At 69.9% G+C, this 56,589-nt stretch carries 51 protein-coding genes and 1 pseudogene (1 of these 52 only partly in view); 24 read left to right on the top strand and 28 right to left on the bottom strand.

The genetic code is table 11. From position 1 onward, the window contains the following. Positions 1-118: 118 nt before the first annotated feature. On the top strand, positions 119-922 hold the full coding sequence (gene map / locus ACFW0G_RS36855) for a type I methionyl aminopeptidase (RefSeq protein ID WP_378330128.1): 804 nt from the start codon (positions 119-121) through the stop codon (positions 920-922). Between the two features lie 9 nt (positions 923-931). Here map and ACFW0G_RS36860 read toward each other — a convergent pair whose 3' ends face one another. Beyond that, positions 932-2,065 carry an FAD-dependent oxidoreductase gene (locus ACFW0G_RS36860; protein ID WP_378330129.1) on the bottom strand — a complete coding sequence of 378 codons (1,134 nt, stop codon included), beginning with the start codon at positions 2,063-2,065 and terminating at the stop codon, positions 932-934. 96 nt (positions 2,066-2,161) lie between these two features. Then, complete coding sequence (locus ACFW0G_RS36865) at positions 2,162-2,629, bottom strand: Lrp/AsnC family transcriptional regulator (protein WP_378330178.1); 468 nt, start codon at positions 2,627-2,629, stop codon at positions 2,162-2,164. A gap of 111 nt (positions 2,630-2,740) precedes the next feature. Between ACFW0G_RS36865 and ACFW0G_RS36870 the strand changes: the two genes are divergently transcribed. From ACFW0G_RS36870 to ACFW0G_RS36880, 3 genes are all read left to right on the top strand, one after another. Next, the gene (locus ACFW0G_RS36870; protein ID WP_378330130.1) at positions 2,741-3,766 is read left to right on the top strand and encodes a Glu/Leu/Phe/Val dehydrogenase dimerization domain-containing protein; all 1,026 of its coding nucleotides are present in this window, start codon (positions 2,741-2,743) and stop codon (positions 3,764-3,766) included. 37 nt (positions 3,767-3,803) lie between these two features. After that, positions 3,804-6,596 (top strand): FAD-binding and (Fe-S)-binding domain-containing protein, encoded by a 2,793-nt coding sequence (locus ACFW0G_RS36875; RefSeq protein WP_378330179.1) that lies wholly within the window; start codon positions 3,804-3,806, stop codon positions 6,594-6,596. A gap of 158 nt (positions 6,597-6,754) precedes the next feature. After that, positions 6,755-7,753, top strand: coding sequence for a DUF3800 domain-containing protein (locus tag ACFW0G_RS36880; protein WP_378330131.1), 999 nt, complete (start codon positions 6,755-6,757; stop codon positions 7,751-7,753). A 4-nt stretch (positions 7,754-7,757) separates the two neighbouring features. Here the strand turns inward: ACFW0G_RS36880 and ACFW0G_RS36885 are convergent, their stop codons facing one another. Continuing rightward, positions 7,758-8,339, bottom strand: coding sequence for a TetR/AcrR family transcriptional regulator (locus ACFW0G_RS36885; RefSeq protein ID WP_378330132.1), 582 nt, complete (start codon positions 8,337-8,339; stop codon positions 7,758-7,760). 87 nt (positions 8,340-8,426) lie between these two features. On the opposite strand from ACFW0G_RS36885, the gene ACFW0G_RS36890 reads away from it, so the two are divergent. Further along, positions 8,427-9,590, top strand: coding sequence for a serine hydrolase domain-containing protein (locus ACFW0G_RS36890; RefSeq protein ID WP_378330133.1), 1,164 nt, complete (start codon positions 8,427-8,429; stop codon positions 9,588-9,590). Here the strand turns inward: ACFW0G_RS36890 and ACFW0G_RS36895 are convergent. The 3 genes from ACFW0G_RS36895 to ACFW0G_RS36905 form a co-directional block, all read right to left on the bottom strand. Then, on the bottom strand, positions 9,587-10,006 hold the full coding sequence (locus ACFW0G_RS36895) for a DUF3761 domain-containing protein (protein WP_378330134.1): 420 nt from the start codon (positions 10,004-10,006) through the stop codon (positions 9,587-9,589). The two genes, ACFW0G_RS36890 and ACFW0G_RS36895, sit on opposite strands and share 4 nt — an antisense overlap. Positions 10,007-10,130: 124 nt before the next feature. Continuing rightward, positions 10,131-11,069: a phosphotransferase family protein gene (locus tag ACFW0G_RS36900; protein ID WP_378330135.1), complete on the bottom strand. Its 939-nt coding sequence runs from the start codon at positions 11,067-11,069 to the stop codon at positions 10,131-10,133. Positions 11,070-11,109: 40 nt separating this feature from the next. After that, the gene (locus ACFW0G_RS36905) at positions 11,110-11,676 is read right to left on the bottom strand and encodes a TetR family transcriptional regulator (protein WP_378330136.1); all 567 of its coding nucleotides are present in this window, start codon (positions 11,674-11,676) and stop codon (positions 11,110-11,112) included. Positions 11,677-11,825: 149 nt separating this feature from the next. Between ACFW0G_RS36905 and ACFW0G_RS36910 the strand changes: the two genes are divergently transcribed. The 4 genes from ACFW0G_RS36910 (at position 11,826) to ACFW0G_RS36925 (ending at position 18,058) form a co-directional block, all read left to right on the top strand. After that, on the top strand, positions 11,826-14,966 hold the full coding sequence (locus ACFW0G_RS36910; RefSeq protein ID WP_378330137.1) for a BTAD domain-containing putative transcriptional regulator: 3,141 nt from the start codon (positions 11,826-11,828) through the stop codon (positions 14,964-14,966). A 103-nt stretch (positions 14,967-15,069) separates the two neighbouring features. Further along, on the top strand, positions 15,070-16,074 hold the full coding sequence (locus ACFW0G_RS36915) for an alpha/beta fold hydrolase (RefSeq protein WP_378330138.1): 1,005 nt from the start codon (positions 15,070-15,072) through the stop codon (positions 16,072-16,074). Further along, positions 16,071-17,318 carry a cytochrome P450 gene (locus ACFW0G_RS36920; RefSeq protein ID WP_378330139.1) on the top strand — a complete coding sequence of 416 codons (1,248 nt, stop codon included), beginning with the start codon at positions 16,071-16,073 and terminating at the stop codon, positions 17,316-17,318. Before ACFW0G_RS36915 ends, ACFW0G_RS36920 begins: the two co-directional genes overlap by 4 nt. Continuing rightward, positions 17,315-18,058 carry a thioesterase II family protein gene (locus ACFW0G_RS36925; protein WP_378330140.1) on the top strand — a complete coding sequence of 248 codons (744 nt, stop codon included), beginning with the start codon at positions 17,315-17,317 and terminating at the stop codon, positions 18,056-18,058. Before ACFW0G_RS36920 ends, ACFW0G_RS36925 begins: the two co-directional genes overlap by 4 nt. A gap of 3 nt (positions 18,059-18,061) precedes the next feature. On the opposite strand, the gene ACFW0G_RS36930 is transcribed toward ACFW0G_RS36925, so the two are convergent. The 4 genes and pseudogenes from ACFW0G_RS36930 to ACFW0G_RS36945 all read right to left on the bottom strand — a co-directional run bounded on the left by ACFW0G_RS36930 (position 18,062) and on the right by ACFW0G_RS36945 (position 23,591). Further along, positions 18,062-19,009, bottom strand: coding sequence for an NB-ARC domain-containing protein (locus ACFW0G_RS36930; RefSeq protein WP_378330141.1), 948 nt, complete (start codon positions 19,007-19,009; stop codon positions 18,062-18,064). A 1,600-nt stretch (positions 19,010-20,609) separates the two neighbouring features. Next, positions 20,610-21,794 (bottom strand): annotated as a pseudogene (locus ACFW0G_RS36935) (BTAD domain-containing putative transcriptional regulator); the annotation flags it as partial. A gap of 97 nt (positions 21,795-21,891) precedes the next feature. Next, complete coding sequence (locus ACFW0G_RS36940; protein WP_378330142.1) at positions 21,892-22,653, bottom strand: ABC transporter permease; 762 nt, start codon at positions 22,651-22,653, stop codon at positions 21,892-21,894. Then, positions 22,650-23,591, bottom strand: a complete 942-nt coding sequence (locus ACFW0G_RS36945; protein ID WP_378330143.1) for an ATP-binding cassette domain-containing protein — start codon at positions 23,589-23,591, stop codon at positions 22,650-22,652. The genes ACFW0G_RS36940 and ACFW0G_RS36945 overlap by 4 nt, the downstream gene beginning before the upstream one ends. A 173-nt stretch (positions 23,592-23,764) precedes the next feature. On the opposite strand from ACFW0G_RS36945, the gene ACFW0G_RS36950 reads away from it, so the two are divergent. From ACFW0G_RS36950 to ACFW0G_RS36960, 3 genes are all read left to right on the top strand, one after another. Beyond that, entirely contained in the window at positions 23,765-24,955 is a 1,191-nt protein-coding gene (locus ACFW0G_RS36950) for a cytochrome P450 (RefSeq protein WP_378330144.1), read from the top strand. Between the two features lie 39 nt (positions 24,956-24,994). After that, positions 24,995-25,210, top strand: a complete 216-nt coding sequence (locus tag ACFW0G_RS36955; protein ID WP_378330145.1) for a ferredoxin — start codon at positions 24,995-24,997, stop codon at positions 25,208-25,210. 85 nt (positions 25,211-25,295) lie between these two features. After that, entirely contained in the window at positions 25,296-25,925 is a 630-nt protein-coding gene (locus ACFW0G_RS36960; RefSeq protein WP_378330146.1) for a class I SAM-dependent methyltransferase, read from the top strand. Between the two features lie 6 nt (positions 25,926-25,931). Here ACFW0G_RS36960 and mtnA read toward each other — a convergent pair whose 3' ends face one another. Both mtnA and ACFW0G_RS36970 read right to left on the bottom strand, forming a co-directional pair. Next, a complete protein-coding gene (gene mtnA / locus ACFW0G_RS36965; protein WP_378330147.1) occupies positions 25,932-26,894 on the bottom strand; it encodes an S-methyl-5-thioribose-1-phosphate isomerase in 963 nt (320 codons plus the stop codon). 94 nt (positions 26,895-26,988) lie between these two features. Continuing rightward, on the bottom strand, positions 26,989-27,771 hold the full coding sequence (locus ACFW0G_RS36970) for a hypothetical protein (protein ID WP_378330148.1): 783 nt from the start codon (positions 27,769-27,771) through the stop codon (positions 26,989-26,991). A 297-nt stretch (positions 27,772-28,068) separates the two neighbouring features. On the opposite strand from ACFW0G_RS36970, the gene ACFW0G_RS36975 reads away from it, so the two are divergent. Then, positions 28,069-28,425: a RidA family protein gene (locus ACFW0G_RS36975; RefSeq protein WP_378330180.1), complete on the top strand. Its 357-nt coding sequence runs from the start codon at positions 28,069-28,071 to the stop codon at positions 28,423-28,425. Positions 28,426-28,434: 9 nt separating this feature from the next. Here ACFW0G_RS36975 and ACFW0G_RS36980 read toward each other — a convergent pair whose 3' ends face one another. The 7 genes from ACFW0G_RS36980 to ACFW0G_RS37010 form a co-directional block, all read right to left on the bottom strand. Further along, complete coding sequence (locus ACFW0G_RS36980; protein WP_378330149.1) at positions 28,435-29,229, bottom strand: PIG-L family deacetylase; 795 nt, start codon at positions 29,227-29,229, stop codon at positions 28,435-28,437. A 47-nt stretch (positions 29,230-29,276) separates the two neighbouring features. Further along, the gene (locus tag ACFW0G_RS36985) at positions 29,277-29,714 is read right to left on the bottom strand and encodes a hypothetical protein (protein ID WP_378330150.1); all 438 of its coding nucleotides are present in this window, start codon (positions 29,712-29,714) and stop codon (positions 29,277-29,279) included. 28 nt (positions 29,715-29,742) lie between these two features. Next, positions 29,743-30,336: a TetR/AcrR family transcriptional regulator gene (locus ACFW0G_RS36990; protein WP_378330151.1), complete on the bottom strand. Its 594-nt coding sequence runs from the start codon at positions 30,334-30,336 to the stop codon at positions 29,743-29,745. A 583-nt stretch (positions 30,337-30,919) separates the two neighbouring features. Beyond that, positions 30,920-31,879, bottom strand: a complete 960-nt coding sequence (locus ACFW0G_RS36995; RefSeq protein WP_378330152.1) for a helix-turn-helix transcriptional regulator — start codon at positions 31,877-31,879, stop codon at positions 30,920-30,922. 82 nt (positions 31,880-31,961) lie between these two features. Then, entirely contained in the window at positions 31,962-32,450 is a 489-nt protein-coding gene (locus ACFW0G_RS37000; RefSeq protein ID WP_378330153.1) for a flavodoxin family protein, read from the bottom strand. Then, a complete protein-coding gene (locus tag ACFW0G_RS37005; RefSeq protein WP_378330154.1) occupies positions 32,447-33,349 on the bottom strand; it encodes an RNA polymerase sigma-70 factor in 903 nt (300 codons plus the stop codon). Before ACFW0G_RS37005 ends, ACFW0G_RS37000 begins: the two co-directional genes overlap by 4 nt. A gap of 8 nt (positions 33,350-33,357) precedes the next feature. Next, the gene (locus tag ACFW0G_RS37010) at positions 33,358-34,500 is read right to left on the bottom strand and encodes an NAD(P)/FAD-dependent oxidoreductase (RefSeq protein ID WP_378330155.1); all 1,143 of its coding nucleotides are present in this window, start codon (positions 34,498-34,500) and stop codon (positions 33,358-33,360) included. A gap of 291 nt (positions 34,501-34,791) precedes the next feature. Between ACFW0G_RS37010 and ACFW0G_RS37015 the strand changes: the two genes are divergently transcribed. Both ACFW0G_RS37015 and infA read left to right on the top strand, forming a co-directional pair. Continuing rightward, positions 34,792-35,589 (top strand): GNAT family N-acetyltransferase, encoded by a 798-nt coding sequence (locus tag ACFW0G_RS37015; protein WP_378330156.1) that lies wholly within the window; start codon positions 34,792-34,794, stop codon positions 35,587-35,589. A gap of 54 nt (positions 35,590-35,643) precedes the next feature. Further along, a complete protein-coding gene (gene infA, locus ACFW0G_RS37020; protein ID WP_378330157.1) occupies positions 35,644-35,868 on the top strand; it encodes a translation initiation factor IF-1 in 225 nt (74 codons plus the stop codon). A gap of 87 nt (positions 35,869-35,955) precedes the next feature. On the opposite strand, the gene ACFW0G_RS37025 is transcribed toward infA, so the two are convergent. The 6 genes from ACFW0G_RS37025 to araD all read right to left on the bottom strand — a co-directional run bounded on the left by ACFW0G_RS37025 (position 35,956) and on the right by araD (position 42,337). Continuing rightward, a complete protein-coding gene (locus ACFW0G_RS37025) occupies positions 35,956-36,417 on the bottom strand; it encodes a phage tail protein (RefSeq protein ID WP_378330158.1) in 462 nt (153 codons plus the stop codon). 31 nt (positions 36,418-36,448) lie between these two features. After that, a complete protein-coding gene (locus tag ACFW0G_RS37030; protein ID WP_378330159.1) occupies positions 36,449-37,009 on the bottom strand; it encodes a dihydrofolate reductase family protein in 561 nt (186 codons plus the stop codon). A 28-nt stretch (positions 37,010-37,037) separates the two neighbouring features. Next, entirely contained in the window at positions 37,038-37,745 is a 708-nt protein-coding gene (locus ACFW0G_RS37035; RefSeq protein WP_378330160.1) for a dienelactone hydrolase family protein, read from the bottom strand. Then, positions 37,742-38,641, bottom strand: coding sequence for an arginase family protein (locus ACFW0G_RS37040; protein ID WP_378330161.1), 900 nt, complete (start codon positions 38,639-38,641; stop codon positions 37,742-37,744). The genes ACFW0G_RS37035 and ACFW0G_RS37040 overlap by 4 nt, the downstream gene beginning before the upstream one ends. 38 nt (positions 38,642-38,679) lie before the next feature. Further along, positions 38,680-40,494: a VanW family protein gene (locus tag ACFW0G_RS37045; RefSeq protein WP_378330162.1), complete on the bottom strand. Its 1,815-nt coding sequence runs from the start codon at positions 40,492-40,494 to the stop codon at positions 38,680-38,682. Positions 40,495-40,618: 124 nt separating this feature from the next. Beyond that, entirely contained in the window at positions 40,619-42,337 is a 1,719-nt protein-coding gene (gene araD, locus ACFW0G_RS37050) for an L-arabinonate dehydratase (RefSeq protein WP_378330163.1), read from the bottom strand. A gap of 104 nt (positions 42,338-42,441) precedes the next feature. Between araD and ACFW0G_RS37055 the strand changes: the two genes are divergently transcribed. From ACFW0G_RS37055 to ACFW0G_RS37065, 3 genes are read left to right on the top strand one after another with little or no spacing between them, the layout of a single operon-like run. Beyond that, the gene (locus ACFW0G_RS37055; RefSeq protein ID WP_378330164.1) at positions 42,442-43,098 is read left to right on the top strand and encodes a GntR family transcriptional regulator; all 657 of its coding nucleotides are present in this window, start codon (positions 42,442-42,444) and stop codon (positions 43,096-43,098) included. 1 nt (position 43,099) lies between these two features. Beyond that, positions 43,100-43,603, top strand: coding sequence for a metallophosphoesterase family protein (locus ACFW0G_RS37060; protein WP_378330165.1), 504 nt, complete (start codon positions 43,100-43,102; stop codon positions 43,601-43,603). Positions 43,604-43,620: 17 nt separating this feature from the next. Further along, positions 43,621-44,604, top strand: a complete 984-nt coding sequence (locus ACFW0G_RS37065; RefSeq protein ID WP_378330166.1) for a PHP domain-containing protein — start codon at positions 43,621-43,623, stop codon at positions 44,602-44,604. Between the two features lie 614 nt (positions 44,605-45,218). Here the strand turns inward: ACFW0G_RS37065 and ACFW0G_RS37070 are convergent. The 3 genes from ACFW0G_RS37070 to ACFW0G_RS37080 all read right to left on the bottom strand — a co-directional run bounded on the left by ACFW0G_RS37070 (position 45,219) and on the right by ACFW0G_RS37080 (position 47,651). Then, on the bottom strand, positions 45,219-45,902 hold the full coding sequence (locus ACFW0G_RS37070) for a L,D-transpeptidase (protein ID WP_378330167.1): 684 nt from the start codon (positions 45,900-45,902) through the stop codon (positions 45,219-45,221). Between the two features lie 71 nt (positions 45,903-45,973). Beyond that, positions 45,974-46,837 carry a chitosanase gene (locus ACFW0G_RS37075; protein WP_378330168.1) on the bottom strand — a complete coding sequence of 288 codons (864 nt, stop codon included), beginning with the start codon at positions 46,835-46,837 and terminating at the stop codon, positions 45,974-45,976. Positions 46,838-47,045: 208 nt separating this feature from the next. Further along, positions 47,046-47,651: a TetR/AcrR family transcriptional regulator gene (locus ACFW0G_RS37080; protein WP_378330169.1), complete on the bottom strand. Its 606-nt coding sequence runs from the start codon at positions 47,649-47,651 to the stop codon at positions 47,046-47,048. 77 nt (positions 47,652-47,728) lie between these two features. On the opposite strand from ACFW0G_RS37080, the gene ACFW0G_RS37085 reads away from it, so the two are divergent. The 6 genes from ACFW0G_RS37085 to hrpA all read left to right on the top strand — a co-directional run. Continuing rightward, positions 47,729-49,222, top strand: coding sequence for a flavin-containing monooxygenase (locus tag ACFW0G_RS37085; protein ID WP_378330170.1), 1,494 nt, complete (start codon positions 47,729-47,731; stop codon positions 49,220-49,222). After that, positions 49,203-50,075: an SDR family oxidoreductase gene (locus ACFW0G_RS37090; RefSeq protein ID WP_378330171.1), complete on the top strand. Its 873-nt coding sequence runs from the start codon at positions 49,203-49,205 to the stop codon at positions 50,073-50,075. The genes ACFW0G_RS37085 and ACFW0G_RS37090 overlap by 20 nt, the downstream gene beginning before the upstream one ends. Before the next feature lie 118 nt (positions 50,076-50,193). Beyond that, a complete protein-coding gene (locus ACFW0G_RS37095; protein WP_378330172.1) occupies positions 50,194-50,511 on the top strand; it encodes a hypothetical protein in 318 nt (105 codons plus the stop codon). A 124-nt stretch (positions 50,512-50,635) separates the two neighbouring features. Then, complete coding sequence (locus ACFW0G_RS37100) at positions 50,636-51,814, top strand: cation:proton antiporter (protein ID WP_378330173.1); 1,179 nt, start codon at positions 50,636-50,638, stop codon at positions 51,812-51,814. A gap of 13 nt (positions 51,815-51,827) precedes the next feature. Continuing rightward, the gene (locus ACFW0G_RS37105) at positions 51,828-52,991 is read left to right on the top strand and encodes a lactate 2-monooxygenase (RefSeq protein WP_378330174.1); all 1,164 of its coding nucleotides are present in this window, start codon (positions 51,828-51,830) and stop codon (positions 52,989-52,991) included. Positions 52,992-53,205: 214 nt separating this feature from the next. Continuing rightward, positions 53,206-56,589, top strand: partial view of an ATP-dependent RNA helicase HrpA gene (gene hrpA, locus ACFW0G_RS37110; protein ID WP_378330175.1) — the 5' portion only. 501 nt of this gene lie beyond the right edge of the window; the window shows 3,384 of its 3,885 coding nt (coding positions 1-3,384); it begins with the start codon at positions 53,206-53,208; the stop codon falls past the right edge of the window.

The raw sequence follows: 56,589 nt of genomic DNA on the forward strand, positions 1-56,589 counted from the left end.
GTTGGGGACGTTCAACGTCCCCAACGGAGCGTTCGCGACAGGGACTCGAGTGGTATTACTATACCGGTGAGTGCTAACGTGCCGGTATAACTATACCGATAGCTGATGCGAGGTACTCGTGATCGAACTGAAGACGCCCGCGGAGATCGAACGCATGCACGTGGCCGGGCGGTTCGTCGCCGAGGTGCTCACCGAGGTCGGACGGCTCGCGGACGTGGGCGTCAACCTCATGGACCTGGAGCACCACGCGCGCGGCATGATCAAGCGGCGCGGGGCGGAGTCGTGCTACTGGGATTACGAACCGTCGTTCGGCAAGGGCCCGTTCCGCAACGTCATCTGCCTGTCCGTCAACGACGCCGTCCTGCACGGCCTGCCCCACGACTACACCCTGCGTGACGGGGACGTGCTCACCGCGGATCTCGCGGTCAGCATCGACGGCTGGTCGGCCGATTCGGCGCGTACGGTCGTCGTAGGCACCGCCGCCGAGGAGGATCTGCGGATCGTCCGGGCCACCGAGGAGGCGCTGGAGGCGGCGATCGAGGTGGCGCGTCCCGGCAACCGCCTCGGCGACATCTCGGCGGCGATCTGGGCGGTGGCCCGCGACTACGGCTATCCGGTCAACACCGAGTTCGGCGGCCACGGTATCGGCCGCACCATGCACGAGGACCTCCACATTCCCAACAAGGGCAAGGCCGGCCGCGGCCTGAAGCTCCGGCCGGGGCTGACGCTGGCGCTCGAACCCTGGCTCGCCCGCACGACCGACCGGATCGTCTTCGACGACGACGGCTGGACCATCCGGTCGGCCGACGGCTCGCGCACGGCCCACTCCGAGCACACCGTCGCCATCACCGAAGACGCCCCCTTGGTGCTCACCCGGCGTGAATCGGAGATCCCCGCGCGTCCGTCCACAAAGGATGCCTAGCGAGCCGGATCACGGTGTCCGCGGATCGGCCCCGAGGAACAGCTCGATCAGCTCCTGGGGCGGGTTGTCGCCGAAGAGGTGCTCGATGAATTCGGCACCGTCGGCAGGCGTGGCATTGCGGGTGAACATCGCCTCCTCGAACTCGGCGAGGGCGGCTTCCGTGTTGCCGGGACGCGCGGCGAGGGCGTTGCCGAGTTCGGCGCCGTCGAGCATCGCGTTGTTGGCGCCTTCGCCATCCGGGGCCGCGAGGTGGGCGGCATCGCCGATGAGGGTCACTCCCGGGCGCCGGTCCCAGCGGTGCCCGATCGGCAGGCCGAAGATCGGGCGCAGGACGGGCGGGGTGTCGCTGTCGGTGATCAGCGCGGTGAGTTCCGGTGCCCAGTCGTCGAACTCGCGCGCGATCCGGGCGGTGGCCGCGGCGGCATCCTCGAAATCGATGGTGGCGAACCAGTCCTGTGGCTTGGTGAGGATCACGTACGTGTGCAGGGTTGCGTCACGTTCTCGTTGGGCATTGATCGACCTGTCCCGCGCGGTCGCGATCAGCGACCCACCACCGACCGCTTCCGCCGCGGCCGGGTGGCGCTCGTCGGCGTCGTAGAGCCAGGTCTCGACGAAGGACTCGCCGGTGTATTCGGGCACGGCGCCGGACAGCAGTGGCCGGGTGCGGGACCAAGCGCCGTCGGCGCCGACCAGCAGGCTGGTGACGAGGGTGGTGCCGTCGGCGAAGGTCACCTCGTGGCGGCTCTCGCCGAGGCCGCGGATACCGCTGACCTTGTGGCCCCATCGGACGGTGCCGGGCGGCAGCGAGTCGAGCAGCATCTGGCGCAGCTCGCCGCGCTGGACCTCGGGGCGGCCACCGCCGCCGTCGTCCGCCTTCTCGAAGAGAACGTTGCCGGTCTTGTCGAGAATCCGCGTCGCCTGGCGGCCTTCCAGAGCCAGGCCGTGGAACTCGGCCATGAGGCCGGCCGCCTCGACGGCGATCTGGCCGTTGTAGTCGTGGATGTCGAGCATGCCGCCCTGGGCTCGGGCCGCCGGGGAGGGGTCGGCCTCGTAGACGGTCGCGGGGATGCCGTGGACGTGCAGCACACGGGCGAGGGTCAGGCCGGCGAGGCCGGCGCCGATGATCGTGACGGGAATGGACATGACCGCAGCCTGACGCCGGCCGCTGGCACGGCGCGCACGCCCGGCTGGCACGGATCTGACGACCGTCGCACAGTCCTTCTCAGCCTGTCGCGGCTCCTAGCCGAGCCGATCCGGCAGTGCTTCCAAGGTCGTCTTGCGGATGTGCCGGAAGATGATGGACGTCCGGAAGCCGACGATCTCCTTGCGGATCGCCAGCCGGTCGACGAGGAAGGCGTGCAGCTGGTCGATGTCCTGCGCGGCGACCTGGATGAGGAAGTCGTCGCTGCCCGCGAGCACGAACATCGACATCACCTCGGGCAGTTCGGCGATCGAGCGCTGGAAGGCGTCGATGACGGCCCGGCTGAGCGGCCGCACCTGCGCCGCCACCATCGCCTGCACGCCGCGGTTCAGGCTCGGCAGGTCGATGTCGGCGTGGTAGCCGCGGATGACGCCGCGCTCGCGCAGCAGCCGGGTCCGCTCCAGACAGGTCGACGGCGCGATGCCGATCTTGCGGGCGATGTCACGATTGGACTGCCGCGCGTCCTCCTGCAGCAGGCGCACGATCGCCGAATCAAGTTCGTCCAGCATGGCCGGTCTCCCTCCGCTGCCGAATATCGTTCGGCGAGAACGCTCCGAGTTCGACGATCACTCTAACTTCACGGCCAGACATCGTTCATCATGCAGAGGAGAACCGCGATGGCCGTATCGGACTGGGAGCAGCTGATCACCCGGCGGGGCCGCCGCTCGGGGGTGACCACGATGGTCGCGGTGCACTCCAGCGCACGCTGCCCGGCCGTGGGCGGGTGCCGCCTCAAGGCCTACGCCTCGCTCGATGACGCCGTCGCCGACGTGCTGCGGCTGTCCAGGGCGATGACCGTGAAATGCGCCGTGGCCGGACTGCCTTTCGGCGGTGCGAAGAGCGTCATCGCACTGGACGAGGGCGCGACCCTGACCCCGGCCCAGCGCCGTGACGTCCTGCTCGACCACGCCGAACTCATCGCCTCTTTCGACGGCGGCTACCGCGCGGGTCCGGATGTCGGCACCGGACCGGAAGACATGCTGGTGCTGCGCGAAATCACGCCGTACGCGTTCTGTGTGCCCGAAACCCACGGCGGCACCGGATCCTCCAGCGGTCCGACCGCGAACGGCGTACTCGCGGCGCTGCGGGCGGGAGCGGCGGCGGTGTTCGGGATGTCCGCGATGGCGGGACGGCGCGTGATGGTGAGTGGCTACGGCTCGGTGGGTGCGCTGATCGCGCGAGGGCTCGTCGAGGCCGGAGCCGACGTCACGGTGTCCGACGTCGACGAGGCGAAACGCGCCGAGGCCGAGCGGAGTGGGCTGCGGTGGGCGGATCCGGACAAAGCGCTCACACTGAGCGCCGATGTCGTCGTCCCGGCCGCCGTCGGCGGGGTGCTGGACCCCGGCACCGCGGCGCGGATCGACGCCCCGCTCGTCGTCGGCCCCGCGAACAACCAGCTCACCGACGACACTGTCGCCGACGTGCTCGCCGCGCGGGGCGTGCTGTGGGTGCCGGACTTCGTCGCGAGCGCGGGCGGGGTCGTCTACACCCTCTCGCGGGAGGCCGAAGGGCTCGGCCACGACGCGGCGCTGGGGCGGGTCGAGGCGATCGGGGACACCGTAGCGGGTTTGCTCGCCGCCGCGCGCGTCAACGGCACGACCCCGCTGGCCGAAGCCCACGCACTGGCCGCACAACGCGGGTGAGCGTGCGGGAGCGCGGCGCGTTGTCTTGAATGGCATGGTGGAGATCCTCACCGACGCCGCCACTCTCGCGCTGTACACGACGGACGCGTCCAACTACCGCCACGTCCCGCTCGGTGTGGTGCTGCCGAGGTCGGTGGACGAGGTCGTCGCCGCCGTCGCGGCCTGCCGCGAGCGCGGGCTGCCGGTGATCGCGCGGGGCGGCGGCACCAGCGTCGCAGGCAACTCGTGCGGCCCCGGCGTCGTGATCGACACCTCGCGCTACGTGCGGGGCGTGACGGAGCTGGACCCCGCCGCCCGGCTGGCGCGGGTCGCACCGGGGACCGTGCTCGACGACCTGCAGGCCCTCGCGGCACAGCACGGCCTGCGGTTCGGCCCCGATCCGTCCACGCACAGCCGGTGCACGCTCGGCGGCATGATCGGCAACAACGCCTGTGGTTCGCATTCGGTCGCCTGGGGCCGCACCGCCGACGTCGTGCGCGAGCTGGACGTCCTGCTCTACGACGGAACCCGGCTCACGGTCGGCCCGACCGCACCGTCCGAAGTGGACGAACGAGCGGCGCGGCCCGGCACCGAGGGACGGGTCTATCGGGAACTACGGACGCTGGTGGCGGAGAACCTGGGGCTGCTGCGCACGGAACTGTCGACGTGGCCGCGCCGGGTGTCCGGCTACGGGCTCGAACATCTCTTGCCGGAGAACGGTTTCGACCTCGCGAAGGCGCTCGTCGGCAGCGAAGGCACGTGCGTCACCGTCCTCGGCGCCACGGTCGCGCTCGCGGAACTGCCGAAACATCGCGTCCTGGCGGTGCTCGGCTTCCCGTCCGACATCGCCGCGGCGGACGCGGTCCCGTCGATCCTGCCGTGGTCCCCGCTGACCGTCGAAGGCGTGGACGCCCAGCTCGTCGCGCTGCTGGAGCCGGGGCGGGCCGGCGGCCTGCCACCGGGGGAGGCCTGGCTGTTCGTCGAAATGGCCGGGGACGAGCCGGGTCTCGCGAGTGAGCGCGCGCGGTCGCTCGCGAACGAACTCGGTGGGGTGCTGACCGGATCCACCGTGCTCACCGACCCGGCGGCGCAGCGGCGGCTGTGGCGGATCCGCGAGGAGGGCGCGGGCCTCGCGACGCGGCTCGCCGACGGTGCGGAGGCGTGGCCGGGCTGGGAGGACGCGGCGGTGCCGCCGGACCGCCTCGGCTCGTACCTGCGCGGGTTCAAGGAACTCATGCGCGCGCACGGCAGGCAGAGCGTCGTCTACGGCCACTACGGCGAGGGCTGCCTGCACCTGCGGCTCGACTTCGACCTGCTGTCGAAGCCCGGCGTCGCGGGGTTCCGGAAGTTCCTCGAAGAGGCCGCCGACCTCGTCGCCGCGCACGGCGGATCGCTGTCCGGCGAACACGGCGACGGGCAAGCGCGTTCGGAACTGCTGTCGCGGATGTACAGCCGGGAAATGCTCGCGCTTTTCGCGCGGTTCAAGGCGATCTTCGATCCGGACGGCCGGATGAACCCGGGGATTCTCGTCGACCCGCGGCCCATCGACGCCGATCTCCGGGTCCGCCACGCCCCGCTGGCGATCGAGGACGTCACCGTGCTCGGCTATCCCGAGGACCGCGGCAGTTTCGGGCAGGCGATGCGGCGCTGCGTCGGCGTCGGGAAATGCCGCAACACCAGCGGTCCCGGCGTGATGTGCCCGAGCTATCGCGTCACTCGCGAGGAAAAGCACTCGACGCGGGGCCGCGCGCACCTGCTCGCCGAGATGATCAACGGCGAGCTCGTCACCGACGGCTGGCGGTCCGAAGAGGTCCGTGACGCACTCGACTTGTGCTTGTCCTGCAAGGGATGTCTGTCCGACTGCCCGGTGGACGTGGACATGGCGACCTACAAGGCCGAGTTCCTGCACCAGCACTACCGGCGGCGCGTGCGCCCGGCGTCGCACTATTCGATGGGCTGGCTGCCGGTGTGGCTGCGTGCGGCCGCGCTTGCGCCGCGGCTGGCGAACGCGGTCGCCGGACGTCCCCGGCTCGCGGCGTTGCTCAAGCGGGCAGGCGGAATCGCCCCCGAACGGGACCTGCCGGAGTTCGCGCCGACGCCGTTCACTCAGGCCCGCCGTGATCTGCGCCGTCGGGCCACCGGCCCGAAACCCCTTGTGCTGTGGCCGGATTCGTTCAACAACTACCTGACACCCGGCGTGCTCGACGCGGCCACCGAGGTCCTCACCGTGGCGGGTTACGACGTCGTGCTGCCGGACCGGGGTGTCTGTTGTGGACTGACCTGGGTGTCCACCGGACAGCTCGGCGTCGCGCGGAAGGTGCTGCGCCGGACGCTTTCCGTGCTGGCGCCGTATCTCGACGCCGGGTACGAGGTGGCCGGGCTGGAACCGAGCTGCACCGCGCTCTTCCGCGGCGACCTGGCGGCGTTGCTGCCCGGCGACCCGTACGCGCAGTTGCTCGCCTCGCGCACGAGGACACTGGCCGAGTTGCTGGCGGACTCCCCGGTGGAGTTCCCCGCGCTGGACGTCGAGGCGATCACGCAGGTCCACTGTCACCAGCACGCGGTGCTCGGGTTCGCGGCGGACGAGGCCGCGCTCGCCGCCGCCGGGGTGCGCAACACCACGCTGGACTCCGGATGTTGCGGGCTGGCGGGCAACTTCGGCTTCGAACGCGGCCACTACGACGTCTCGGTCGCGTGTGCCGAGGACCGGCTGCTGCCCGCCGTGCGCGCGGCGCCGGCGGAGACGGTGGTGCTCTCGGACGGGTTCAGCTGCCGGACGCAGATCGCGCAGGAGTCGGGCCGGGAGGCACTGCACCTGGCCGAGCTCCTGCGCCGGGCCCTGCGTCGCTAGCCGAAGGGGACTTTCTCCACCCATGCCCCCGCCACCACCCTCAACGGAGACGCTTCGCGCCCGGTCTTGATCCCGAAGACGAGCTGAAGGGGACTTTCCTCGCATGTGATGAGACGAAAGTCCCCTTCGGCCCACGGTGATCGGGCAGGATCGGGAAGATGCGGGACAGTGGTCACCTCGTCGAGATCGCCTGCGACGAGTCGGGGTCCGAGGGTGAGAAGCTCATCGGCGGGGAGACCGACGTCTTCGCCCACGCCGGGGTCCGGCTGGACGTCGAGACCGCGGCGGACTGCATCCGGGAGATCCGGCGCCGGATCCGGTCCCCGGCGCTGGAGTACAAGGCCAACCACCTGCTCCGCGAGAAACACCGGCCGGTGCTCGTGTGGTTGCTCGGCGCGTCGAGCCCGCTGTACGGGCACGCGTCGTTGTATCTGGCCGACAAGGCGTTCTTCGTCGTCGGCAGGATCGTCGACCTGCTCGTGGAGGACGAACTCTCCGCGGCGAGCGCTGGTCTGTACCGCGGTGAGGAAGCGCGTGGTCTGGCGCTCACGCTGCATCGGGACGGGCTGCGCGCGTTCGGGTACGAGCGGTGGCAGGCCTTTCTGGAGGAGTTCAACACGCTCATGCGGGCCAAGAACAGGCAGGGCGAGACATCCGTCGACGCGTTCTTCGCGCTGGTCGACGTGCTGCGTCTCGACGCGACCGGCCCGGTGCACGAGATCCTGGGCCTGCTGGCGAAAGCCCGGCCCCGGGTGGAGGCCTCGCGGGTGCGGGTGCTCGATGATCCGAAGACGTTCTCGGCGCTCAATCCGCTGATCCCGGCCGTCGTCCGGGCCGTGACCCACTGGGGCGCGGGCGGCGGACCCGTTTCCGTCGTCCACGACGAACAACTCGTGCTGACCCCGGAGCGCGTCGCCCGGATCGAGGAGATTCTCGACGATCCCGCGTTGGCCCGGTTCACCTCCGGGGCCCGGTTGGCCGCACTGCGCTTCGTCGACTCGCGGTCCGATCCGCGCGTCCAGATCGCCGACTTCCTCGCCGGGGTGGCGAGGAAGATCGCGTCGGACGAACTCGCCGGACGGGGCGACGCCGAACTCACCGCGTTGCTGCGCCCTTACACGGACCCGTTTTCGCTCTGGGACGACGAACGAAGCTGAGCGGTCAGTGGCGTTCGGCGCCCGGCTCCCGCGCGGGCAGGCCGCGGAGCAGGACGTCGAGGAACAGGTCGAAGCGCGGCGCGCTGTGGCCGAGGTCGAGTGGATTCTCCTGCGCGGCGAGCCAGCCGACGACGGACGTGATGAAGATGTACCAGCTCTGTTCGGCCAGGCCGGGCTCGGCGCCCGCGTTCGTGAACGCGGTGATGACCTCCTCTCGGACTTGGCCGAAGGAGCGGGCGTTGTGGCGGTGTGGCCGTGACAGGCGGGTGGCGTAGCCGGGTACGGCGAGGAACTGGTCGTGCATGGCCCACGCGACGCGGGTGAGCCACGGCCGCCACGACCGGCCCTGCGGGCCTTCGGGCGGGAGGACGCGCTCGATCACGACCTCGCTGATCAGATCGAACAGCTGGTCGCGGTTCTTGACCCAGCGGTAGAGCGCGCCGTGGGTGACCCCCAGCCGGGCGGCGAGATCCCGCATGGTCAGCGTGTCGAGGTTCCCCGCCGCGATGGCGGCGTCGACGATCCGCTCGCGGCTGATCTGCGCGGGGCGCCCCGGGCGCTGTCGGGTTGTCGCGGCGTCGGCCATGACGAGGACTTTACGAGACCGGCCTGGGTGAGGACGACCACACCATGGTTTATAACCATTGGTCACAAATCCTGTTAGCCTTGCCGCATGGACATCACGACAGCATTGAAGGAAGACAGCGCGATCAACGGAACCGTTGCCGACGGCTTCGAGCCGGTGCGGGACGAGTTCGCCGCGGTCGTGGCGGCCGAAGGCGGCGACCTCGCCGCGCAGCTGGTCGCGTATCGGCACGGCGAGCGGGTCGTGGACCTGTGGACCGGCCCGGAGCTGGACGGCGATTCACTGCTCGGCACGTTCTCCGCCAGCAAGGGTGCCGCGCACCTGGTCGTCGCCCTGCTCGTGCAGGACGGCGTGCTGGACCTCGACGAGCGGGTCAGCCACTACTGGCCGGAATTCGGCGTGGAGGGCAAGCGGGACATCACCCTGCGCGAGCTGCTGGCGCACCGGGCGGGCCTGGTCGGCGCCGACACGGGATTCACGCTCGAGGAACTCGCCGACGACCGGGTTGTCGCCGAGCGCCTCGGTGCGCAGCGTCCGTACTGGCGACCGGGAAGCGCTTTCGGCTACCACGCGCTGGTCATCGCGGCGCTGAGCGGCGAGGTCGTCCGCCGCGCCACCGGGCGGACCATCCAGGAGCATTTCGCCGAACGGATCCGCGATCCGTACACGGTGGACTTCCACCTCGGGTTGCCCGAGGATCAGGAATCCCGTTTCCTGAGCGCGCAGCCGATGCTGACGACCCCGGAGCGGACGGCCGCGCTGGCGGCACGGGCGACCGGCGCGCACAGCCTGTCGGGTATCGCGTTCAACCGGAACCATCCGCGGAACCCGGAACTGTGGACCCTGCCGAACCACCGGACGGTCCGGGCGCTCGGGACGACCTCGTGGGGTGGTGTGGCCTCGGCACGCGGCATGGCCAGGATGTACGCGGCGGCGATCAGCTCGCTCGACGGCAGGGCGCCGCTGCTGAAGCCGGCCACGGCCGCCGCGTTCGCGCAGGTCCAGTCCATCGGCTACGACCTGGTGACCCGCGAGCACAAGGCGTTCGGGGTCGGCTTCCACGTCACGTCCGAGTACTACCCCGTGCTGGGGCAGGGCACCTTCGGGCACAGCGGAGCGGGTGGCCAGCAGGCGTTCGCCGATCCGCGCAACGGCGTGGCGTACGGCTACACCCGCCGTCGGTTCCCGTTCCCTGCCGCTGCCGCCCCGGAAAACGACCGCCTGATCCGCGCGTTGTACGCCGCGTTCTAGAGCCAGGTGCGTACGCCGCCGTGGCCGGAGCAGGTGCCCGAGCGGTGCTGGCTGTAGCTGTAGGAGCCGTCCTTGCAGAGCGCGGTCGCCCCGGCCGGATTCGAACCGGGCCGCTGCACGCACACACCGCTGGAATTGCGGTAGTGGTCGGCGTCGCATTCCGCGGGCGCGGTCGTTTTCGGTGCCGCCGGAGTGGTTTCCACCGGCGGCGGGGAATAGGTGGTTTCGGGCGGGGCGGAATACGTCGTGGTCGGCGTTGCGCTGGTGGTGGGCGGGGAATACGTCGGCGGCGTATAGGTGGGCGAAGTGCTCGGGGTGAACGCGGCCGGACTTCCGGGATTGGTGGCGGGTACGGTGCCCACGCCGCATCCCGCGATGAACAGGCAGGCGGCCACTATGACGGCGAACTTCTTCACGGTTCCTCCCCAGCCTTCTCGAGACCCGATGTCGAGTTGTCGGGGAAAACGCGCTCGCCGTTACTCGGGACAATTCCCGAAAATACCGGAAGTATGGTGGGTGAATGACGAGTTTTCCGCCGGGCTAGGCGGTCGCCCACCAGGTGCGGGCGAGCGCGTCGAGGGTGGGTTCCGGTGGCGCGGGCATAACGCGGAGATACCACGGCAGATTGCTGTACACGTGCAGCAAGGTGTACGCGAGACAGCGGCGGGCGAAGTCGTCACCGAGCTGGTCCGGACCATAGCCGTAGGCGAGCAGAAGGCGGCGCAGGAAGTCCGCGTCGCCGCTGGAGACGAACAGGCCGGTGGCCACGAAGTCGTACTCGGCCGCGCCCCGCATCGCGGGTTCGAAGTCGAAGAGGCCGGTGAGCCGCCAGCCGTCGTCGCCCGGTACGACCATCAGGTGATCCCGCATGAACTCGGTGTGCAGCGGAACGGGTTTCGGTGTGCCGAGGTCGACCGCGGCGAGAAAACCGGGGATCTGGGCCACCCAGTCCTCGTGGAGTCCGGTGGCGCGATGATGCTCGACGGCGGCAGCGCGGCGTCCGGCGATGAACTCCGTCCAGTCCTTCGGTTCGAGGATCGCGAGTGCCGGGTCGTCGACCGCGTGCAGCGCCGCGAGCGTTTCGCCCAGTCCGGGTGCCAGCCGCCGTTTGTCCTCTGTGGACAGTTCGGGCCAGGCCTCCGCGAGCGTGCGCCCGGGAAGACGTTCCATCAGCACGTATCCCCAGCCTTCGTGCTCCCCCGAGGCTTCGACGCCGGGAGTGGGAATCGGCAGCCTGCCGTGCAGCGTTTCGAGCATGGCCAGCTCGGTGCCGAGCTCGTCGGCGTAGACCGGCGGGTAGAGCTTGAGCACGAGCTTCTCGCCGGCCGCGTACACCGGCAGCGAGCCCTCGGTGAACGGGACCACCGGTGTGCCGTCGAGCCCGATCGACTTCGTCAGCGTCGTGACGGCGGGGAGCAGGGCTTCGCGGGTGAGCGCGTCGAACTCGGCCTCGGTCGAGGCGGGCGGGAACGGCGTCATGAGCGCGACAGTAGGACACCGCCGTGAGCGGCGCGAAAGATTATTCGGTGCGTTCGAGCAGGGTCTTCGTGGCGTCGACGACCAGGCGGCAGATGTGGTCGGGGTCGGCGCTGGCGAGCGGTTCCCTGGTGGCGATCCCGCGGACGAGCCCGATGCCCAGCACCCAGGCCATGACGAGGTCGGCGCGCAGTTCGGCGTCCGGGGCGTCGGTGAGCGTCGCGAGCGTTTTGGCGTACTCGTCGCTGATCTGACGCCGGATCGCGGTGCTCGCGCTGTCGGAGGCCGCAGAACGCAGGTAGGTCGCCATCGCCCGGTGCGCCTGGCCGGTGCCGCTCGGGTCGAGGATGCTCCGCAGCGCGGCACCCAGCAGTTTCTCCGGAGAGGTCTCCGCGAGCTGCTGCTGGCCGTTGCGGGCCACCACCGCCTCGAACAGCTGCTCCTTCGTGCCGAAGTAGCGGAACAGCAGCGCCTGGTTGGCACCGGCCCGCTCGGCGATGTCCCGCACGGTCGTCCGGTCGAAGCCGCGTTCGGCGAAGAGTTCGCTCGCCGCGTCCAGCAGGGCGGCCTTGGTCGCCGCCGCGTCCCGCTTGCGGGTCTCTCGTGTCATCGCGCCTCCGTTCGCGAAGAGGCTAACCCGGCGTCGCGTTCCTGACCGCCACCCGTCCGGACGACGACGCCCGCACAAGCGGCGAGCTGCCGATTCGAAACCAGGACTCGGTTGGCGGTCCGTCAACCGTGCACGGCAAAATCACAGAGGTGAGGATCGGGATGCTGGGGCCACTCGAGGTCCGCACGGACGACGGCGTTCCGGTGGCCGTGCCGGGCGCCCGGTTGCGCGCGCTGCTGGTCGCCCTCGCGCTCGAACCCGGTCACGTGGTTTCCAAGGCGAAGCTGGTCGACTGGATTTGGGGTGAGCAGCCTCCCTCCGACGTGGCGAACGCCTTGCAGGCGTTGATTTACCGGTTGCGGAGGATAGCGCCCGGCGGGCTGGTCGAGGCGCAGTCCGGTGGGTACCGGCTGAGCGTGGAGCCCGACGCCGTCGACGCCCTGCGGTTCGAGAGTCTCGTCGGCCAGGCCCGGCGGGGCGAGGACGCGCAGCGGGCCCGGCTGCTGCGCGCGGCTCTCGAACTGTGGCGCGGCGCGGCCATGGAGGACATCGGGCTGCAGGACAGCGAGGCGTTCGATGCGGCGGTCTCCCGGTTCGAAGAGTTGCGCCTCGCGGCCTTGGAGGACCGGTTCGAGGTGGAAACGCGCCTCGGCCGCGGCCCGGAACTGCTCGCCGAGCTGACCGAGCTGGTGGCGGCGTACCCGACGCGGGAACGGTTCGCCGGCGCGCTGATGCGTGCCTTCGGCGCGGCCGGCCGGAGCACCGAGGCGCTGACCGTGTACCAGCGTACGAGGGAGGCCCTCGCCGACGCGCTGGGCGCCGAGCCTTCGCCGGAGTTGTCCGCGCTGCACGTCGCGCTGCTGCGAGACGAGCTGGCACCGCGGGAGGAGAGCCGGAAGACGAACCTGCGTGCCGAGCTGACCAGTTTCGTCGGCAAGGACGCCGACGTGACCGCGGTCGGCAAGCTCATCGGGGAACACCGGCTCACCACCCTGACCGGGCCCGGTGGCTCGGGGAAGACCAGGCTGGCCACGGAAACCGCGCGCACTCTCCTCGGGGATCTGCCGGACGGGGCCTGGCTGGTGGAGCTCGCCTCCGTCAGCGCGAGCGGGGACGTGGCGCAGGCGGCGCTCGCCGCGCTCGGCCTCCGGGACCAGGCCCTGCTCGGTGGGGTGACGAGCGGGGAGCCCGCGGACCGGCTCATCGCCGCGATCCGCGAGCGCGAGGCGCTGCTGATCCTGGACAACTGCGAGCACATGATCGAGTCGGCGGCGGCGTTCGCGCACCGGGTGCTCGGCGAATGCCGCCGGCTGCGGATCCTCGTGACGAGCAGGGAACCGCTCGGCATCATCGGTGAGGCGCTGTGGCTGGTCGAGCCGCTGGCCCTGCCCGCGGGGGACGCCGGCCTCGTCGAGATCGAGTCCTCGCCCGCCGTTCAGCTGCTGTGGGACCGGGCCTGCGCGGTGCGCAAGGACCTCGCGCGCGACGCGCGCACGCTGGCGAACATGGTGCGCGTCTGCCGCGCGCTGGACGGGATGCCGCTGGCGATCGAACTCGCCGCGGCCAGGCTGCGCACCATGTCCCTCGACCAGCTCGCCACCAGGCTCGACGACCGGTTCCGCCTGCTGACCAGCGGCAGCCGGACGGCGCTGCCGCGGCACAAGACGTTGCGCGCCGTGGTCGACTGGAGCTGGGAGCTGCTCACCGACGCCGAACGGATGGTGCTCCGCAGGCTGTCGGTGTTCTCCGGCGGGGCGAGCCTCGAAGCAGCCGAACAGGTCTGTGTCAGCGATGAGGTCGAGCAGGACCAGGTACTCGAGTTGCTCACCGCGCTGACCGAAAAATCGCTGCTGCGCACGGAGGGTGACAGCGCGCCACGCTATCGGATGATCGACACGATCAAGGAGTACGCCGGGCACCGGCTTGCCGAGGCGAGGGAATCGGATCTGGCGCGGCACGCGCATCTCGCGTACTTCACCGAGCTCACCGAGACGGCGGAACCTCATCTTCGCCGCGCCGAGCAGCTCGAATGGCTTGCCGCGCTCGAGGTCGAGCACGACAACATCGGTGGCGCGGTGCTCGACGCGATCGCGGCCGGTGACGCGCAAGGGGCGATGCGGCTCGCGGCGGCCGCCGGCTGGTACTGGTGGCTCGGCGGGCACAAGGCCGAGGGCACCGAGCTGGTCATCGCGGCGGCCACCACCCCCGGCGAGGTGACCGACGAGATCCGGGCCACGGTGTACTCGCTGGTGGTGCTGTTCGTGACGTCCGGGCAAGGTGACCAGTACCAGGCACAGGAATGGATCCACGACGCCTACCGGTTCAGCAGGCGCAGCCGCCGGCGTCACCCGCTGCTCGGGTTCTCCGCCCCGCTGGAACGCATGCTGCAGGCGCCGAACGAGTTCCTGCCCGCGTTCGACCCGCTGCTCACCGACGACGACCCGTGGGTACGCGCACTGGCCCGGTTGAACCGGGGCAACATGCGGATCATGCTCGGCCGCGACGAACCCGACGCGGACGCGGACATCGAGGCGGCGCTCAGCGAGTTCCGTGCGCTCGGCGAACGGTGGGGGACCTCCTTCGCGCTGACCTCGCTGGCGGACCGGCTCGCCATGCGCGGCGAGTTCGCCCGTGCGTGCCGGCACTACGAGCAGGCGATCGCGGTCGTCACCGAGGTCGGTGCCACCGAAGACGTCGTCCGGATGCGGACCCGGCAGGCCCAGTTGTACTGGCTGCAGGGTGACGAGCAGGCGAGCGCGGCGGCCATGAGCGAGGCGCAGCGGCACGCGGACCGGATCGCCTGGCCGGAGGCGCTGGCCGAACTGGCCATGTCGAAGGCGGAACTCGCGCGCTGGAGCGGCGACGCCGAGGAGGCACACCGGCAGGTCGCACTGGCGAAGACGTTGCTGGGCAACGGTTCGGAGATTTCCCACGTTCGCGCGGTGCGGCACGACCTGCTCGGCTACCTCACCGACGATCTTGACGAGGCCCGCGAGCACCGTGTCGAGGCGTTCCAGGCGGCTTCCGAGGCGGGGCACGTGCCGCTGATCGCGCAGGTCCTCGTCGGCGTCGCGGAGGTCGCCCTGCGCCGCGAGCAGTACGAACAGGCCGCGCAGCTGCTCGCGGCCAGCGCCGGCGTACGCGGGCTGCTGGATCGTTCCCAGCCCGACGTGGCTCGGATCGAGGAGGCCGTACGCCGTCGTCTCGGCGAGGCGGGGTTCGCCGAAGCGACCCGGGAGGGTGCGCAGGCGAGCTGGCGAGAGCTGGTGGAGATCACCCTCGCTTGCTAGAGCCGGGTCGTCGATGACGACGAGGTGACGATCCGAGGACGCGCCGACGTACCTTCGGCCACGGCCGCCACTGCCGGTCGGCGGCGGAAGGACGGGGCTGGAAATGGGATCGTGGCTGCGGCGATATCAGCATGATGGTCAGCGGGCGACGGCACTTGTCTGCCTGCCCCACGCCGGGGGCACGGCCGCGATGTTCTCCCCGTGGCATGCGCTGCTGCCCGCGGACGTCGAACTGGTGGGCGTGCAGTACCCCGGTCGCCAGGACCGGATGGCGGAGCCCTGTGCCGAAAACCTCCCCGACGTCGCGGACCGGGTGGCCGCCGAGCTCGGCGAGCTGGGCGACCGGTCGGTCGCGCTCTTCGGGCACAGTGTCGGCTCGGCCATCGCCTATGAGATCGCCGCCCGCCTGGAGCGGGACACCGATCTCACGGTCACACACCTCTTCGTGTCGGGGCGGAAAGCCCCGCATCGTCACCACGGCGAGCCGGACCACCGCCTCGCTGACGCGGACCTGGTCGCCGTGGTCCGGCGGTTCGGCGGCGACGTCGAGACGCTCGACGTTCCCAGCTTGTGGCCGGTCATCCTGCCGCCCCTGCGAGCCGATCTGCGGATGGCCGACAGGTACCGGCCCACGCGGGTGACGGCGCTTCGCACGCCGATCACCGCGTTCGGCGGCGAACGGGACCACGTCTGCGCGCCGCCGGATCTGGAGACCTGGCGCGACGCGACGGCTGCCGGGTTCGACGTCGAGGTGTTCCGTGGCGGGCACCATTACCTGACCGAGGACGCGACGCCGGTGGTCTCGGCGATCGTGCGGCGGCTCCGTCCCGGGGCGGCCGGGCCACCGCGAGGTCCGGCGGTGCCCGCACGTCCGCCGACGGCGCTCGAACAGGAAATCACCGTGCTGTGGCGGAAAAGCCTCGACGTGCGCGAGGTCGGGGCGGACGACGACTTCTTCGAGCTCGGCGGCAATTCGCTGATCGGGATGCGGATCATCGATCAGGTAAGGGAGAGCTACGGCGTCGAGCTGTCCGTGCGCGCGTTCTACCTGGCGCGGACGCCTGCCGGAGTCGCCGAGCTGATCGAGAAGGAGAAGGTGTCGTCGTGAGGCTGACTCCCGGTGCCGGACACACCGTCGATCTCGACCGCGTCGACCTGTTCGACCCGGCGCTCTACGCCTCGGGCGATCCCCACGCGGTGTGGGACGTCATGCGAGCCGAGGCGCCGTTGCGCCACCAGGTCCTGCCGGACGGCAGGGCGTTCTGGTCGGTGACCCGGTACGAGGACGTCTGCCGGGTGCTGGGCGACCACCGGGTGTTCACCTCGGAACGCGGTACCGTCGTCACCCAGCTCGGGCAGGACGACATCGCCTCGGGCAAGCTGATGACCTCCACCGACCCGCCGCGCCACACGCAGGTTCGCCGGGCGATCAGCGGCAGGCTCACCGCGCGGGCACTGGCGTCGTGGCGGGAGCGGATCCGCCAGGCCATCGTGCGCTTTCTCGAACCGGCACTCGACGGTGGCGCCTGGGACCTGGCCGAGCGGGCGTACCACCTTCCGATGGTCGTCGCGGGCTCGTTGCTGGGGATGCCGGAAGGGGACTGGGACGATCTCGTCCGGCTGACCGGCATGGTGACCGCCCCCGACGACCCGGAGTTCCGGGTCGGCAGCCAGACGATGACGCTGACGATCGCGCATCACGAGATCTTCGAGTACTTCGCCGAGCGCGTCCGGCGGCAGCGTTCGGCCGACGGCGACGCCGACAGCCTGCTCGAACACCTGATCACGGTCGGTGCGGGGAAAGCACACCTGACCGACGAGGAAATCGCCTACAACAGCTACAGCCTGCTGCTCGGCGCCAACGCGACGACGCCGCACACCGTCTCCGGCACGGTGCTCGCGCTCGCCGAACGGCCGCAGCAGTTCGACAAGGTGCGAGCCGACCCGTCGCTGATTCCGGCACTGGTCGAGGAGGGGCTGCGGTGGACCTCGGCGGCGTGCAACTTCATGCGGTACGCGACGGCCGACACCCGGGTCGGCGGCGGCACGGTCGCCGCGGGGGACGCGGTCGTCGCGTGGATCGGGTCCGCGAACCGTGACGAGTCCCAGTTCCCCGATCCGCACACGTTCGACGTGACACGAAGCGAAAACCGCCATGTCGCGTTCGGTTTCGGGCCGCACTACTGCATCGGCGCCCCACTGGCCCGGCTGACCGCCCGCGTCTTCTTCGAGGAACTGTTCCGGCTGTTCGACTCGGTCGAACTCGCCGGCGAACCACAGCACCTGAGGTCGATCTTCATCGCGGGCATGACCCATCTGCCCCTCGTCACCAGGAAGCGAGCGACGTCGTGATTCCTGCTTCCACCTCCGCGGGAAACCGGTCACCGTGGTTTCTCCGCCAGCCGTCACCTCGGCACCTGGCCCGGCTCTTCTGCTTCCCCTACTCCGGCGTGGGAGCCTCGTCCTTCCAGGGGTGGCCGACCACGATCGGCGACGTCGAGGTCTGCCCGCTTCAGTTCCCCGGCCGGGAGAACCGGATGGCCGAACCCCATTACGGTACCTACCAGAACCTCGCCGCCGCCCTGGTCGAACCGCTGGTGCCCCAGCTCGACCGGCCGTTCGCGTTCTTCGGGCACTGCTCCGGGGCGCTCGCCGCGTTCGAAACCGCGCTGGTGCTCGCCCAGCTCGGTCTGCCGGGCCCAGCCTGCCTCTTCGTGTCCGGTCAGCGGGCACCGGACGACGCCGGGCACGACCGGCTGCTCACCATGGCGGAACCCGACCTGCGTGCCGGGCTGGAATCGGTCGCCCGCGGCCGCGGCATCGAACCGAGGCCGGACATGCTCGACATGGGCATGGCCGTGCTGCGCCGGGACATCGAAGCCCATCGCGGCTACCGCAGGCCGGAGCCGATCGCGCTGTCCTGCCCGATCGTCGTCCTGCACTGGCGGGACGACCCCGAGGTGAGCCTCGAACAGCTCGGCGGGTGGTCCCGGTACGCCGATTCGGTCGACGTCCGGGTCGTCGCCGGCGGGCACTACGACTTCCTCGGGGCACCGGACGAGCTGATGCGGCTGGTGACGCGCTGGCGCTAGCGGCTACGCCGCGCCGCCGCGTTCCCTGGCGTACTGCTCGAACGGCTCGACGGGCCACATCCGGGTGAGGGCGCCGTGGGCCAGGGCCCGAGCGTACGCCCGCACCAGCCCGTGCACGCGGTAGCTGCCCGGCTCGGCAGGCTCGACGAAATGCCGGTCGGCAAGCGCGTCGAGTGCCTGTTCGGCACGGTTCTCCGGGACGCCGGTCAGCGCGGCGGCCGCCGCGAGGTCGATCCGGTCGCCCGCCATCTCGCCGAGTGACCGGAAGAAACGCCGAAGTTCCGTTGTCAGCCGCGCGTACGAGGACAGCAGCGCGGACGAGACGCTGCGGTCCTCGGCGCGGAGCAGATCCAGCAAGCGGTCGCCGTCGGCCAGCCGGTCGGCCAGGTCCGTCACCCGCCAGCCCGGGCGATGACGAAGCCGCGCGGCGGCGATCAAGATCGCGAGTGGCAACCCGCCACAGAGCCGGACGACCGTGCTCACGGCGAGTGGCTCGTCGGCGGCGCGCTCGTCGCCGAGTGCCCGTGCGAACAGCGACCGTCCTTGTTCGGCGGTCAACACGTCGAGCGACACGGTCCGGACCTCGTCGAGGCCGGCGAGCCGGTGCCTGCTGTTGATCAGTACCAGGCAGTTCGTGGTGTCCGGCAGCAGCGGCCGAATCTGTGCGCTGCTCAGCACGTCGTCGAGGACGATCACCGCGCGGCGGGTGCGCAGGCGGGCTCGCCAGAACGCGGCGCGTTCGCCGAGACCGGCCGGGATGTCGTCAGCGGGAACGCCGAGCACGGTCAGCAGGTGCCCGAGCGCGGCGGCAGGGCTCATCACCGCGCCGTGGTCGGCGTGGCTGCCCATGTCGAGGAAGAGCTGGGCGTCCCGGTAGTCCCCGGCCAGCTCCCGCGCGGCCCGGATCGTGAGCGCGGTCTTGCCGACACCGGGCATGCCGTCGATCACCACGGTGCCACCGTGCGCGGGCCGCCCGGCCGTGGCGGCGCGTGCCGTCGCGACGATCGCGCCGAGCTCCTCGGCCCTGCCGATGAGATCGGGAACATCGGGCGGCAGGGTGGACGGCCCGTGCGGCAGGCCTTCCGGTCTCGGCGCCAGCTCGTTCACCCTGATCCGCGCGCACAGCCCGCGTAGCCGGAACCCGGTTCGGTGTGGAACTCCTCGCTGAGGACGCGCCGAGTTGCAGATACGCCTGGGTGATCGCCAGTTTGCTCTCCAGCGTGTCCATCCACGGGCCGAGTTCCGCGACCAGCGCGAGCACGGCTTTCTGGTGCGCGATCGTCTTGCCGGGCTGCTCGACCTGGAGGCACAGTTCGCCGATCCTGGTGTGCGCGACCATCAACATCCAGGACAGCTCGCCGTCGGCGAACGCGTGCGGCATCCGCTCGGCGAACGCGAGCGCGCCGTGCAGATCTCCGTCGTTCGCCCGGAGATAGCTCGCGACGTAATGGGCTGTGCCGGCCAGCCAAGGCTCGTCACTGGCACAGAGCCGCGGTAACACGGAGCTGTTCGGATCCAGCACTTCCGGCAGCGAGCACAGCACGGTCCCGACGGCCCGGATCAGCTTGTTGGGCGAGTCCGGCCGCAGGCGGCGCAAGGTCACCAGGTACCGGCCGGTGCTCGCGTGCCGCAGGAACGCCGCGTGCACCGCGCACAACGTCGTCGCGGTGCGGGCGACATCGACGTAGCCGGCACTCGGCCGGTAGTGCGACAGAATCCATTCGGCGTCCTCGATCAGCGCCCGCAGCTTCGCGTAGTCGGACTCGGCGGTCCACAGGCCCAGCAGCACCGCGGCGGTCGCGGCGACGGTCGCCCCGTCCGACAGATCGAGCCCGTGTTGCAGCGCCTGGCGCAGGTTGTCCCGCTCGATGTCGATGCGCCGGATCGCGGAACCGAAATCGGCTGTATACAGCGAATCATGCTGCGATCGGCCGAAATTCCTCGCCCAGCACAGAAAGGCGTCCAGTACGCGGTCGTCGTCACCGGCCGCGGCCCGCTGCATCGCACCGAACTCGCGCAGCGTCTCCAACATGCGATACCGCACACCTGCGTCGGTGTCGAGCACCTTCACCAGCGAGTGATCGGCCAGCTGCGTCAGGAGGTCGAGCGCGTCCTCGCCGATCAGATACCTCGCCGAGGCGACGGTGAATCCGGTGGGGAACACCGAAACCGCGCTGAACGCCGCCTGCGCCGCCGGGGTGAGCAGGTTCCAGCTCCACTCGAACACGGCGTGCAGGGTGCGGTGGCGATGTGGCGCGTCATACGGTCCGTCGCGCAGCAAGGCGAACCGGTCGTCCAGCCGGCGGGTGATCTCGTCGACGGACATGATCCGCACGCGCGCCGCGGCGAGCTCGATGGCCAGTGGCAACCCGTCCAGGCGCCGGCAGAGCTCGGCGACCTGCTCCGCGGGCAGGTCACAGTCCGGGCGCACGGCCCGCGCGCGCTGCTCGAACAACTCCACGCTGGTGCGCAACGCCAGTTCGGGCAGCGGGTACACCGACTCCGAGTAAAGGCCGAGCGGTGCGCGGCTGGTCGCCAGCACCCGCAGCTGCGTGGTCGCCGACAGCAAGGTGGCGACCAGCTGCGCGACCTCGTCACTGAGGTGTTCGCAGTTGTCCAGTACCAGCAGCACCGGCGTCGAGCCGAGGGCGCGGACGATGCCTGCCACCTCGTCCGGGGCGAGCCCGCGCGGACCGGGACCGCGCCGGGGCAGGCCCACACCCAGGGTCGCGGCGACCTCGGCCACGCCGCCGCCCGGCTCGGTCACCCCCGCGAGCGAGACCACGTGCGCGATCCGCTGGTCCGCGTCGTGGCCGACCGCGTGGGCGAGCCGGGTCTTGCCGAGCCCGCCGGTGCCGACGATGGTCACGACCCGGGAGGTCCGGAGCAGCTTCTTGACGGCCGCGAGGTCGGTTTCGCGCCCTAGCAAGGGATTCGGCTCGTGGGGCAGCCCCCGGCGTACCGCTGGTTCGGTCGCCCACAACAGCCGCTGATGCTCGGCTCGCAGTGCGGCACCCGGATCCGTGCCGAGCGCGGCGCGCAGCTCGCGCCGGTAGGTGGTGTATCTCGTCAGTGCGGCCACCGGACCCGCGGTCGCGGCTTCGGCGCGCAGCAGTTCGAGGAGTAGTTCCTCGTCCCGCGGCTGATCGGCCGTCAGCTCCGCGAGCACGTCGAACGCTTCGGCGTGCCGGCCGAGACGGCCCAGCGCCAGCGCGCGAGATCGGCGAAGCGCGTGGAAGGTCGAGGCCCGCTCGGCCCGCAGCTGGGCGACCGGATCCGTGCCCGTCATCTCGTCGACAGCGGCGCCGTCCCAGTACGCGAGCCCCGTCTCGGCGTGCCGCAGCGCCCCGGCATGGTCGCCTTCGCGTGCACATCGCGTCGACGCCGCGGCTTCGATGAGCACCGCGGAGACGTCGACCTGGTCCTCTCGTAACGCGAGCCGGTAGCCGGTCGACGTCCGGACGATGACGTCCGGGCCGACCTGTGCCCGAAGCCGGGAGACCAGGATCTGCAGGGCCTTGGCCGGATTCACCGGCCGTTTGTCCCACCAGAGCCCGGTGACCAGCTGGTCGGCGCCGACCCCGGCGTGCAGTTCTCTGGCAAGAAGCGCGAGCAGGCCGCGTAGCCGGGCTCCGTTGAGCTCGCGGCCGAGGTAAGCCACCCGGGTGAGGATGGTCAACTCGGTGGGCACCGCGTCAGAATAGTCAGGTCGGTCCGGGTTAGCGAACCGTTTCATGCTCGAAAAGGTTCGCACACCGCGTAGCCGCCTCGGCGAAAACGCTTCGCCGAGGCGACCGCACGACGGCCGGCGGCCTGGCACAAGCCGGTCGAGGTCACCCTCGCTTGGTGAACTTCCGCCGCGCCCACAGGTAACCGATCAGCATCAGCCCGACGCACCAGGCGATCGCCGCGATCGCCGGGCCCGCCGACGGGGTGCCGGCGAGGAGCCCGCGCAGGGTTTCGATGATCGGGGTGAACGGCTGGTACTCCGCGAACTGCCGCACGCCGGCACCCATTTTGTCGGCCGGTACGAAAGCGCTGCTCAAGAAGGGAAGGAGGACGAGCGGGATAATACCGAAGTTCGCGGTTTCCGGTGTCTTCGCGGCGAGACCGAGCGCGACGGTCAGCCAGCCGATCGCGAGCAGGGTCAGCACGATGATACCGATTACGCCGAGCCACTCGGGGAAACTCGCGGCCGGCCGGAATCCCATCACCAGCGCGAACGCGATGATGAACACGATCGCCGCCAGACTCCGCAACATGCTCGCGATCACGTGCGCGACGAGTACCGCGGTCCTGGACACGTCCATGATCCGGAGCCGGTTGATGATCCCGGTCGCCATGTCCGCGTGCACGGAAACGGCCGTCGGGCCGACCCCGTAGCCGATGGTCATCATGATCAGTCCTGGTGTCGCGTAATCGACGTAGTTGACGCCGACGCTGAACGCGCCGCCGAATACGTAGACGAACAGGAACATCATGATGATCGGGAAAAGGATGGCACTGAACAGTGTCATGGGATTCCGCACGGTGTGCCGGAAATTGCGCTGGAACATGGTCGCGGAGTCGGTCAGGGAAGCGGTGATGGCGTTCATTTCGCTACCTCTTTGCTCGCGCGGCCGGTCAGTGCGAGGAAGACGTCGTCGAGATCCGGCGTGTGCACGGACAATCCCTCGACCTCGACCGAGTGCCGATCGAGCCGGTCGAGCAGTGCCCGCAACGATTTCACGTCGCCGTCGCCGGGTACGCGCAGCGTCAGTGCGTCATCGTCCCTTGTGGACTCGGGCAGGGCCCGTGTCGCGACGTCGAGTTCGTACAGGTCGAGGAACCGCAGTTCGACATGGCTGCCGGGCACCTGGCGCTTGAGCTGATCGGCGGTGCCTTCGGCGACCAGGCGGCCCTTGTCGAGTACGGCGATGCGGTCGGCGAGCTCGTCGGCCTCGTCGAGATACTGGGTAGTGAGGAAGATGGTCAGGCCGTCGGCGACCAGTTCCCGGATGATCTCCCACATGGTGCGGCGGCTGCGCGGATCGAGTCCCGTCGTGGGCTCGTCGAGGAAGATGATCCGCGGCCTGCCGACCAGCGTCATGGCCAGGTCGAGCTGACGGCGCATGCCGCCGGAGTAGGACGCCACCGGCTTGTCCGCCGCTTCGACCAGGTCGAACCGTTCGAGCCAGCGGTCGGCGACGCGCTTGCCCTCCGTCTTGGGCAGGTGATGCAGCGCCGCCATCATCAGCAGGTTCTCCGTACCGGTGAGGAGGTCGTCCACCGAGGCGAACTGCCCGGTGACGCCGATCGCCGCGCGCACCGCCTTGGTTTCCGTGGCGACGTCGTACCCGGCGACCGTCACCTTCCCCGCGTCGGCCGTCAGCAACGTGGTCAGCACGTTCACCGTCGTGGTCTTCCCGGCGCCGTTGGGGCCGAGCAGGGAGAAGATCGTGCCGGCCCGAACGTCCAGATCGATACCGTCGAGCACGGTCTTGTCTTGGTAGGCCTTTCGCAGCCCCGAGGCCGAGATCGCTGAACTGTTCATGGCGACCACGATCGCGGACCGGCCTGATACGGAGCAGTTACCGCACTGATACGGCCCCTGATACGGGCCCGGTCCTGCCGCGTCTTCGCGGTTGACCGGAGGCAGGTCCCGCGTTGTAGTATGTAAGCAGGTGCTTACAAACAGGACCTTTCGACATTCCGGGAGTTTTCGCGATGACCACCACGCAGAGCGAACCGCTGGCTTACCCGTTCAACGAGGAGGAGGGGCTGGCACTGAACGAGGCCTACGCGGCGGCGCGCGAGGCCGAGGGGATGATCCGGGTCCGGCTGCCCTACGGCGAACCGGCCTGGCTCGCGACCCGGTACGCCGACGCGCGGTTCGTGCTGGGGGATCGGCGGTTCTCCCGCGCGATGGCGGTCGGGAAGGACTACCCGCGGACGTCGGCGGGCACCCGGGACAGTGGCATCCTGTCGATGGATCCGCCGGACCACACGCGGCTGCGCACGCTGGTGGCCAAGGCGTTCACGATGCGCCGGGTCGAGACGCTGCGGCCCCGGGTGCGGGAACTCGCGGCCGAGCTGATCGCCGGAATGAAGGATGCCGGGGCACCGGCCGACCTGGTCGAGGACTACGCGCTGCCGATCCCGGTCGCGGTCATCTGCGAGCTGCTCGGCGTGCCGACCGCGGACCGGCCGAAGTTCCGGGCCTGGAGCGACGCGGCGCTGTCGAGCAGCGGGCTGACCGCCGAGGAGTTCGACGCCAACCGCGAGGAACTGCGCGAGTACATGGCGGGCCTGATCGCCCAGCACCGTGCCGAGCCCGCCGACGACCTGATGACCGCGCTGATCGAGGCCCGCGACGTCAAGGACCGGCTGACCGAGCTGGAGCTGATCGACCTGTGCGTCGGCATCCTGGTGGCCGGGCACGAGACCACCGCGACGCAGATCCCGAACTTCGTCTACGCGCTGAAGGAAGTGCCCGCCCGCTGGGAGAAGCTGGTCGCCGAGCCGGAGCTGATCCCGACCGCGGTCGAGGAGCTGATGCGCTTCGTCCCGTTGGGCGCGGGGGCGTCGTTCCCGCGGTACGCCACCGAGGACGTCGAGGTGGGCGGTGTGCTGGTGCGGGAGGGGGAGCCGGTGCTCGTCGCGGGTGGTGCGGCGAACCGGGACGCGCTGATGTTCGACGACGCGGACAAGCTCGTCTTCGACCGGCCCGACAACCACCACCTCGGGTTCGGCCACGGCGTCCACCACTGCCTCGGCGCGCCGCTCGCGCGGCTGGAACTGCAGGAGGCGCTGGCCGCGCTGGTGCGCGAAATGCCAGGGCTGCACCTCACCGGCGATATCGTGTGGAAGACGCAGATGCTGGTGCGGGGCCCGCGGTCGATGCCGATCGGCTGGTGAACGCATGAGTGACGCTCGCGAGCGAATCGAGGACATCGCATGAGCTGGAACGTCGAGGTCGACGGGAACACGTGCATCGGCTCGGGGATGTGTGCCGCGCTGATGCCCGAACTGTTCGAACTGGACGGCGCCGTGGCCCACCCGCTGGCCGAGCGGGTCGATCCCGGCGAAACCGTGCTGGACGCCGCCGATTCCTGTCCGGCGATGGCCATCACGGTCACCGCCGGCGGCGAGGTGGTGGGCCCCCGGCCGTAGGCGGTGCACCCCGGAAGGTCACCATGGGGAGTGAGAACGTCCTCATGGTGACCTTCGGGTACGCCACGACCGGAACGGAGCAGCCGTGGCCCATCTCGAATCCGCCGCCGAGGTGTACGACGCGCTCGGCACGAAGTACGAACACGCCTTCCGCGACTGGCCGGAGCGGCTGAAGACCGTCGAATGGCTGCTCGGGAACCTGCCGAGCGGGGCGAAGGTGCTGGACGTCGGATCGGGGACGGGGCGGCCGACGGCCGAGCTGCTCGCCGCGGCGGGCCACGACGTCACGGGCTGCGACGTGTCACCGAAGATGATCGAGATCGCGCGGAGCCGGGTGCCCGCCGCGCGGTTCGAACTGGCCGACATGCGTTCGCTGACGTATCCGGCAGGGACCTGGGACGCCATCGTGGCGTTCTTCTCCATGCTGCAGCTGACCCGGTCCGAACAGGACACCCAGCTGGCCCGGTTCGCCGAGTGGCTGGCGCCGGGCGGCCACCTCACCTTCGGCACCGTCCCCGGCGACGCGGACGACATCGTGGGCGGGTTCATGGGGCACACCTTCCGGTCGAGCACCTATCCGGCCGAGGTGTTCGCGGCGCGCCTGGCCGAGGCCGGGCTGGACCTGGTCTACGAGCACCGCGCGCGGTACACGCCGGATCTGCCGGGCGCCGAGCCCGAGGACCAGGTGTTCCTGATCGCCCGCAAGCCCTCCTGAGAAGGCTCAGCCGAAGCGGCCGTGTTCGGTGACCACGGCCGTGATCAGCGAAGCCGGGGTGACGTCGAAGGCCGGGTTGAACACCGGCGCGCCGGCCGGGGCCACCACCGTGCCGCCGAACTCCGTCAGCTCGGCGGCGTCGCGTTCCTCGATGACGATCTCCTCGCCACTGCCCAGCGAAGTGTCCACAGTGGACGACGGAGCGACCACGACGAACGGGACGCCGTGGTGCCGCGCGGCGATCGCCAGCCCGTAGGTGCCGATCTTGTTCGCGACGTCGCCGTTGGCCGCGATCCGGTCGGCGCCGACGAGCACGCAGTCGACCATCCCGCGTGCCATCGCCGCGGCGGCCGCGCCGTCCGGCTGCACGCGGTAGGGCACCCCCGCCCGTTCGAGCTCCCACGCGGTCAGCCGCGCACCCTGCAACAGCGGCCGGGTCTCGTCGACGAGCACGGATTCGACCAGGCCGCGGTCCTGCAGATGCCAGACCACGCCGAGCGCGCTGCCCCAGGCGACCGTGGCGAGGCTGCCCGCGTTGCAATGGCTCAGCAGCCGCAGCGGACGGCGCGGGCAGGCGGCCAGCACGATCTCGGCGGCGTGCGCGGAGGCCGTGCGGTTGAGTTCCTCGTCCTCGTCGAGGATCGCGAGCGCCTCCAGCAGCACCGCGTCGGCGCCCTCCGGCAGCTTCGCCAGCGCCCGCTCGACACCCCAGCTCAGGTTGACCGCCGTCGGCCGGGCGCCGGCGATGCGCTCGGCCTCGGCCCGCACGTCCTCGCCCGACCGGGCCACCAGCGCCACCCCGAGCGCGCCCGCCGCGCCCAGCGCCGGAGCGCCCCGGACCGCGAGCCGCCGGATGGCGTCGATCAGCTCGTCCGCGGTGCGCAGGGTGAGCGTGCGGAACTCACCCGGCAGCGCGCACTGGTCGATGATCACGATCGCGTCTTCGGCCCAGTCGATGGTCCTGCGCACGAGCACCCCCGCATGTCCAGTGGTCGATCACGACCCCGCCGTCATGCCCATCTTGTCGTGGTTCCGCGCCCTTCGCGATCTCCTCGACAGGGCTTTACCTCGGCGCCGGGGTCGAAGACCGAGTGCGCCGGGGGAGGATGGCGACGACTCCGGCGAGCACGGCGAGCGCCAGGCCCACCACCTGCGTCAGTGTTCCGGCGAAGGGAAGTACGTCCGACGGCGTGCTCAGCCGTCGGCCCGACTCCGGATTCATGAACGCGGTCAGCACGAACGTCAGTGAAAGCATCATGCTCAGCTCGATCATGGCGTTGCCGGGAAGCACCGCGACCAGGATCGCCAGGACCAGGAACAGAATCGGCCCGGGCCCGTCCCAGTTGAAACCTTCGGGCGCGGCGTCACCGACGGCGTCGAGCAGCAGGCCGGCGAACACGAGCGTGACAGGGACGCGGCGGGGGTTGTGCGAGCCGAGCGGCGCGACCCAGGGTTCCGGACGGGTGCGGTGGTTGTGGACGATGGCGAACAGGCCCGCCACCGCGGAAATCGCGAGGCCGGCGAGCATGACGATGTTGCCAGCGACGACACCACCGCGTGGGTCGGCGAGGTTTCTCAGCAGGTTGCCGCCGGCGAGGCCGCCGATGGTGATCCACAGCGACAAGGCGATCGCGGCGGCCGGTGCCCAGTTCGAACGCCGGTCCAGCAGCACGATGGCGGCGGCGCCGAGCACGTAGAACAGTCCGGGCGGGAAACCGAAGCCCTTGAACATGGCGGGCGCGGAGATCCATTGCACGATCAGCCCGGCGGCGCCGACGAGCTGACCGCCGACGGTGAGCGAGGTGGGGACGGAGAACCGGCGGTGTGGTGCGGTGAGTGTGGTCATGCCCACAGCGTTTCGCGGATCCGGGCGGGTGGCGTCGGCCCAGCTACGGCACCGCGGCTACGTAGCCGTGCGTACCGGTGGCCATGACTACGCTCGTCGCGGTATCCCGCGGGCGCCCCGGATATCCGGTGGCCGGGCATGGTTCGCCACCGCGAGGATGCGGCCATGACCATCGAACGCCACACTGTGCCGTTTGTTACCAATCCGACCACAGTCACGGCTATCCAGCTTGCGTAGCAACGGTTACATGATGCCCGGCGTCCGCCTACTTTTGGTCGGATTAGTAACCTGCCGGGCCTGCATGCCACGCCCGGATACCACCACGTCACGATCACCGAGGCGCGGCGCACGGTCTATCTCGCCGGGCAGTGCCCGCTCGACGCAGACGGCCAGGTGGTGCGCGGTGACGTGCTGGCCCAGACCGATCAGGTCGTGGCCAACACCGCCACCGCGCTCGCCACCGCCGGAGCGACTCCCGAAGACGTCGTCCGGACCGTCATCTACGTCGCCACCGAGGAACGCGAAGTGCTCTCCGCGGTGTGGGCCCGGCTCACCGCGTCCGGGATCGGCACGGCGAGCACCCTGCTCGGGGTCGCCCGGCTCGGCTACCCGGGCCAGCTCGTCGAACTCGACGTCACCGCGGCGCTGCGCTGACCCCCTCCCTCACAACCCCGCCATGATGTCGGTCTCGGTGATCCCCGGCCCCTGACCGGCACGGATGAACCACTCCGTGCCGAAGGCGTGCGCGAAGCCTTCGTCGGGCATCGCGAGGAAGAACGACTCCTCGGGGATCTGGCTCGCGTGCGCCCGCATCGCGGCCCGCTTCGCGTCGAGATACGCCGTGACGTCGACCGCGCCGGTGATCACCGCTTCCGGCTTGCCGAAACTGTCCTCTTCGGACACATCCGGCAGCGCCTCCTTGGGGATCAGGCCCTGTTCGATCGCGGCCTCGATGCCCTTGCGCATGTGATCGGCGTTGTTCGTCGCCTCGTACACCCGCGGCGTGCCCGCGAGCTCGGCCGCGCGCATCCCGACCCGGTGCACCTGGATGTGATCGGGGTGCCCGTAGCCGCCGTTGTCGTCGTACACCGTCAGCACGTCCGCCTCCTCCTCGCGCAGAATCGCCGCGAGGCGTTCGGCGGCCTCCTCGACCGGGGCCGTCCAGAACGAGCCCTCGTGCTCGTTGCTGGGCTCGCCCATCATCCCGGAGTCGCGGTAGCCGAGGAACTCGACGCGTTTGACACCGAGCACCTCCGCCGCCGCGTGGGTCTCGCGCACGCGGCGCTCCCACAGTTGTTCACCCTCGGCGAGGAATCCCTCCGGGACCTCGCCGACTTCGCCCCGGGTCGCGACGACGAGCACGACCCGGTGCCCCTCCTCGGACGCCTTGCGCATCACGCCGCCGGTGACGATGCATTCGTCATCGGGATGGGCGTGGAAAGTCACCAGTGTGGCCATACGAGCGAATCTACCGGCTCACCCCGACAGAAAACGCTCCGGAATGCTCAGGCGGGCGTCTTCGGTTTGGTGAACCACCCCGCGTAGGTCAGGAGCAGGCCCATCGCGGCCAGGAGACCGAAGAAGACGCGGGCGAGGAGGGTCGCGGTCGGGGAGAGCAGCGTCGCGTCGACGCCCGACCGGATCGCGGAAGGCGTGGCGATCAAGAGGAATCCCCGGACGGCGACGAACCAGCCGAACAACGAGATGGTGACCGCGAGCGGACCGCGCCAGCTGCGGTGCCCGCCGATGACGACCAGTCCGCCGCCGAGCATGAGGGCACCGAGCAGCCAGACCAGGACGGGCTGTGCGAACAGCTCGTCGACGAGCCCGATCAGCGCGGGCAGGCGGATCGCGTAGACGATGGTGAAGGTGGCGACGTAGGGACCGATGACGCGGGCGAACGCCCGGGTGCGCTCCTGTGCCGCGAGGGTGGCGGTAGGCACTTTTCCGTCCTTGTCTTCCGGTGCCGGGTCACTCCCCGGCGGGATGTGGTGTGCCGGGCCGGTACCCGGCCTGGTGGAGCACCGCGCGCAGGAATCGCTCGACGTCGGCGGCGGTGCTGGTGTCCGGTCGCACGGCCAGGTGCTGCCAGATCGCGCCGGTGAGCAGGTCCAGCAGGACCTCCGGGTCGCTGTCCGGCGGCAGCTGCCCGCGGTCGCGGGCCTGTGCGAACACCTTCTGGCGAGCGCGGTCGCGATCGGCACCGAACAGGTCGTGGTACGCGCGGGCGAGTTCGGGGTTGTCCTCGATCGCGCCGTAGACGCGCCGCAGGAGGCGCCGCTGCCGCGGGTCGGCGAGCAGGTGCGCCCAGCCGGTCACCAGGTGCTCGACGTCGCGGATTTCGGGTGTGCGCGGGGGATTCCCGTAGGCGCTCTCCACGGTGGCGATCAGCAGCCGGGTCTTGTCCGGGAACCGCCGGTACACGGTGGCTCTGGTGACTCCGGCGCGCCGGGCCACCTGCTCGATGCTGGTCGCCTCCGCGCCGCGTTCGATCAGCAGCTCCAGCGCGGCGGCCAGGATGGCGGCGTCGGCTTCTCTGCTGCGCGGACGGCCTGCGGTGCTCACGTTGATTACAATACAGTACAGCTCTGTATTGTAAAGGGTCGGGGTGCGCTGCAGGCGTCCTGCAGCTTCTTTGGGTCCGGCGCCTCCGTGGGTTGGTTCTCGGTGGGCGAACGGGGGCGGCCGGTCTGTTCGCGGAGCCACCACGTCTCGAACGCTCCGTCCGGGACGCTCAACGTCTCGAACGCGTCGTTCAGGACGCGAACCGCCCTCAGACGTCCCGAACGCTCCGTTCGCGACACTCGCGCAGCGCGCGACAGGTCCACTCGCCCCTCACCAACGCCATGAAGGAGTCCTTACCGGCACCCTCACCCGTGGGGAAGGCGAAGCGGGGTTGCGTTTTTCGGCTGGCTTCCTCGCTGCCCAGGGCGAAGGCGGTTCGTTTCGAGTGCTGTTCCTGGCAGGCCGGGACGGCAGGATGAGGGGGTGGCCGGAAGGCGTCCCGGTCATCGCCAGGGTGAGGCGACCAGGACCTTGTCGGTCTCACTCCGGGAAGGCCCTACCCCCGCCCTCCCGCCATGTTCGAGGGGCGGTCTCCGGGAGCGCCCCCACCGTCCGGAGCCCGCCCCTCACCGTCCCGCCGGGGTCAGGAGGCGGCGCGGCACAACGTCCGGTACGGCGTGCAGCCATGCGTGGTGCGGTAGTACCGCGCGAAGCGGCCGGGGTGGAAGAAGCCCCAGCGGGCGGCGATCTGGGTGACGGTGACGCCGGTGGTGGGATCGGCCGCGAGCAGTTCTCGGTGTGCCTGGTGCAGACGGACGGTGCGGAGGTAGCCCATCGGCGTGGTACCGCTGCGGTGGAAGGCGTACTGCACCGCGCGGATGGTGACGTGCGCGGCCGCGGCGATGTCGGCGACGCTGATGTCGTTGTGCGGATGGTCGTCGATGAACGCCATGGCACGTCGCAGCGTGGCCGAGTGGGCGTCGTGCCGGTCCTCGATGGTCGGGTCGGTCAGCGCGGTACTGGGGAAGGTGGCCAGGATGGTGGCCGCCAGCAACTGCGGTGCCGTGGAGGCGATCAGCGGACTCTCCCGCATCACCGGGTCGGCCGCGACGTGCTCCCGCAGGAAGATCATGGTGCGTAACAGCTGGTGCCCGGCGGCGGGGGAGACGGGCCGGTAGCCGGTCAGCCGCACCGGGGTGTCGACGCGGCCGGGCGTGGGCGCGGCCACCAGGGACAACAGCGACGGCTCCAGCGCGGCGACACTGAACCGCGCTTGGCTCTGGCGACCCGCGTACGGCCGATCGGGCTGGGCGACCAGGAACACCTCGCCCACGCCGTGACTGTCCCGCACGCCCTCGGTTTCCACATACGGGAAGGAGCCGGATTCCACCCCGAACAGGGCGAGACGGCCCAGCGGCTCGACGGCGTAGTCGGCGTCGAAACCGTAGTCCGCCTGGTCGAGACTGATCGGTCCCAGCGGATTCTGGTCGGCCAGAAAGCTGTTCCTCGCCGGAGAGCGGATCCTGAACCGGATCGACGCGTAGCTGCGGGCGATGAACTCTTCGATCTCGTCCAGGTCGTGGCTCTCGAAGTCGTGTCCCATGATGCCCCCGCCGAAGGCCAGGTTGTCAGCTTGCCCCGGAACGGCCCGGATCGGTAGGGGAGCGATGATTTCGGAAAGCGCTCTACGCGGATGGCGGGCAGGACCGATGCTCCATACGGGCGCCCAGCCGCTCGGCGAACGCGCGCGCGGCGGCCAGATCGGCGGGGCCGGGCCGTCCCTTGCGGATACCGCCGACGAGCCGGAACGGAAGGTAGGTGTCGAATCCGCGGCACAGGAAGGTTTCGGCCACCTCGAAGCCTTTTCGCTCGAGAACCCGCCCGAGGCCGCGGGTGTAGGGCCGGAACCCTGGTTCCGGCAGACCACTGGTGGCGAAGACGAACGCCGTGCGCCAGTCCCTCTCCGGGAGGGAGCCGACGAACCGGCGCAGCCGGGGATGGAAGTCCATGGTGAAGATCCCCGAGCCGAATCCGACGAGGTCGTAACCGGCGAGCTCGGCCACGTCGACCTCGTCGGGGGTGACAACGGGAGCGTCGAGGACCCGGCCCATGACGTCGGCGATCCTCTTCGTGTTGCCATGCGACACGGAGGTGCACACGATAACGGCCTTCATGACGATTCTCCTTGCGCTTTCTCGGAAATTCGGGTGTCGAGAGGACGGAGCACGTCGGCGGTACGCAGCTTGTCGGGGTTGCGGACCGCGTACAGCCCGGTGATGCGATCCCCGGTCAGTTCGACCATCAGCACCGAGTCGAGCCGCCCGTCGGCGCCGGAGCGGAACAGGACCGCGGGCAGCGCGTTGAAGCTCCCGAACTCGATGTCCATGTCCGCCATGCTGTTCCGCGCGAGCCCGACGAGATAGCGGGCGACAGGCGCGGCACCGGAGATCGGGCGGCGGGCGGCGGTGACCCGGCCGCCGCCGTCGGAGATCTGGACGACGTCGGGCGCGAGCACGTCCATCAGGGTCTGGACGTCGCCGGTGCGGGCGGCCGCCAGGAACCGGCCGATCACCGCCTGGCTGGTCTCGTCGTCGGGCTGGAAGCGCCGGCGCCGGGCGTGCACGTGTTCGCGGGCCCGATGCGCGATCTGGCGGACGGCGGTGTCGCTCTTGCCGATCATGTCCGCGATCTCGACGAGGCTGTGGCCGAACACCTCGGACAGCACGAACACCGCCCGCTCGGTGGGCCCGAGGGTTTCCAGCACGAGGAGCATGGCCATCGACACCGACTCCGCCAGCAGGAGGTCATGACTGGCGTCGTGGTCGGTGCGGATCGGTTCGGGCAGCCAGGTGCCGACGTAGTCCTCGCGGCGGCGGCGCACGGTCCGCAGCCGGTTCAGTGCCTGCCGCGTGACGATCTGGACGAGATACGCGCGAAGGTGCGTCACCTCGTCCGAGTCGACGTCGCACCACCGGAGGTAGCTGTCCTGCACCACGTCCTCGGCGTCGGCCGCGCTGCCGAGGATCTCGTAGGCGATCGTGAACAGCAAGGGCCGCAACTGATCGAACGTCATCTGCGCGTTCATCGGATCGCGGCCCTCGCGTGCACGGCCGAGGTGCCGCTGGGAAGCCATCGGTAGGCCCGCGGGAAGCGCATCGCGGTGATGGTGAAGCGGCACACCCGTTCCTTGATCACCGCGGCCGCCCGTCCGGACAACGTGAATCCCCGGGGGCTGTCGTCCCGGTACGTCGCCTGGATGAACCCGTCACGCCGGCCGAGGCTGATCCCCTGTCCCGCCATGCCGATCGACACCGGCGCCGGTCGTTCGCCCCTGATCAGCGCGAGCACCGTGTCGGCACCGTGGGCGCCCATGGGCATCGCCGCCTGACAACTCATCCGCAGATGATCCCCGACCTGTCCGGGTGGTGCGACAGCGTCACCGGCGCCGACGATCCGTTCATGCCCCGGGCAGACCAAGGTGTCGTCGGTGCGCAGCCGGCCGTCGGCGGTCACCGGCAGGCCGCTGCGCAGTGCCAGGTCCGGTACGTCGAACGAACCCGCCCAGACCGTGCAATCGCTGGACAGCCCGCCGGTGCCGGTTTCGACGCCGTCGGGGCGGACCTCGGTGACCCGGAGCCCGGTGCGCAGCCGGACCCCGGCGTTCGCGAGGCGCCGTTCGATGCTCGCTCGGCTCGGCTCGGGCAGCCACGGGGCGACCGACTGCGAGACCAGTTCGACACTCAACGACGGGTACCGGTACGCGATTTCGGCGGCGCTCTCGATCCCGGTCAGCCCGCCGCCGACCACCACGACGCGCGCGCCCGGCGGCAGTAGCCGCAGCCGCCTCCGCAACGACTCGGCGCCGTCGAGATCGCCGATACTCCAGGCGTTTCCGGACCCGGCCGGGCCTCGGGCGGCCGTGCTGCCCACGGCGTACAGCAGGTAGTCGAACTCGAGCGAGCCACCGTCTTCGAGGCCCACCGAACGCTCCGCGATCGCGTTCACCTTGCCCACCCGCAGCCGCACGCCACGACGCAGCAGATCGCTCAGCGGACGTTTCGCGTCCGATCCATCCGCCGCGTGCTCGTGCAACCGGACGCGTTCCACGAACTCCGGTCGCGGATTGACCACCGTCACGTGCACTTCCGGCTGTCCCGCCGCCGCGAGCCGGTTCGCGGCCATCACGCCCGCGTAGCCCGCGCCGACCACCAGCACCCGTGTCATCACGTCCACCTCCGATCGGATCGTCCGTACACTTCGTGGACACCGCCCGGCCGGAGACCGTGACAGCGGGGAGCTGTGGTCACGGTCACAACGACCTGTCGGCGGAAAAAGGGTTGTGCGCGGCGGGGCGCGGACGGTTAGCTTTGCGGCGGACTGTGACGACCTACGAGGAGGTGAGACCCGTGAACGCTGTAGCGATGTGGGTGCTCCCCCTCGTCAAATCACGGTCGGGCGACTGACGTAGGTGTCGCCGGGAGCGCCTCGACAAGGCAATCCCGAAAGGCGACATCCATGAACTCTGTGCATTTCACGTCGGGCACCGGCGAACACGCCGTGGTGCTCACGCGGGTCGGCGAGCGGCAGTGGCACGCGCTGGAGAACGACCGGGTGGTCGGTCGCGGCGAGGCTTCGCGCAGGCCCGACAGCCGGCTCTTCCTCAGCATCGACGCGTGGCACGGCGTGGTCTTCGACCACCTCGCCGAGGCCATGCTTCCCGAACTGCCGAAGCCGCTCTACACCGTGGTCGACGAGGCCGACCACGATTTGACGTCCCACTGGGAGCGAGCCGGGTTCACCATCCGGCGTCGCGAATGGGAATACCTCGTGCCCACCGATCCTCGGGTCACGGGACTCGGCTCGGTGAAACCACCGGCAGGCGTGACGATCGCGGGCATCGGCGAGGCGGCGGAGGACCCGCTGCGCGAGCTGGATCGCGCGATCCGCGACGAAGTCGAGGCCACGGTCGGCTGGCAGGAGATGCCGGCCGAGGTACTGCCCCGTCCGGAGGGCGTCACCGTGCTGGACCCGTCGAAGTACGCGGTGGCGGCGGAGTCCGGGCAGTACGTGGGATTGGTCCGGCTGGGGCCGCTGACCCGGCGGCCACGCATCGGGCTGATCGCGGTACTGGCCGACCGGCACCGCCGCGGTATCGCCATGGCGCTGCTCGCGGACGTGCTGGGCCGGCTGCACCGGCGCGGGATCGAAACGGCGTCGGCCGATGTCACCGAGTCCAACGGCGCGGCCATGGCGCTCTTCGAGAGCGTCGGCGCTCGCCGGGGGAACAGCAGCCTGGAGCTGGTGCTCCGCTGATCCCCGTCGCGGCGAGTTCGTTTCCTTCCCGGCTTTATCGATCGGAGAGACACCATGGTGAAAACAGCAGGGGGCATCGAAGTCGAGGGCACCGTCGTCGAGTGCCTGCGCAATGCCACCTTCAGAGTGGAACTCGAGAACGGGCACAAGGTGCTGGCCCATATCAGCGGCAAGATCAGGAAGAACTACATCAAGATCCTGCCGTTCGACCGGGTGCTCCTGGAGCTCAGCCCGTATGACCTCACCCGTGGCCGGATCCTGTTCCGGTACCGGAACTAGCTTTTCGTAGCGGCAAAGTTCTCGGTGCGGGAGGCCGTCGTCAGGGTTCAGGCCCTGGCGGCGGCCCCCGGTGTCCTAGCGCGTGGGTCAGTATTCGTTCTTGATGACGAAGTAGGAGCCGCGGATGGTTCCGGCCAGCTTCGACTTCTGCCGGGCGAACTTGAACGAGGAGAGTTCCGCGGGGATCTCCATCCCGTCGGAAAGCTTGAAGCCGACCGCCCGTTTCCCGGAGTCGTCCAAGGTGTACATCACGTTGATCGACAGGCCGTTCTCGTAGAAGACGTAGGCCATCCGGATGTTCTCGACCTGGAACTCGGTCGCTTCGAGCGGGCGGGAGGAAATGACGATGTCGCGCTCTTCCTTGAGGATCCGGTGCACCCAGTCGACGGTCGGCGTGGCGTCGCTCGCGGGCTCGACCGTGAAGACGTGGTCGTACTTGTTCTTGAAGTACCGGGCTTCGTTCGCCCGCAGGCCGGCGAGTGCGTCCGCGACCGGCGACGACTCCAGGCCGACGGTCGATACGGTGGCGAAGTCGACGGCATAGGACATGGCGAATCCCTCCGATACGGGTCGGTCGGACTCAGCGTATGCGCTGGTGGCGGAGGTAGACCACTCGGGAGCCCACGGTCCGGGACTCGATCAGCCGCAGGTCGAGGCGGTTCGCGAGAGGCGGGAAGTACGGAGTGCCGCCGCCGAGCACGACCGGGTTGACGAACTGGCGGTACTCGTCGATCAGGTCCTCGGCGATGGCCGCCGCGGCCAGGTTCGCCCCGCCGATGGACACCACGCCCTCGCCCGGCTGATCGCGCAGCCTGCCGACCTCGGTCGCCAGGTCGTCGGTGGCCAGGCGTGCGTTGCCCACCACCGAGGTCAGCGTGCGGGAGAACACCACCTTCGGGATCCGCCGCCAGATCCGGGCGAACTCCAGCTGCGCCGCGTCGGACATGGTCTGCTCGGCGGTCTCCCAGACCAGCATCGTCTCGTACAGCCGCCGTCCGCACAGGTAGCCCGCGAGGTGCCGGGTCTGCTCGACGTGGAAGTCGAACAACTCCGCCTCCGGGGCACCCCAGTCGATATCGCCGTCCGGAGCGGCGATGAAACCGTCCAGCGACACGCTCATCGAACAGATCACCGGCAGCATCGGGTACTCCTGTCGTCGATCATGGTGGTCACCTGGCGCTCGGCAGGGTTCGCCGGAGGAACTCCGTGGTCAGGTCCCAGGCTCGCGCGGCGGCCCGCGGGTGGTGGAACATCGGGGCGACACGGTTGTGGAAGGCGTGCCCGGCGTCTTCCTGGACGTGGATCTCGGCGCCGGGGTGTGCGGCGACGGCCTCTTCGACGAGCCGGACGTCCGAGCGAGGGATGTACGGGTCCTGGCCGCCGAAGTGGAACTGGATGGGGCAGCTGATCCGGTCCAGCTCGGCGATCTGCGCCGGCACGGTCGAGCCGTAGAAGGACACCGCCACGTCGGGATCGGACTGGGCCGCGGCCGCGAACGCCAGCGCACCGCCGAGACAGAACCCGAACACCCCGGCCCGGCCGTCGACCTCCGGGAGCGCGCGGAGGTGGGCCAGCGCGGCGAGGACATCCGAGACGCCCTTCCCTAGGTCGAAGTCGCTCATGATCTTCATCGACGCCGCGACGCCTTCCTCGTCGTGGGCCGAGGACCAGCCAGGGGCGAACCGCCAGAACAGTTCCGGCACGGCGACGACGTAGCCGAGATTCGCGAGGTCGGCCGCGACCGACTTCAGGTAGTCGTCGAGGCCGAAGATCTCCTGGACCAGCACGAGCCCCGGGCCCCGGCCGGATTCGGGCAGCCAGACCGGCAGGCCCACGGTGCCGTCGGCGAGATCCAGCTGATCGGTGCGTGTGCTCAAGACGTGCTCCCTGGTCGGAAATCGGTGAATGCCTTGACAAGGACGTCGTGCACGAGCCGGGCCTGGCGGCCGTCGGGGTCGAGGTCGGGATCGAACACGGTCAGCTCGAACCCGGCCACGCCGGGCAGCGCGAAAAGCCCGCGCAGCAGCGCGATGAGCGTTTCCGGGTCGAGACCGCCGGGATCGGGACTGTCCACTGCGGACACATACTCCGGGTCGAGCACGTCGATGTCCACGTGTACCCAGAAGCCGTCGAGACCCGAGAACGTCTCCCGCGCAGCGGAAAGTGCCTCGCCGACGCCGCCCGCCATGAGCGATTCGCTGGCGACGGCGCGAATCCCGGCCGCGCGGACGTCGCCGGATTCGCGTTCCCGTACGCCGAGCACGACCACGTTCTCGTCCCGCACGTACGGCCGCAGGCCGTCGATGTCGGCGAGATCCGGCGCGCCCCGGCCGGTCATGATCGCCAGATCCTCCCCGGCCGCCGCGCCGACGTGCGGGGAGTTCTCCAGGCTCCGGAAGTCACTGTGCCCGTCGAGGTACGCGATGCCGTACCGGCCTTCGCGGCGCAGCGCCAGCGCCGCGGCGAGCGCGATCGAGCAGTCCCCGCCGAGTACCACGGGAAAACCGCCGCCGGCACGAACCTTCGCCAGCCGGGCGGCGAGCGCGCGGGTGTACGCGGCGATGGCGGCCGAATTGCGGACGCCGTCACCCGGCTCCCAAGTGGACAGATACCGCCCCGGCGTCACCACTCCGGCGTCGGCGGCGCCGAGCGCGGCGACGATCCCGAGGTCCCGCAGGACCCCGGGTGTCTTGTAGCAGCCCGGTACGGCGCCGTCGGCCGGTGGGCGCAGGCCCAGGTTCGACGGCGCGTCGAGCACGACGAGATTCCCCATGGCCGTCACCCTAGCGGCGGCCACCGACAATTCCCGGGTTACTGGTCGCCGCAGGTGATCTTCGGCGACGGGTCGTACTTCACGGTCCTGGTCGAGCGGCTGACCTCACGGCCGGTCGCGGCGTCCTTGAGCACGCGCGTGTCGCTGGTGGTGAACCCGGGGCCACCGCTGGACGGGTGGCAGTTCTGCTTCGGCCCGGCCCGCTCGAACGGCGGAGTCTCGTTGGTCCGGCCGCCGGGGATCGACTCGACGGTGTACCGCTTGGTGCCCCACAGTTTCACCGTGATCGAGGACGGCGTCCAGATGGTCTGGATCGCGACGCCGTTCGGGCTGTCGTTGGTGAATTTCAGGTCGATCACGCTGGAACCGTTGGGGTTCTGGAACACCGTCGCCTCGCGCCCGGCGGGATAGCGGCTGATGTAGTAGCTGTGTTCCTTGTGCCCGGCGTCCTTCATGCCCGAGAAGTACGACGCGTTGTACAACGTGGTCGCGAACTGGGAGATGCCGCCGCCGATCTCGCGCGCGGGAGCGCCGTTCTCGATCACGCCCGCCTCGACATACCCCTGCGGCGCCCCGCGCGGGCCGGTGTAGCCGTTGAGGCTGAAGGTCTCGCCAGGTTTCACGATGGCGCCGTTGACCTTCTCGGCGACCACGCGGATGTTGGTCCCGGAGTCCGCGGCGAAACCACCGGTGGTGAACTCGCCGATGACCTCCTTCACACCGAGCTGGTTGGCCTGGTCGGTGGTTACCTTCGCCGGAGCGTTCTTGTACAGCGCGGCGAGCTCGCGGCCGTCTTTGCGCTTGAGGACGTCCGGCAGCGGTTTGAGGCTCGGGTCCCAGTCGATCGTGCGGCCGTCCACGGAGGGCTCGACAGCGGGTTTGCCGCCGTCGAACACGATCTCCGCGTCCTTGCCTTCCTTCTCCGTGGACTTCAGCTGCGGCCCGGCGGCCTCGACGATCTTCGCGTTGTCGACCTTCGGGTTCAGCATGCCGCCCTCGCCCGGTTCGAACGTGATCGCCGACGCGATGGCCTCCGGCTTGACCGTCGCGTCCTTGCCCTCGCCCTTGACCACGACCGGCGAGGCGACGGCCGGGGCGGCGAACGTGTCGAGCGCGGCCTGGACGCCCTGCGGCGTGGTCCGCACCGCCTTGGTGGTCACCGGCAGGTTCATCGTCTGCCCGCTCGCCCAGTGCGTGAGGATCTGCTGCGAGGCGGCGGCGACGTCGAGCTGCTGGCCCGGCTTCGGCATGACCGCGACCGGCTTCGCGCCCTCGAACCGCACGGTGCCCTCGGCGGATTCGCGGTCGACGCGGCCGCGCAGATCCTCCAGCGCGGCACCGAGCTTGCCCTCGTCCGCGTGCGTGACGACACCGACCTCGCGCGTACTGAACAGCGAAGCGAGCCGGGTGAACGGGTTGAGCGGCTGGTCGCCGGCCTGGTCGAGCGTGGCGGGCCAGTCCAGCCGCAGACCGGCGATGGTCGGCGACAGCGTCGACTGGACGTCACCCGCGGTCACCGCGAGCGGCCGGGTCAGCCGCGGTTCGATCGTGCCGCGCAGCTGCTGTTCGGCCTGTTTGCGGTCCAGCCCGCCGACGTCGACCCCGGCCACCGTGACGCCACGGGGGACACTGCCCTGGCTGGCGATCAGGTCGATGGCGTAGACGACCACGAGCAGGCCGAGCAGTCCACCGGTGATCCAGCCCGCCTTGCGCAGGCCAGGGCGTCGTCGCGGTGTGGTCGCCCGCGCGGCGGGCTCGATGACCTCGGTGGCCTCGGCCCGCTCCGGCGGGACAACGGGGAGAACGTCCGTCTGCTCGCCATGCGATTCCGGCCAGCGTGGTTCGTGCGGCAACTTTCCACCCTCCAGCCCGGCGCCGGGGTTGCGCCGCTGACGCGATCACGATAACGGGCCTTCGGACAAGCCTGACGACTCGCCCGTACGGGGGACAAAACGGTCACACTTAAGGGTGGATGGATCACCGCGGGTCAGGTTCGGGAGTATGCCCCAGCCGGGCGAGAAAGTCGAAATCGCAGCCCTTGTCCGCCTGCGTGACGTGCTGAGCGTAGAGCGCCCCGTAGCCGCGTTCATAACTCGGTTCCGGCGCTGTCCACGCAGCTCGACGCCGATCCAGTTCGGCGTCGTCGACCTCCAGCCGCAGCGTCCTGGCCGGCACGTCAAGAGTGATCCGGTCGCCGTCGCGGACCAGCGCGAGCGGGCCGCCCGCGGCCGATTCGGGCGCGACGTGCAATACGCACGCTCCGTAACTGGTGCCACTCATTCGTGCATCGGAAATCCGGACCATGTCGCGCACGCCGCCGGCCAGCAGCCGGTCGGGGATCGGGAGCATCCCGTACTCGGGCATCCCCGGCCCGCCGAGCGGTCCGGAACCCCGCAGCACCAGGACCGAATCCGCGGTGACGTCCAGTCCCGGGTCGTTGATCCGCCGCTTGAGGTCGGCGTAGTCCTCGAAGACGACAGCGGATCCGGTGTGGGTGAGCAGGTGGGCCTCGGCGGCGATGTGCTTGATCACCGCGCCGGACGGCGCCAGGTTGCCGCGCAGGACCGCGACGCCGCCTTCGGGAGCGATCGGGTTGTCGCGCGGCCGGATGACGTCGTCGTTGTGCACCCGCGCGGTCGCCAGCGTCTCGCCGAGCGTGCGGCCGGTGACGGTCACGCGGTCGAGATGCAGCAGGTCGGTCAGCCGCGACAGCAGCGCGGGCAGCCCGCCCGCGTAGTAGAAGTCCTCCATCAGCCACGCGCCACCGGGCCGGATGTTCGCCAGTACCGGCGTCCGCCGCGCGATCACGTCGAAATCGTTCAGGCTCAACGGGATCCGGCTCCGGCCCGCCATCGCGATCAGGTGAATCACGGCGTTGGTCGACCCGCCCAGCGCGAGCACAGTGGTGACGGCGTCGGCGTACGCGCGCTCGTCGAGCACGCGGCCGATCGTCAGGTCCTCCCAGACCATCTCGACGATCCGGGCGCCGCTGGCCGCGGCCATCCGGTGGTGCGCGGAATCGACGGCAGGGATCGACGCCGCGCCCGGCAGTGTCAGGCCGAGCACTTCGGCGGCCGAGGTCATCGTGGACGCGGTGCCCATGGTCATGCAGTGCCCCGGCGAGCGGGCGAGACCGCGTTCGAGCTCCGACAGTTCTTCGTCGCCGATCAGCCCGGCACGCCGGTCGTCCCAGTACCGCCACATGTCCGTGCCGCTGCCGAGGACCTCGTCGCGCCAGTGCCCGCGCAGCATCGGCCCGGCGGGGACGAAGATCGCCGGGAGCCCGGCGCTCGCCGCGCCCATGAGCAGTGCCGGGGTCGTCTTGTCGCAGCCGCCCATGAGCACCGCGCCGTCGATCGGGTAGGAGCGCAGGATCTCCTCGGTCTCCATGGCCAGGAGGTTGCGGTAGAGCATCGGCGTCGGTTTCTGGTACGTCTCCGACAACGTGGCGACCGGGAACTCCAGCGGGAAGCCGCCCGCCTGCCACACCCCGCGTTTGACCTGCTCGGCGCGCTCGCGCAGGTGCATGTGGCACGGGTTGATGTCGCTCCAGGTGTTGAGGACGCCGATCACCGGCTTGCCGAGGTGCTCGCCGGGGGAGTAGCCGAGCTGCCGGGCGCGGGCGCGATGGCTGAAGCCGCGCAGGTCGCCGCCGCCGAACCAGCGGTGGCTGCGCAGTTCCTCCGGAGTCTTCATGTGCGGTACGGTATCTGATATACGAAGCGTGTCGCATAACGTCGTCACAGCCTGGCTGGTTAGATTGACGGGATCTGCGAAGACCTGCCGATGCGGAGTGGCCGATGCCAGGGACGTTCAGCCTGCCCGCCTCCCGGACCGAGGTGGTCCTGGAGGAGATCCGGCGCGGCATCCTCAACCAGGAGTTCAAGCCGGGGCAGCCGCTGGTCGAGGCCGAGCTCGCGCAGCGGCTGGGCGTCTCCAAGACCCCGGTGCGCGAGGCGCTGAAGGTCCTGTCGAACTCCGGGCTCGTCACGTTCAGCCCGTACAAGGGCGCGTCGGTGAGCATTGTCGACGCGGAACTCGCGCGGTCGGTCTACGACGTCCGCACGGTGCTCGAACCCGAGGCGGTGCGCCGCGCCGTCGAGCGGCGTGAACCGGCGCTATTCGAGGACGCGGCCGAGGCGCTCAAGGAGGCGTCGGCGGCGATCGCGGACAAGGACCACGCCGCGCTGAGCCTGCTCAACCGGCGGTTCCACCGCGCGCTCTACCAGGGGTGCGGCAATCCGCTGATGGTGTCGATCCTCGACGACCTGCGGGACAGGGCGGCGCTGATCAGTGTCATCGGCTGGGAGGCGAATCCCAGCTGGCGCAAGGAATGGACCGAGCACAAGGCGGTGCTCGCCGCGGCGCGGAAGGGCGACGCCGACGGCGCGGCCGACCTGTTGCGCAAGCACGTCGGCGGGTTCCTCGACCGGGTCCTGAAGACGCTGGACGAGTGAAATGCGGCTGCTCCTGATCTCCGACACCCACCTGCCCGCGCGGGCGCGTGAGCTGCCGGACCAGGTGTGGCGGGAGGTCGACGCCGCCGACGTCGTCGTGCACGCGGGGGACTGGGTCGACGTCGCGACGCTCGACGCGCTCGAAGCCCGCAGCAAGCGGTTGATCGCGGTGTACGGCAACAACGACGGTCCCGCGTTGCGCTCGCGGCTGCCGGAGGTCGCGCGCGTGGAGCTGGGCGGCGTCCGGCTCGCCGTCATCCACGAGACCGGGTCGGCGAAGGGCCGCGAGGCGCGGTGCGACGCGCTGTTCCCCGATACCGACGTGCTGGTGTTCGGGCACAGCCATATTCCCTGGGATTCGGTGACCCCGGCGGGTTTGCGGCTGCTCAATCCCGGCTCGCCGACGGATCGCCGCCGCCAGCCGTATTGCACGTACCAAACGGTGCGGATTACGCGGGGCCGGTTGGCTGACGTCGCCTTGCACGAACTGCCGCGGCGGACCTGACGGGGTAGACAGGAGACATGGATCCGGCACGGGCTCTGCGGGACATCGCGTTCCACCTCGAACGCGCGGGCGAACCGACCTATCGGGTACGCGCGTTCCGGCAGGCCGCGGCGGTGGTCGACAAACAGGACCCGGAGGCGCTGGCCACGCGGGCGCGGGCGGGCACGCTGACGGCGTTGCGCGGGATCGGCAAGGCGACCGCGGGGGTCATCGAGGACGTGCTGGCCGGCAGGGAACCGGCCTACCACGCGAAACTCACCGAACCCCAGCTGCCGGACGGCGGTCCGTTGCGCGCCGCGTTGCGCGGGGACTGCCATACGCATTCCGACTGGTCCGACGGTGGCAGCCCGATCGGGGAGATGGCCGCGGCGGGCCGCGCGCTCGGCCACGAGTGGATGGTCCTGACCGACCATTCGCCGCGGCTGACCGTCGCCAACGGCCTTTCCCCGGAACAGCTGCTGCGGCAGATGGACGTGGTCGCCGAGGCCAACGAGGTGCTCGCGCCGTTCCGGCTGCTGCACGGGATCGAGGTCGACATCCTCGACGACGGCGCGCTTGACCAGCGGGAGGATCTGCTGGCGCGGCTGGACTTCGTCGTCGCGAGCGTGCATTCGAAACTCCGGATGCCCGCGACGGAAATGACGCCGCGGATGCTCGCCGCGATCGAGAACCCGCACGTCCGGGTGCTCGGGCACTGCACGGGGCGGCTGCGCTCGCGACGTCCCGAATCGGAGTTCGACGCCGAAGCCGTGTTCGCCGCCTGCCGGGAGAACGGGGTCGCGGTGGAGATCAACTCCCGCCCGGAACGGCTCGACCCGCCGATGCGCCTGCTGCGCCTGGCCGCCGACCTGGGCTGCGACTTCGCCATCGACAGCGACGCGCACGCGCCGGGGCAGCTCGACTGGCAGGTCTACGGCTGCGAACGCGCGATGCGGGCGGGGATCGGCCCGGACCGGGTGATCAACACCCGCACCGCCGACGCCCTGCTCGCCGACGCCTGAGACCACCCCGGCGTCTGGTGTCCACAGTGGACATAATGCTTCCCGGGTCCACGCTGCCCCGCCGAAGACACACCCCACCCACCCTGGGGGACGACCCCGCAACAATCCTATCGCCGCACCCCGACAGAATCCGGCCGCGGCGGAGCCGTGAAGGACTCCTTACCGGCGTTGAGTGCCGGTAAGGAGTCCTTCACGGCATGGCGGCGGAGCGAGTGGGCCGGTCGGGGTGTCTCGAACGGGCCGTTCGCGACGTCCGGGAATGGTTCGCGTCCTGAACGATGCGTACGAGACGTTGAGCGTCCCCAATGGAGCGTTCGGGACGTGGCGGCCCACCACGACGGGCGCCTTCACCGCGGTAGCTGAGCCGAGGGACGCCCTTGGTGCGCTGGACGAACCGAGGGACGCCCCCGGTGCATCCACCGCGCCGAGGGGAGCCCTTGTCGCGTCCGCCGACTCCGAGGGACGCCCCCGGTGCATCGCCGCCCCGCGAACGAAAAAGACCACGCCACGGCGCGACCCGCGCTGAAGGACGCCTTCAGTGCATCCACTGCACCAAAGGCGTCCTTCAGCACGCCCAACGCACTGAAAGCGTCCCTCAGCACGCACCCAGGGGATCAGGCGACCTTGATGTCGATCACCGGGTGTTGCGCCGGGTCGAGCCAGCGCATCACGGCGTCCAGGTCGTTACCGGGGATGGACACGCAGCCCGCGGTCGGCCTGCCGGACGAGACGTGCAGGAAGAACGCCGAACCGTTGCCGGGCACGGCGGGGTTCCGGTTGTAGTCGATCACCGTCGCGTGGTTGTACACCGGGCCCGCCTTGCCGAGGTCCTCGCCGGCGGCCTCGTTGAACGGGCAGGTGCCCGGCGCGCACTGGTAATAGGTGTTGTAGTACGGCGATTTGACGTCCGAGACCCACCAGTCCGAGGTGGTGACCTGCCGGTACGGGAGCCGGGTGCCGTTGTTCGGCTGGATGCCGAACGCCTCGGTCAGCGTCCACACGCCGGCCGGGGTGTGCGAGGTCGATTCGCTCGCCTGTCCGATGCCGTCGGTGCCGACGTTCGCCGTCACCGGGCCGAGCACGCGCACCCATCGCCCGTCCACGCGCTGCCACGCGGAGAGCTTCGCGGTGGTGGCGCTCGGGGAGGCACCGACGACGGTGACCACCTGGTCGGCGGTGCCATACGAGGAGGACAGGGGAGTGGTGTCCGCTGCGGCCTCGCCCGGTACGACGGCGGCGGCGAAGGTGGTCGCGCCGAGCACCGCGAGGGCGAGGGGCAGCAGGAATCTTTTGGCCATACCGCGATCCTAGGGTGCGAAACCCTTGCCGCGCAGCATTTCGACGTCGCGGGGGAAGCCGAGGCCGCGGGTCAGCGGATCTCGTACGGGTCCTCGTAGACCTTCCAGCTCAGCGGGGTGTGCAGGTCGAGGTTGTCCTCGTTGAGGAACTTCAGCTGCTCGGTGTCCACACGGGAGGTGTCGGCGTGCGCCTCCTCCTTCTTCATGACCACCTTTCGAGCCTCGAGGAACGCCTTGAGATATGTTTTCTCGTCACCGCCCTGGGACGGCGGCTTCGCCTTCGCCAGTGCGGCCGCGCGGATTCCGCCGAAACTGTCGGTGCTGTCTCCCGGGCCGTGCATCACGATGGCGTCGTAATAGGCGAACTGGCCGAGCGCGCCGAGCTTGTCGGACTTCCCCTGGTTCACCGCGGGATCGAAATAGACCCGGTCGCGTTCGTTGTTCTGCGCGGTCTGGAATTCCGAGGTTGCCGCGGCCTGTTTCCACGCGCTTTCGAACGGTGCGCCGAGACCGTCGTGGGACGGCGTGCCGTTGACCTTCCGTAGCGCGGGCAGGAACTTCGCGAGCGGGTTGTCCGGCTTCGCCTTCGTGTAGGCCTCGACGAGGTCGAGCATGTCGCCGGTGCCGGAACAGAAACCGACGATCCCGGCGGTGTAACCCCGGCCGTCGCCGATGTCCTCGATGTACTTGTACTGCGCTTTCCAGTCCAGCGAAGAGTTTTCCGCGCTGGACACCAGCTTCATCGCGATTTCCTTCTTCTCCGGGCTGGCCAGGTCGCCACCGGAGGTGAACGGCGACGCGCTCAGCGCGGCGGCGGAAATGGGGGACGGCGCCGCGAAGGCGGCGTTCGGCAACGCCGGGGTGGCGATCGCGACAGCGAGGATCGAGGCCATTCCGAGCGCGCGGACGAAAACCGGCCGCATCGTTTTGCTCATGACGTGGATACCCTTCCACACAATTGCCGTGGTCTTTCACGGCAATTTCCGACATGGCGTCCGGTGCGCCGTTGCCCTGGCGACCTCGCGGTCACCGAAAAACGGTGCGCCGGTGTAACTGCGGCGTGGCGTCACGATAACGAGGTGCCGGGTCACGACACAAGGGGTATGTGGGTTTTTTACATACGTGAACGGGAAGGCGGCGAAACTACGCCGTTCCGGTGTCGCGCGCGCCCGCGAACAGGCGGATCACGTCGGGCAGGACCGACACCGGGATCGTCGGGTCGATCGCGCGTTGCACGCCCAGTCCGATGCCGAGGCTGAGCAACGCGGTCGCCGCGTCGTCGGCGGACATCGGCAGCGTGATGCCCAGCCGTTCGGAGAAACCGGTGAGCAGTCCGGCGATGGTGTCGCGCACGGCCTTGTCCCGCGTGGCGAGTTCGGCGCGGATCCGCGGATCGCGCCGGGCGCCGACGGCGAACTCGACCTCCAGCGACGTCCACGCCTCGTCGCCGATGCTGCGTTCGGCCCAGGCCTGGAATCCGGCGAGCAGATCTTCCAGGCCTTCGGCGTCCACCAGTGCCTGCGCGACCATCTCCACCTGTTCGTCGTGGATCCGGTCGAGCACGGCGAGGCAGAGCTCGTCCTTGTTCCGGAAGTTGGAGTAGACCGCGCCCTTCGAATATCCCGCCTCGTCGGCGACCTTCTCCAGTGAGGTCATCGCGTAGCCGTCACGCAGGAACAACTCCTTCGCGGTGGCGAGGAGTTGCTCGCGGGTGCGCGCTTGGCTTTCGGCTCGGGTCAGTCGTGGCACGGGTGTCACTGTAGTGAACCGTCACCCGGCGTAGTTCATCTACCGCCGGTATTGAGATACTGCTAGTATCCGAAACCATGCAACGCCACTTCGAAGTCCTCGTCATCGGTGCCGGGGCATCCGGGCTCGGCGCCGCCGTCCGTCTCGGCCAGGCCGGGATCGACGACTACGCGGTGCTGGAGAAAGCCGCGGAGCTCGGCGGAACCTGGCGCGACAACACCTATCCGGGCTGTGCCTGCGACGTCCCGTCCGCGCTGTACTCCTACTCGTTCGCGCCCAATCCCGAATGGACCCGCGCGTTCGCCAAGCAGCCGGAAATCCGCGCGTACCTGCGGGGGACCGCGGCGCGGTTCGGTGTCACGGAGCGCATCCGGTACGACACCGAAGTGACGCGCGCGCAGTGGAACGAGCGCGACGCTCGCTGGGATCTGGAGACGACGCAGGGCCCGTACGCCGCGCGTGTGCTTGTCGCGGGAACCGGGCCGTGGCACGAGCCGCTCATCCCGGACTTGCCGGGGCTCGACGGCTTTTCCGGCGAGACCTTCCACTCCGCGCGCTGGAACCATGACTACGACCTCACGGGCAAGCGGGTCGCGGTGGTCGGCTCGGGCGCGTCGGCCGTGCAGTTCATCCCCGAGATCGCGGACAAGGTGTCGCGGCTGCACCTGTTCCAGCGCACCGCGCAGTGGGTGCTGCCGAAGCCGGACCACTACGTCCCCGGCGTCGAACGCCTGCTGCTGCGCCGTTTCCCCGCGCTCCAGCGCGCGCTGCGCTCGGCGGAGTACGCCGCGATGGAAGGGCTCGGCATCGGCTTCCGGCATCCGTGGCTGCTGCGCCTGATCCAGCGGATCGGCCTCGCACACCTGCGGATGACCGTGCGGGATCCGGTGCTGCGCAAGGCGTTGACGCCCGACTACACGCTGGGCTGTAAGCGCTTGCTGATGTCGAACACCTACTACCGCGCGCTCACGAAGTCCACTGTGGACGTCCATCCCACGGCGGTGCGGGAGATCGACGGGAACCGGGTGCTCGGTGCCGACGGATCCGTCGCCGAGGTCGACGCGATCATCTTCGGTGCCGGGTTCCACATCCTCGACATGCCGGTCTCGGCGCGCGTGTTCGACGTCGAGGGCCGCAGCCTCGACGATCACTGGCAGGGCAGCCCGCAGGCGTATCTCGGTACCACCGTCGCCGGGTTCCCCAACCTCTACCTGCTGCTCGGCCCGAGCCTCGGCACCGGGCACTCGTCGGCGTTCATGATCCTCGAAGCCCAGCTGCGGCACACGATCGAGGCGATCACGCGGACGCTGCGCGGCGGCTGGTCCAGCGTGCGGGTGCGGCCGGAGGCGCAGGAGGCGTTCAACGCCGAGGTGCAGGCGGCGCTGCCGGGCACGGTCTACCAGGCGGGCGGCTGTTCGAGCTACTACACCGATGTCAACGGGCGCAACAGTTTCAGCTGGCCGTTCTCCACCGGCCGGCTGCGGGCCCAGGTCGGCGCCTTCACCGAAACCGACTACCTGGTTTCCCGGCCCAGCAACGAAAGGACGTCCGATGCGACCGCTGTTCGGTAGCCGCTATCCCGGGATTCCGCTGGACGGCGCGGTCGTCGCGATCACCGGGGCGGGGCGCGGGATCGGCCGCGCCACCGCGGAGGCGTTCGCCGCGCGTGGGGCCACCATCTGCCTCGGCGATCTGGACACGGCTGTCGCGGAGAAGGCGGCGAAGGAGATCGGCGGCACGGCACGGGCCTATCCGCTCGACGTCACGGTTCGCGCGTCCTTCGCCGCGTTCACCGACGCTGTGATCGAGGAGTTCGGCCGGATCGACGTGCTGGTCAACAACGCCGGCGTCATGCCGCTCGGCGACTTCGTCGAGGAGCAGGACGCGCTGAGCCGCACCACGCTGGACGTCAACGTCTGGGGCCTGATCCACGGGATGCGGCTGGTGCTGCCGGGGATGATCGCGGCGGGACGTGGCCACGTCGTCAACATCGCTTCCATGGCGGGGAAAATCCCGATCCCGGGGATGGCGGTGTACAACGCGAGCAAGTTCGCCGCGGTCGGCCTGACCGCCGCGGTGCGCCGGGAATACGCGGCCACGGGCGTGAGCCTCAGCGCGGTGCTGCCCAGCGCCGTCCGCACGGGACTCGCCTCGGGCGTTCCGCTCGGCGGTGGCCTCCCCACGGTCGACCCGGAGGACATCGCCCGCGCCGTGGTGGACAGCTGCCGGACGCGGCGTGCGGAAATCCCCGTGCCGCGCTACGTCGGCGGCTGGGACCTGCTCGCCGCGCTCACCCCGGAACGCGTGATGTCCTTCGTGCGCTCGCTCATCGGCGACAACCGCGCCCTGACGTCCCTGGATCCCGAAGCCCGCGACGACTACACCCGGCGCGTCGCCGGTCAGGTCACCCGCCGTACGTCCTGAGCTGAAGGGGACTTTCCTTGCGGCGGATGCGAGGAAAGTCCCCTTCGGCTCGTCCCGATGCTCTGTCCATTGTGGACGCTGGATGGGCGACCTTAAAGGAATGGTAAAGTAGGTCGCGATGACCGTGACCCGTGCCGCCGCGCCACGGCATCGATCCATCCTGCTCCTGCTGGTCGTGGCCTTCTTCCTCTTCGCGGACGCCACTCCCGAACTGCCCGGTGGCCCCGGTGGCCTGACGGCGAAGGCGGCCGTCGTCGCCCAGCAGACGGTGCCGCATCACGTTGCGGCCCATCCGATCCCGCCGGTCGACGTGCCGCGGGCGGCGACGGCAGGGGCGGCCCGTCCCGGCTTCGGCGAGGTCCTCGCCCAGCACACTCCCGTCGTGGTCCGGCGTCCCGCGCACGCCGCCGAAGCACGCGCTCCTCCCACGGCCTAGTACGCGTCTTCATTCCGTACTCAGCCGTACTCGGAGGTTTTCCCATGAGCGACGCTTGCGAGCGAATCATGGATATCATGCGCCGAAAAGGATTCAACACTGTCTCGCGGAGCGAGGCGATCGCATGAGTTCCGGTCATGCCCTGCTGGCCGTGGGCGGCGCGTTCCTCGCCGCCGGAGTGCTCGCGAGAGCCGGCGCCCGCATCGGGCTGCCCACCATCCCCCTGTTCATGCTGGCCGGCATCCTGCTCGGCCCGCACACCCCCGGACTGTCCCTTGTGGACGACCCGGGCGAGCTGGCCGTGCTGTCCGGGCTCGGCCTCGTCTTCCTGCTGTTCTACCTCGGCCTCGAATTCTCCCTCGACGACCTGGCGAAAGGCGGCCGGAAGCTCGTCGGTGCCGGGCTCAGCTATCTCGCGCTCAACATCGGCGGCGGGCTCGCCTTCGGCTTCGCGCTCGGCTGGGGCACGCGCGAGGCGCTCGTGATCGCCGGTGTGGTCGGGATCTCGTCGTCGGCGATCGTCACCAAGCTGCTGCTCGAAACCCGCCGGATGGACAACCCCGAGTCCCGGCTGATCATGGGTGTCATCGTGATCGAGGACCTGTTCCTCGCGCTGTACCTCGCGATCCTCCAGCCGGTGCTCAACGGCGCCGAGGGTTTCGGCCCGGCGCTGCTCGACTTCGCGAAGGCGTTCGGGTTCCTGCTCGTGCTGGCCGCGCTCGCGCGCTGGGGCGGACGGATCGTGTCGCGGTTCTTCGGCTCCGCCGACGACGAACTGCTCACGGTGTGCTTCGTCGGCGTCGCCGTGCTGGGGGCCGCGGTCGCCGACGAGGTCGGGGTGTCCGACGCCATCGGCGCGTTCATGGTCGGCGTGATGCTCGCCGGGTCGAAGGTCGCCCCCCGTGTCCACAAGCTCGTGCTGCCGCTGCGAGACGCCTTCGGGGCGCTGTTCTTCTTCATCTTCGGGCTCAGCATCGACCCCGGCGAGGTCGGCACGGTGGTCGTCCCGGTGCTGCTCGCCGTGGCGCTGACCATCGTGCTCAACCTGGCGGCGGGCGCGTTCGCCGCACGGCTGCACTCGTTCGACCGGGAGGCCGCGGTCACCATCGCGCTCACCGTGCTCACCCGCGGTGAGTTCTCGCTGGTGCTGGCCGCCCTCGCGACGTCGGCGGGGCTCGACGCGCGGATCGCGCCGTTCGTCGCCGGGTACGTGTTGTTGCTGGCTGTGATCGGGCCACTCGCTGTCACCCGATCGGCGCGGCTCAGCTGGTTGCTACCGGCGGGTACAGTGCGGTCCGGATGACGAGGAGACCCAGGTGAGCGAACGGTTCGGCGGCTACCAGAACGAGATCTACCTGCAGGGACTCGGCGGCACGTACCCGCCGTGCTCGACCGACGCCACGAAGCTGGAGGCCTCGGCACAGCAGCTCCTCGGGGCCGGGCCGTTCTCCTACGTGGCGGGCGCGGCCGGTTCGGGTGCGACGGCTCGCGCCAACCGCGAGGCGTTCGACCGCTGGCGCCTGGTGCCGCGGATGCTCACCGGCGCGACCGACCGGGACCTGTCGACCACACTGTTCGGCGAGCGGCTGGCGGCGCCGGTGCTGGTCGCCCCGGTCGGCGTCCAGTCGATCGTGCACGCCGAGGCCGAATCGGCCAGCGCCAAGGCCGCGGCGTCGGTCGGCCTGCCGTACATCCTTTCGACGGCGTCGTCGACCAGCATCGAGGACGTCGCGGCGGCCAATGGCGAGGGGCAGCGCTGGTTCCAGCTGTACTGGCCGGCCGACTCCGACGTCTGCGCGAGCATCCTCGCGCGGGCGAAGCGGGCCGGGTTCAGCACGCTCGTCGTGACGCTCGACACGTGGACGCTGGCCTGGCGGCCCGGCGACCTCGACCAGGCTTACCTGCCGTTCCTGCACGGCGAGGGGCTCGCGATCCCGTTCTCCGACCCGGTGTTCCGCGGCATGCTGGAGAAGACACCGGAGGAGGACACGCCCACGGCGGTGCTGCGGTGGATCGGGATGGTCACCGGCACCGACCGCACCTGGGACCGGCTGCCGTTCCTGCGTGAGCACTGGGACGGCCCGATCGTCCTCAAAGGAATCCAGCACGTCGGCGACGCGCGCCGCGCGATGGAGGCCGGGATGGACGGCATCGTCGTGTCCAACCACGGCGGCCGCCAGGTCGACGGCGCGATCGCTTCGCTCGACGCGCTGCCCGGCGTCGTCGCGGCGGTGGGCGACCGGATCGAGGTGCTGTTCGACTCGGGTATCCGCACCGGTGCCGACGTCGTGAAGGCGCTGGCCCTCGGTGCGAAGGCGGTGCTGCTCGGGCGGCCGTGGGTGTACGGGCTGGCCCATGCCGGCGAGTCCGGCGTCCGGCACGTGCTGCGGAGCCTGCTGGCCGATCTGGACCTGACGATGGGGCTGTCCGGCCACCGCACGCTCGCCGACCTCGGCCCGGATTCCCTCTCCCACGCCTGACCTTCCCGGTCGCCACCCGGCGGGGCCCATGCGTCCGCCGGGGAGCGGGACCGGGTCACCTACGGCATATTGGGACGACTCGCTCGTCACGCACGGCTATCCTTGGTCCCGGTACCAATCCGACCGAAAGCAGGCGGATACGGTCCGCAGCCGACCTGCTCGTAGATACCCTGTCCGCCGTGGCTGCCGTCGGATTGGTAACGAACGGCACAGTATGTCCACACCATCCCCCCTCGAAGCGCAGCGTGCCCGGCTGCCGGAGTTGATGCTGCGTGACGAGCATCGGCTGCGGCGGCGGCTCGACGGCGCCCGCCGCGCCCGCGACAAGCAGGCCGTCGCGGCCCAGATCGCCGCCGACATCGACGTCGCCGAGCTGCGCGTGCAGACGAGGCGCGAGAGCGTCCCCAAGATCGAGTACCCGGCGGAGCTGCCGGTCAGCAAGCTGAAGGACGAGATCGCCGACGCGATCCGCGAGCACCAGGTCGTGATCGTCGCGGGGGAGACGGGGTCGGGCAAGACCACGCAGCTGCCCAAGATCTGTCTCGAACTCGGCCGCGGCATCCGGGGCCAGATCGGGCACACGCAGCCGCGGCGGCTGGCCGCGCGCACGGTCGCGGACCGGATCGCGAGCGAGCTGAAGACCGAACTCGGCGAGGCCGTCGGCTACAAGGTCCGGTTCACCGACCATTCGGGACAGGACACGCTCGTCAAGTTGATGACCGACGGCATCCTGCTGGCGGAGATCCAGACCGACCGGATGCTGCGCCAGTACGACACGCTGATCATCGACGAGGCGCACGAGCGCAGCCTCAACATCGACTTCATCCTCGGCTATCTCAAGCAGCTGCTGCCGCGCCGCCCGGACCTCAAGGTGATCATCACCTCGGCGACGATCGATCCGGAGCGGTTCTCGAAACATTTCGGGGACGCCCCGATCGTCGAGGTCTCCGGCCGTACCTATCCGGTCGAGGTCCGGTATCGCCCGATCGTCGACCCGGACGATCCTGCCGCGGATCCGGACCGCGACCAGACGCAGGCGATCTGCGACGCGGTCGACGAACTGTCCGCCGAGGGCCCCGGCGACATCCTCGTGTTCCTCTCCGGCGAGCGCGAGATCCGCGACACCGCGGACGCGCTGAACAAACAGGATCTCCGCAACACCGAGGTCCTGCCGCTCTACGCGCGACTGTCCTCTTCGGACCAGTACCGGGTCTTCCAGCGCCATACCGGCCGCCGGATCGTGCTCGCCACGAACGTCGCCGAGACGTCGCTGACGGTGCCCGGCATCAAGTACGTCATCGATCCCGGCACCGCGCGGATCTCGCGGTACAGCCACCGCACCAAGGTCCAGCGTCTGCCGATCGAGCCGGTGTCGCAGGCGTCGGCGAACCAGCGCAAGGGCCGGTGCGGCCGGACCTCCGACGGCGTCTGCATCCGGCTGTACTCCGAGGACGACTTCGACGCGCGGCCCGAGTTCACCGATCCGGAGATCCTGCGTACCAACCTCGCGTCGGTCATCCTGCAGATGACGTCGCTGGGACTCGGGGACATCGCGGCGTTCCCGTTCGTGGAGCCGCCGGACCGGCGCCAGGTCTCCGACGGCGTCCAGCTGCTGCAGGAACTCGGCGCATTTGACGCGGCGGCGAAGGACGAGGGCAGGCGGCTCACCGACATCGGGCGCAAGCTCGCGCAGCTGCCGGTCGATCCGCGGATGGCACGGATGGTCCTGGAGGCCTCACACAACGGCTGCGTCCGCGAGGTCATGATCATCGCCGCCGCACTGTCCATTCAGGACCCCCGGGAGCGGCCGGCCGAGAAGCAGCAGGCGGCGGACGCCCAGCACGCGCGGTTCGCCGATCCGACGTCGGACTTCCTGGCCTACCTGAAGCTGTGGGAGTACGTCACCGATCAGCAGAAGGCCTTGTCCAGCAACCAGTTCCGCAAGCTGTGCCGCAACGAGTACCTGAACTACCTGCGGGTGCGGGAATGGCAGGACATCTTCAGCCAGCTGCGTCAGCTCGCGAAACCGCTCGGCATCACGCTGAACACGGAGCCCGCGGATCCGCAGCGCATCCACACGTCGCTGATCGCCGGGCTGCTCTCGCACATCGGGCTCAAGGATCCCGCGAAGGGTGACTATCTCGGTGCGCGGGGCGCGCGGTTCGCGGTGTTCCCCGGTTCGGCGCTGTTCAAGAAGCAGCCGCGCTGGGTGATGTCGGCGGAGCTGGTCGAGACGTCCCGGCTGTGGGGCCGGGTCAACGGCCGGATCGAGCCGGAATGGGTCGAACCGCTGGCCGGGCACGTCGTCAAGCGGAACTACTCCGAGCCGCACTGGGAACGCAAGCAGGGCGCGGTCATGGCGGTGGAGAAGGTGACGCTGTACGGCGTCCCGCTGGTGGCCGACAGGCGCGTCAACTACGGCAAGATCGATCCCGAGCTGTGCCGCGAGCTGTTCATCCGGCACGCGCTGGTCGAGGGCGACTGGCAGACCAACCACAAGTTCTTCGCCGAGAACCGGGCGCTGCTCGACGAGGTCGAGGATCTGGAGAACCGCGCTCGCCGGCGGGACATCCTCGTCGACGACGAGACGTTGTTCGAGTTCTACGACGAGCGGCTGCCCGCGGACATCGTCTCGGTGCGGCATTTCGACAGCTGGTGGAAGAAGGCGCGGCGCGAGCAGCCGGATCTGCTGAGCTTCGAAAAGGCGATGCTGATCAACGATTCCGCGGGCGGGGTGCGGGAGGCGGACTACCCGGATTCGTGGACCCAGGGCACGCACGCGTTCGCGCTGACGTATCAGTTCGAGCCGGGTTCCGACGCCGACGGCGTCACCGTCCACATTCCGCTCGCGGTGCTGAACCAGGTCACCGCGGACGGATTCGACTGGCAGGTGCCGGGCCTGCGCGAGGAGCTGGTGACCCAGCTGGTCAAGGCGTTGCCCAAGCAGCTGCGACGCAATTTCGTGCCTGCGCCGGATCACGCGAAGCTCGTGCTCTCCCGTGTCGGGCCGGCCGACGGGCCACTGCTCGACGTCGTGTCCGAGGAACTCGAGCGGCTGCGCGGGGTTTCCGTGCGGCCGGAGGACTTCCAGCTCTCGTCGGTGCCCGACCATCTGCGGATGACGTTCCGGGTGCTCGACGACCGGCGCCGGAAGGTCGCCGAGGGCAAGGACGTCGAGGAGCTGAAGCGCCGTCTTTCGGGCAAGGTGCGGGCGACGATCTCGAAGGCCGCGCCCAGCATCGAGCGTGCGGGCCTGACCTCGCCCGCGTTCGGGGAACTGCCGAAGGTGTTCGCGAGCAAGCAGCGCGGCCACGACGTGCGGGCGTACCCGGCGCTGGTCGACGAGGGTTCGTCGGTCGCGGTGCGGCTGCTCGACACGCCGGGCCAGCAGGAGAACGCGATGTGGGCGGGCACGCGGCGGATGCTGCGGCTGAGCCTGAACTCGCCGATGAAGTTCATCACCCGGAACCTGAGCAACTCCGCGAAGCTCGTGCTCAACCGGAACCCGCACGGCAGCGTCGCCGGGCTGCTGGAGGACTGCGTCGACTGCGCGGTCGACAAGCTGATGGCCGAGGCCGGGGGACCGGTGTGGGACGAG

The sequence above is a fragment of the Amycolatopsis sp. NPDC058986 genome (genome assembly GCF_042741125.1).
Lineage (GTDB): Bacteria > Actinomycetota > Actinomycetes > Mycobacteriales > Pseudonocardiaceae > Amycolatopsis.

What these genes read in the sequence shown, in the direction of transcription:
- ACFW0G_RS36860 (WP_378330129.1), bottom strand. Translation starts at nt 2,065, where the DNA reads ATGTCCATTCCCGTCACGATCATCGGCGCCGGCCTCGCCGGCCTGACC.
- ACFW0G_RS36870 (WP_378330130.1), top strand. Translation starts at nt 2,741, where the DNA reads ATGGCCGTATCGGACTGGGAGCAGCTGATCACCCGGCGGGGCCGCCGC.
- ACFW0G_RS36880 (WP_378330131.1), top strand. Translation starts at nt 6,755, where the DNA reads ATGCGGGACAGTGGTCACCTCGTCGAGATCGCCTGCGACGAGTCGGGG.
- ACFW0G_RS36885 (WP_378330132.1), bottom strand. Translation starts at nt 8,339, where the DNA reads ATGGCCGACGCCGCGACAACCCGACAGCGCCCGGGGCGCCCCGCGCAG.
- ACFW0G_RS36890 (WP_378330133.1), top strand. Translation starts at nt 8,427, where the DNA reads ATGGACATCACGACAGCATTGAAGGAAGACAGCGCGATCAACGGAACC.
- ACFW0G_RS36900 (WP_378330135.1), bottom strand. Translation starts at nt 11,069, where the DNA reads ATGACGCCGTTCCCGCCCGCCTCGACCGAGGCCGAGTTCGACGCGCTC.
- ACFW0G_RS36905 (WP_378330136.1), bottom strand. Translation starts at nt 11,676, where the DNA reads ATGACACGAGAGACCCGCAAGCGGGACGCGGCGGCGACCAAGGCCGCC.
- ACFW0G_RS36915 (WP_378330138.1), top strand. Translation starts at nt 15,070, where the DNA reads ATGGGATCGTGGCTGCGGCGATATCAGCATGATGGTCAGCGGGCGACG.
- ACFW0G_RS36940 (WP_378330142.1), bottom strand. Translation starts at nt 22,653, where the DNA reads ATGAACGCCATCACCGCTTCCCTGACCGACTCCGCGACCATGTTCCAG.
- ACFW0G_RS36945 (WP_378330143.1), bottom strand. Translation starts at nt 23,591, where the DNA reads ATGAACAGTTCAGCGATCTCGGCCTCGGGGCTGCGAAAGGCCTACCAA.
- ACFW0G_RS36950 (WP_378330144.1), top strand. Translation starts at nt 23,765, where the DNA reads ATGACCACCACGCAGAGCGAACCGCTGGCTTACCCGTTCAACGAGGAG.
- ACFW0G_RS36955 (WP_378330145.1), top strand. Translation starts at nt 24,995, where the DNA reads ATGAGCTGGAACGTCGAGGTCGACGGGAACACGTGCATCGGCTCGGGG.
- ACFW0G_RS36970 (WP_378330148.1), bottom strand. Translation starts at nt 27,771, where the DNA reads ATGACCACACTCACCGCACCACACCGCCGGTTCTCCGTCCCCACCTCG.
- ACFW0G_RS36980 (WP_378330149.1), bottom strand. Translation starts at nt 29,229, where the DNA reads ATGGCCACACTGGTGACTTTCCACGCCCATCCCGATGACGAATGCATC.
- ACFW0G_RS36995 (WP_378330152.1), bottom strand. Translation starts at nt 31,879, where the DNA reads ATGGGACACGACTTCGAGAGCCACGACCTGGACGAGATCGAAGAGTTC.
- ACFW0G_RS37000 (WP_378330153.1), bottom strand. Translation starts at nt 32,450, where the DNA reads ATGAAGGCCGTTATCGTGTGCACCTCCGTGTCGCATGGCAACACGAAG.
- ACFW0G_RS37005 (WP_378330154.1), bottom strand. Translation starts at nt 33,349, where the DNA reads ATGACGTTCGATCAGTTGCGGCCCTTGCTGTTCACGATCGCCTACGAG.
- ACFW0G_RS37010 (WP_378330155.1), bottom strand. Translation starts at nt 34,500, where the DNA reads ATGACACGGGTGCTGGTGGTCGGCGCGGGCTACGCGGGCGTGATGGCC.
- ACFW0G_RS37015 (WP_378330156.1), top strand. Translation starts at nt 34,792, where the DNA reads ATGAACTCTGTGCATTTCACGTCGGGCACCGGCGAACACGCCGTGGTG.
- infA (WP_378330157.1), top strand. Translation starts at nt 35,644, where the DNA reads ATGGTGAAAACAGCAGGGGGCATCGAAGTCGAGGGCACCGTCGTCGAG.
- ACFW0G_RS37025 (WP_378330158.1), bottom strand. Translation starts at nt 36,417, where the DNA reads ATGTCCTATGCCGTCGACTTCGCCACCGTATCGACCGTCGGCCTGGAG.
- ACFW0G_RS37030 (WP_378330159.1), bottom strand. Translation starts at nt 37,009, where the DNA reads ATGCTGCCGGTGATCTGTTCGATGAGCGTGTCGCTGGACGGTTTCATC.
- ACFW0G_RS37040 (WP_378330161.1), bottom strand. Translation starts at nt 38,641, where the DNA reads ATGGGGAATCTCGTCGTGCTCGACGCGCCGTCGAACCTGGGCCTGCGC.
- araD (WP_378330163.1), bottom strand. Translation starts at nt 42,337, where the DNA reads ATGAAGACTCCGGAGGAACTGCGCAGCCACCGCTGGTTCGGCGGCGGC.
- ACFW0G_RS37055 (WP_378330164.1), top strand. Translation starts at nt 42,442, where the DNA reads ATGCCAGGGACGTTCAGCCTGCCCGCCTCCCGGACCGAGGTGGTCCTG.
- ACFW0G_RS37060 (WP_378330165.1), top strand. Translation starts at nt 43,100, where the DNA reads ATGCGGCTGCTCCTGATCTCCGACACCCACCTGCCCGCGCGGGCGCGT.
- ACFW0G_RS37065 (WP_378330166.1), top strand. Translation starts at nt 43,621, where the DNA reads ATGGATCCGGCACGGGCTCTGCGGGACATCGCGTTCCACCTCGAACGC.
- ACFW0G_RS37070 (WP_378330167.1), bottom strand. Translation starts at nt 45,902, where the DNA reads ATGGCCAAAAGATTCCTGCTGCCCCTCGCCCTCGCGGTGCTCGGCGCG.
- ACFW0G_RS37075 (WP_378330168.1), bottom strand. Translation starts at nt 46,837, where the DNA reads ATGAGCAAAACGATGCGGCCGGTTTTCGTCCGCGCGCTCGGAATGGCC.
- ACFW0G_RS37085 (WP_378330170.1), top strand. Translation starts at nt 47,729, where the DNA reads ATGCAACGCCACTTCGAAGTCCTCGTCATCGGTGCCGGGGCATCCGGG.
- ACFW0G_RS37090 (WP_378330171.1), top strand. Translation starts at nt 49,203, where the DNA reads ATGCGACCGCTGTTCGGTAGCCGCTATCCCGGGATTCCGCTGGACGGC.
- ACFW0G_RS37095 (WP_378330172.1), top strand. Translation starts at nt 50,194, where the DNA reads ATGACCGTGACCCGTGCCGCCGCGCCACGGCATCGATCCATCCTGCTC.
- ACFW0G_RS37100 (WP_378330173.1), top strand. Translation starts at nt 50,636, where the DNA reads ATGAGTTCCGGTCATGCCCTGCTGGCCGTGGGCGGCGCGTTCCTCGCC.